Raw genomic sequence first — 54,891 nt, 5'->3', positions numbered from 1 at the left:
ACCCCAGCGCAACTCGCTTCCTGAATCTTGAGTTGTCAGCCTTGGAAGTCGATGGCAAGGGTAAGGTGGTGTCTAGTCCGCGAGTCATGACCTCAGACCAGACCGAAGCTTTGATCGAGCAAGGGGTGGAAATTCCTTATCAGCAGGCAACCAGTGCCGGGGCCACGGCCGTGGCTTTCAAGAAGGCAAACTTGTCCCTAAAGGTCAAGCCACAGATTACTCCGGATGGTCGGGTGATGATGGCTCTGGACATCAACAAGGATGTGCCTGACACAACCTTGGCGGGGGGCACCATCGCCATCAAGACCAAGCATATCAAGACCGATGTCCTGGTCGATAACGGAGGCACTGTGGTGATCGGCGGTATTTACGAAGAGACGGAAAACCGTTCCGTGAGCCGCATTCCCTTCCTGGGAGACTTGCCGTATGTCGGTTTCCTCTTCAAGAACACCAGTACTGACCGGGAAAAGGTGGAGCTTCTGGTGTTCATTACGCCGAAGATCATTGCTGAAGGATTGGCGCTGCGTTGATTCGTGAAGGAAGGGCGGGCGGGGTTGCCGCCCCGATCTTCCTTCCATAATTCTGCGGCTGTAAAAGCAAAAGGCCCGCACATTGTGCGGGCCTTTTGCATAGTGTCTTTGGTGGTGATGGGCAGAATCGAACTGCCGACCTATGGGTTATGAATCCATCGCTCTAACCGTCTGAGCTACATCACCTTTTGCTTCCCAGGGGCGGCTAGGGAAGTCAAGGTGCGCGATTCTATCGTTCCGCCCCAGAATGGTCAAGCAGCAGCAAGTCCGCCCGTCGGTGAGTGATGCGAAGTCCTGCATGCTGTTGTTGGGTCGTGCCGGGGGTAATGAGGGGTTGTGTATAATAATGCGATGAATTTTCGTCGATTTTCCCGTCTTGTTTGCCTGCTAGCGCTTCTGGGGGCGGCCGGAGTCTGCCGGGCTCAGGTCATTGTCCGGGTTATTCCCCCCCAGGCGGCCTATGGTGAGATGGGGGCGATCGACGGCAATCAGGTGGTGATCAGTAAATATACCTACCGTCTGGCCCCGGGGCTTCTGATCCGGGGGCGGGACAATCTACTGGTTTTCCCCCAGGCTTTGCGGGATTTGGCCAGTCCATTGAAGGTGCGTTACCTGGTTGATATGAACGGTGACCTGTTCCGCGTCTGGATACTCACGGCCGACGAAATCGCTGCCCTCAATCCCAAGCTCCTGCCACCTCAGCCGTTGCCCCAGCCCAGTGCTCCCGCGATGGTTGCTCCCGGGCAGCCCACTTCTTCCTATTCCAATTGATCGAACTGGCCCGCTACTACGTGGTCACACGATCCCTCTGAATTTCGACGTTATCGTGTCCAAAAAGCTTTACATCAAAACCTTCGGCTGCCAGATGAACGAGTACGACTCGGACAAGATGGCCGATGTGCTGAACCAGTCCGAACCCCTGGAAAAGACCGACAACCCCGAAGAGGCGGACATCATTCTCTTCAACACCTGTTCCGTGCGGGAAAAGGCCCAGGAGAAGGTTTTCCACGACCTGGGGCGGGTCAAGCACCTGAAGAAGCTCAATCCCAATCTGGTGATCGGCGTTGGTGGCTGTGTCGCCAGCCAGGAAGGTGCCGCCATTGTGGCCCGGGCGCCTTATGTGGACGTGGTCTTCGGTCCCCAGACCCTGCACCGCCTGCCCCAGCTGATTGCCGAGCGGAAGAGTCAGGGCAAGGCGGCGGTGGATGTGTCCTTCCCGGAAATCGAGAAGTTCGACGCCCTGCCCCCGGCCAAGGTGGAGGGGGCCACCGCCTTCGTTTCCATCATGGAAGGCTGTTCCAAGTTCTGCACCTTCTGCATCGTCCCCTATACCCGGGGCGCCGAGGTGTCCCGCCCCTTTGAGGACATCCTCACCGAAGTGGCCGGCCTGGCCCAGCAAGGGGTGAAGGAAGTGACCCTGCTGGGGCAGAACGTCAATGCCTACCGGGGCGAGTTCGGCGGCGAGAGCGCCGACCTGGCCATGCTCATCGAGTACATCGCCGAGATGCCCGGCATCGAACGCATCCGCTACACCACCTCCCACCCGCGGGAAATGACCCAGCGCCTGATCGACACCTACGCCAAGGTGCCCAAGCTGGTCTCCCATCTGCATCTGCCGGTGCAGGCCGGCGCCGACCGGGTGCTGGCGGTGATGAAGCGCGGTTATACCGCCATCGAATACAAAAGCATCATCCGTAAACTGCGGGTGGCGCGGCCCGACATTTCCCTCAGTTCCGACTTCATCGTCGGCTTCCCCGGCGAGACCGAGGAGGATTTCGAGAAGACCATGAAACTGATCGAGGACGTGGGCTTCGACACCTCCTTCAGCTTCGTCTACAGCCCCCGCCCCGGGACCCCGGCGGTGGAACTGGAGGACGACACGCCCCAGGACGTGAAGCTGGCCCGCCTCGCCCGTCTGCAAAAGCGCATCGAGGAGCAGGCCATGGCCATATCCCAGGCCATGGTCGGCACGGTGCAGCGGGTGCTGGTGGAAGGCACCTCGAAGAAGGACGCCAACGAGCTGGCCGGCCGCACGGACAACAACCGGGTGGTCAATTTCGTCGGCAATCCCCGCCTCATCAACCACTTCGTGGACGTCACCATCACTTCGGCCCTGCCCCATTCCCTGCGGGGCGAGATCGTCACCCGGGAAGGCGTGGCCGTCTGATGGGTGCGAGCAAAACCCGGCCCCTGGAGCTGTTCCTGTCCCCGGTGGATAACCAGTACCTGGCCAACCTGTGCGGCGCTCTGGACGAGAACCTGCGGCAGATCGAGACGGCCCTGGATGTGACCATCACCCGCCGCGGCGAGCGTTTCACCTTCCACGGTTCCGTCGCCCAGGCCCGCCGTGCCTCCGATGCCATCAGCCGCTTCTACGCCAAGGCCAGGGAGCCCCTGTCGGTGGACGACATCCAGCTGGGGCTTATCGAACTGCTGAACCAGCCGGCCCGGGCCGGTTCCGCCGGCATCGACCCCACCTCGCCGGCCCTGATTACGCGCAAGAGCGAACTGCACGGCCGCACGCCGCGCCAGATCGAATACCTGAAGCACATTCAGGATCACGACATCACCTTCGGCATCGGCCCAGCCGGCACCGGCAAGACCTATCTGGCCGTGGCCAGCGCCGTAGATGCCTTCGAGCGGGACCAGGTGGAGCGTATCGTCCTCACCCGGCCGGCCGTGGAAGCCGGTGAGCGCCTCGGCTTCCTGCCCGGCGACCTGGCCCAGAAGGTGGATCCCTACCTGCGTCCCCTCTACGATGCCCTCTACGACCTGATGGGCTTCGACAAGGTGACCAAGCTCTACGAAAAGGGCGCCATCGAGATCGCCCCCCTGGCCTTCATGCGCGGGCGTACCCTCAACCACGCCTTCATCATCCTCGATGAGGCCCAGAACACCACGCCGGAACAGATGAAGATGTTCCTCACCCGCATCGGCATCGGCGCCAAGGCTGTGGTCACTGGCGACCTGACCCAGGTGGATCTGCCCCGGGGCCACCAGAGCGGTCTCCGTGAAGCGGCCCAGATTCTGCGCGAAGTGCGGGGCATCGCCTTCACCGAATTCCTCAAGGAAGATGTGGTGCGCCACCCCCTGGTGGCCCGCATCGTCTCCGCCTACGAAGAACACGGACGCAAGCCATGAATCAGCCCAGCCGCCGCCTCAACCTGTCGGTGCAATACGCCTGTAACCGGGAAGGCCTACCCTGCCGCGACGATTTCCGCGCCTGGGCCCGCGCCGCCCTCAACGTGGACGGCATGAAGGGCGGCCAGGTCACCATCCGCCTGGTGGAAGCCGACGAAGGCCAGGAGTTGAACCGGGACTACCGGGGCAAGGACTACGCCACCAACGTCCTCTCCTTCCCCTACGAATACGAGCCCGTCGTCATGGGCGACCTGGTCATCTGCCATGCCGTGGTGGCCCGGGAAGCGGCCGAGCAGGGCAAGCCCCTGGCAGCTCACTACGCCCACCTGGTGGTGCATGGTATGCTGCACCTGCAAGGTTACGACCACGAAGAAGAAGCGGCGGCCGAGCACATGGAGGCCCGGGAACGCGACATCCTGGCCGGCCTCGGCTACCCCGATCCCTACGCCGCCTGAGCGGCACCGGTGGGGCGCCCAGGTTCCCCATCCCCAATTTCCGTTGCCCAACCCCGCCCATGGACCCTTCCCCTAGTTCGCCCAAACCGACTCTGCTCGAACGTCTTTCCTCCCTCCTCCTGCGCGAGCCCGAGGATCGGGAGCAACTCCTCGCCCTGCTGCATTCCGCCTTCGAGCGCGACCTGCTCGACGCCGACGCCCTGACCATCATCGAAGGGGCCATGGCCGCCTCCGAAACCTCCGTCCGCGACGTCATGGTGCCCCGGGCCCAGATGGACGTGATCGACATCGACTCCTCCCTGGACCAGCTCATCCCCACGGTGATCGAGACCGCCCACTCCCGCTTCCCGGTGGTTGGCGAGAGCAAGGATGACGTGCTGGGCATTCTCCTGGCCAAGGACCTGCTGCGCTCCATCATCGAGCGGGACTTCAGCCTGCGCAACTGGCTGCGCCCTGCCGTCTTCATCCCCGAATCCAAGCGTCTCAACGTGCTGCTGCGGGAGTTCCGCGTCAGCCGCAACCACATGGCCATCGTGGTGGACGAGTTCGGCGGCGTCGCCGGCCTGGTGACCATCGAGGACGTGCTGGAGCAGATCGTCGGCGAGATCGAGGACGAGTACGACTTCGACGAGACGGTGGACAACATCCAGCTGGACCAGTCCGGCCGCTACCGGGTCAAGGCCCAGACCGAGATCGCCAGCTTCAACCACGCCTTCGGCACCACTTTCCCCGACGACGATTTCGACACCGTCGGCGGCATGCTGCTGCACCACCTGGGCCGGGTGCCCAAGCGCAACGAAGTGGTGGAGGTGGGCCACGTCCGCTTCCAGGTCCTGCGGGCCGACAGCCGGCGCCTGTATACCCTGCTGGTGGATACGCCCCGCACCATCGGCGATACCGAATAAGGTGGGAATCGCCGCTTTTCTCTCCGTAGTACGCAGCGACGGGCGGGCCCGTCTGCTGGCGGCCGGCGCCGGCCTGCTGGGGGTGGGCGCCTTCGCTCCCTTCGCTGTCTTCTGGCTGGCCTGGCTCAGCTGGGGCGCCCTGTTCCTCCTGGTGAGCCGGGCGCCGTCGCCCCGGGCGGCGGCCTGGCGCGGCTTCGCCTTCGGCCTGGCCCAATTCCTCGGCGGCGTCTCCTGGGTTTATGTCAGCCTCCACGACGTCGGCGGCATGCCCCTGCCGGTGGCCGCCCTGGCCACCCTGGCCCTGTGCGCCTACATGGCCCTCTATCCCATGGCGGCGGCCTGGAGCGCCCGCCGGCTGGACTTCTCCGGCAAGGCATCCTGGAGAAGCGCATGCCTGTTCGCTGCCAGCTGGGTGCTGGCCGAATGGGCCCGCGGCTGGGTGCTCACCGGTCTTCCCTGGCTGGCCCTGGGCTACTCCCAGTCGCCGCCGTCGCCCCTGGCCGGCCTGGCGCCGCTGCTCGGCGTGTATGGCGTGTCCCTGGCTTCCGCCCTGCTGGGCGCCTGGGGCGCCCTGGCGGTGGTGGGGCGCCAGCGTCTGCCTGGGCTGCTGGTCTTGCTGCTGCTCGGCCTCGGCGCCGGGCTGGGGCTGGTGCAATGGACTGTGCCGGTGGGCGAGCCGCTGCGGGTGGCTCTGCTCCAGGGCAACATTCCCCAGGACCTGAAGTGGCAGCCGGAGCGTTTTCTCGATTCCCTCACCACCTACGTCGGCCTGGCCCGGGACAATCCGGCGGACCTGACGGTGCTGCCGGAAACCGCCGTGCCGGCCCTCTACGACCAGCTGCCCCCCGAGTTCATCGCCGACCTCAAGGCCCTGGCCGCCCGCCGCGGCGGCGACCTGCTGCTGGGAGTGCCGGTGGCCGACGAGAGCAGCGGCGAGCGGCGCTACTACAACAGCGCCATCGGCTTCGGCGCCAGTCCCCAGCAGTCCTACAGCAAGGCCCACCTGGTGCCCTTCGGCGAATTCGTGCCGCCAGGCTTCCGCTGGTTCCTCGATCTCATGCACATGCCCATGTCGGACTTTTCCTCCGGCGGCGGCCAACAGCCGACCCTGGCCCTGGCCGGACAGCAGATCGCTCCCAACATCTGCTACGAGGACGTCTTCGGCGGCGAGATCATCCATGCCCTGCCCCGGGCCACCCTGCTGGTCAATCTCTCCAACACCGCCTGGTTCGGCCGTTCCCTGGCCCAGCCCCAGCATCTGCAGATCGCCCAGCTGCGGGCCCTGGAGACCGGACGCCCCATGCTGCGCGCCACCAACACCGGCATGACCGCCGTGGTGGCCCCGGATGGGCGGGTCCAGGCCGTGCTGCCGCCCTTCACCCGGGGCGCCCTGGTGGCCGAGGTGCGGGGTTACCAGGGGCTGACGCCCTTTGCCCGCACCGGCAATACGGTGGCCCTGTTTCTGGCGACCCTTCTCCTGGCTGCAGGTGCTTTGGCACGGCGGCGGGAAACCCAGTAAAATCCAACGTTTCCGACAAATTTCCAACGCTTTTTGGCGAACCCCATACCCATGCCTACCTTTCAGGAAGTGATCCTGCGTCTGCAGGACTACTGGAGCAAACAGGGCTGTGCCCTCCTGCAACCCTACGACATGGAAGTCGGTGCCGGCACCAGCCACACCGCCACCTTCCTGCGGGCCATCGGCCCCGAGCCCTGGAAGGCCGCCTACGTGCAGCCCTCCCGCCGGCCCAAGGACGGCCGCTACGGCGAAAACCCCAACCGCATGCAGCACTACTACCAGTTCCAGGTGGTGCTGAAGCCTGCTCCCGACAACATCCTGGAGCTGTACCTGGGCTCCCTGGAAGCCCTCGGCTTCGACCTGAAGAAGAACGACGTGCGCTTCGTCGAGGACGACTGGGAAAACCCCACCCTGGGCGCCTGGGGCCTGGGCTGGGAAGTGTGGATGAACGGCATGGAAGTGACCCAGTTCACCTACTTCCAGCAGGTTGGCGGCATCGACTGCAAGCCCATCACCGGCGAAATCACCTACGGCCTGGAGCGCCTGGCCATGTACCTGCAGGGCGTGGAAAACGTCTATGACCTGAAGTGGACCGAAGGCCTCACCTACGGCGACGTGTACCACCAGAACGAGGTGGAACAATCCACCTACAACTTCGAGCACAGCGACGCCGACTTCCTGTTCATCGCCTTCGGTGCCCACGAGAAGCAGGCCCAGCACCTGATGCAGGCCCAGCTGGCCCTGCCGGCCTACGAGCAGGTGCTGAAGGCCGCCCACACCTTCAATCTGCTGGATGCCCGGGGCGCCATTTCCGTCACCGAGCGGGCCGCCTACATCGGCCGCATCCGCAACCTGGCCCGCAGCGTCGCCCAGTCCTACCTGGATTCCCGCGCCCGCCTGGGCTTCCCCATGGCGCCCAAGGAATGGTCCGCCGAAGTGCTGGCCAAGCTTGAAGAACAGAACGCCAAGAAAGTCGCCTGATCATGTCCGCCAAGAATCTGCTCGTTGAACTGTTCGTCGAGGAACTGCCGCCCAAGGCCCTGAAGAAGCTGGGCGAAGTCTTCGCCCAGAGCCTGGCCCAGTCCCTCAAGACCCAGGGCCTGGCGCCCGAAGCCGCCGCCGTCACCGCCTACGCCTCGCCCCGCCGTCTGGCCGCCCATGTGACCGACGTGCTGGCCGTGGCCGCCGACAAGCCCGTGGTACAAAAGCTGATGCCCGTGGCCGTGGGCCTGGACGCCGCCGGCAATGCCACCCCGGCCCTGCTGAAGAAGCTTGCCGCCCTGGGGGCTGACGCCTCCGTCGTCCCCAGCCTGCGCCGTGAGAACGACGGCAAGGCCGAGGTGCTGTTCTACGACAGCCTGGCCAAGGGGGCCGCCCTCGCCGAAGGCCTGCAGAAGGCCCTGGAAGCGGCCCTGGCCGCCCTGCCCATTCCCAAGGTGATGAGCTACCAGCTGCAGGATGGCTGGACCAGCGTCAATTTCGTGCGCCCCGCCCATCGTCTGGTGGCCCTGCACGGCAGCGAGGTGGTGCCCCTCGCCATCCTCGGCCTGACCTCCGGCAACACCACCCTGGGCCACCGTTTCGAAGCCGCCAAGGAAGTGGTGACCTTCGCCGACGCCGACAGCTATGCCGATACCCTGAAGCGGGACGGCGCCGTCATCGCCAGCTTTGCCGAGCGCCGCGCCGAGATCGTGCGCCAGCTCGAAGCCGCGGCGGCCAAGGCCGGCCCCAACCTGAAGCCCATCGAGGACGAGGCCCTGCTGGACGAGGTCACCGCCCTGGTGGAGCGCCCCAATGTGCTGATCGGCAAGTTCGAAGCCGAATTCCTGGCCGTGCCCCAGGAATGCCTGATCCTCACCATGAAGGCCAACCAGAAGTACTTCCCCCTGCTGGACGCCAGCGGCAAGCTGACCAACCAGTTCCTGGTGGTGAGCAACATCGCCCCGGCCGACCCTTCCGCCGTCATCGGCGGCAACGAGCGGGTGGTGCGCCCCCGTCTGGCCGATGCCAAGTTCTTCTTCGACCAGGACCGCAAGAAGACCCTGGAATCCCGTGTCCTCGGCCTGGCCAAGGTGGTCTATCACAACAAGCTGGGCACCCAGGGCGAGCGGGTGCAGCGGGTTTGCGCCATCGCCAAGGCCATCGGCCAGCAGCTCGGCGGCGAAGCCCTGGCACTGCAGGCCGAACAGGCCGCCCTGCTGGCCAAGGCCGACCTGCTCACCGACATGGTGGGCGAGTTCCCCGAACTGCAGGGCATCATGGGCCGCTACTACGCGCTGCATGACGGCCTTTCCGCCGACATCGCCGACGCCATCGAGGACCACTACAAGCCCCGCTTCGCCGGCGACAGCCTGCCCCGGGGCAATGTGGGCACCGTGGTGGCCCTGGCCGACAAGCTGGAAACCCTGGTGGGCCTCTTCGGTATCGGCCAGATTCCTACCGGCGACAAGGACCCCTTCGCCCTGCGCCGCCACGCCCTGGGCGTGATCCGCATGCTGGCCGAGGGCGACCTAGCCCTGCCGCTCTCCGATTTGCTGGCCGGTGCCGCCGCCACCTTCGCCCAGGTGGAAGGCTTCAAGGCCGCCAACGAGGCCCTGGCCGATTTCATCTACGACCGCCTCGCCGGCAGTCTGCGGGAGCAGGGCTACAGCGCCCAGGAAGTGGATGCCGTGGTGTCCCAGCGGCCCCAGCGCCTGGGCGACATCCCCAAGCGCCTGGCCGCCGTGCGCGCCTTTGCCGCCCTGCCGGAAGCCGAAGCCCTGGCCGCTGCCAACAAGCGGGTCGGCAACATCCTGAAAAAGGTGGAAGGCGGCGTCGCTGCCAAGATCGACAGCGCCCTGCTCCAGGAAGCCGCCGAAGTGGCCCTGGCCCAGGCCCTGGCCGAGGTGAAGCCGGCTGCCGATGCGGCCTTCGCCAAGGGCGACTACGCCGCCTCCTTGCAGTCCCTGGCGGCCCTCAAGGCGCCGGTGGATACCTTCTTCAACGACGTCATGGTCAATGCGGAAGACCCCGCCCTGCGGGCCAACCGCCTCGGCCTGCTGGCCACCCTGCACCTGGCCATGAACCAGGTGGCGGACATTTCCAAGCTGTCGGCCTGAGTTTCGCGGAGCGCACGCAACCATGAAGAAACTTGTCATCCTCGACCGGGACGGCGTCATCAACTTCGACTCGGCCCAGTTCATCAAGAGCCCGGCCGAGTGGAAGCCCATTCCCGGCAGCCCGGAAGCCATCGCCAAGCTGAACCAGGCGGGCTACCGGGTGGTGGTGGCGACCAACCAGTCCGGCGTCGGGCGCGGCCTGTTCGACATGGATACCCTCAACGCCATCCACGAAAAGATGCACAAGACCGTGGCGGCGGCGGGCGGGCGCATCGACGCCATCTTCTACTGCCCCCACGCCGCCGATGCGGGCTGCGACTGCCGCAAACCCAAGCCCGGCATGTTCCAGCGCATCGCTGCGGTGTACAACGCCGAACTGAAGGGTGTGCCGGCCATCGGCGATTCCCTGCGCGATCTGCAGGCCGCCGCCCGGGCCGGCGCTTCCCCCATCCTGGTGCTCACCGGCAAGGGCGAGAAAACCCAGGAAGAGGGCGACCTGCCCTACGCCACCGAAGTCTTCCCCGATCTCTCCGCCGCCGTCGATCATCTGCTCGGCAACGGCAAGAACTGACCCTATGGCCCTGATCCGCTCTCTGTTGTTCACCCTGTTGTCGGTCCCCCTGATTGCCTTCTTCGGGGCTCTGGTCTGTGTCGTCGCGCCGTTCCATGTGAACACCGCCTACGTCCTGATCGACATCTGGCGTTCCATCTTCCTCGGCGTTCTGGTGCGCGGGGTGCTGGGCATCCGTACCCGGGTCGTCGGCATCGAGAACATTCCCGACGAGGCCGTGGTGGTGCTTTCCAAACACCAGTCCGCCTGGGAAACCGTGGCCCTGCAGCAGTGGTTCCCGCGCATGGTCTTCGTGCTGAAGAAGGAACTGCTGCTGCTGCCCTTTCTCGGCTGGGCCTTCAAGGCCATCGGCATGATCGCCATCGACCGCAAGGCCGGCATGGATGCCCTGGCCCAGGTTTCCGAACAGGGCACGGCCCTGCTGCGGCGTGGCATCAGCGTCATCATCTTCCCCGAGGGCACCCGCGTCGCTCCGGGCCAGAAGAAGCGCTACAAGCCCGGCGGCGCCCACCTGGCGGTGCAGGCCAAGGCCAAGGTGGTGCCGGTGGCCCACAACGCCGGCGAGGTGTGGCGGCGCAATGCCTTCATCAAGCAGCCGGGCACCGTCACCATCAGCTTCGGTCCGGCCATCGACGCCAGCGGCCTGACGGTGGAAGAAGTGAACCGCCAGGTGGAAGCCTGGATCGAAGGCGAGATGCACCGCATCTCCCCGTACCGTTATTGCGATGGGTCGTCCCAGCAGGCCTGATTCCCCCCAGCTCGAACTGGCCCTCTTTCGCGATCCGGCAGAGCGGCCGCCGGCGGACGCCCGGGGCGCCGCCGTGCTGCTCGGCGAACGACTGATTCCCTACGAGTTGCGGCGCAGCCGTCGGCGCACCATCGGCCTCACCATCGACCACCGGGGCCTGCGGGTCGGCGCGCCCCTGCGCGCTTCCGTGCGGGAGGTGGAGAAGCTGATCCACCAGCATCAGGACTGGGTCCTGGGCAAGCTGGAGGAATGGCGCCAGCGCCAGATCCAGACGGCGGTCAGCGTGAGCGACGGCATGTCCCTGCCCCTGCTCGGAGAGGCAATATCGGTGCGCATCACGGCCGGCCCTGCCCGCATCTCCTGGATCGACGGGCATCTCCAGCTATGCCTGCCTGAGGCCAAGGATCCGCGACCCTTGCTGGAGAAGGCCCTGAAAGCGCGGGCCCGTACCCTGTTCGCCGAGCGCCTGGATCATTACGCCCCTCTGCTCGGTGTTGCTGTGCCGCCCCTGGCCCTCAGTTCGGCCCGCACCCGCTGGGGCAGTTGTAGCCGCGTCAGCGGCATCCGTCTCAACTGGCGCCTCATCCACTTTCCCCTGGCGGTGGTCGATTACGTGGTGGCCCACGAGCTGGCCCACCTGCGGGAAATGAACCACTCGCCCCGTTTCTGGTCCGTGGTGGAGCGACTTTATCCCGATTACCAGCAGGCCCGGGCCGAGCTCAAGCGTCTGGCCCAGACCCTGCCGCGCTGGTGATCCTTAAACAGCAGGAGTTTTTCATGCGTCTATTGCACACCATGCTCCGGGTCGGCGACCTGGACCGTTCCCTGGCTTTCTACACCGAGGTCCTCGGCATGCAGCAGCTGCGCCGCCAGGATTACCCCGATGGCCGCTTCACCCTGGCCTTTGTCGGCTACGGCCCGGAAAGCGAGGGCGCCGTGATCGAGCTGACCCACAACTGGGACACCCCCGCCTACGAGCTGGGCAACGGCTTCGGCCACATCGCCCTGGAAGTGGACGATGCCTACGCCGCCTGCGCCGCCATCAAGGCCCGGGGCGGCAAGGTGGTGCGGGAAGCCGGCCCGATGAAGCACGGCACCACCGTCATCGCCTTCGTCGAAGACCCGGACGGCTACAAGATCGAACTGATCCAGAAGCACAGCTAGCCCTGGGCGGCCGGGAGGGTGTGATTTTCCTCCTTGGCGACGGCGGGGGTTATGGGCGATCCTCAAAGCCGATTTGGATCAAGGCGGCAGGGCCAGGTGCCCCGCTAGACTGCCCCTGACAGTGGAGACAAAGGAAATGAGCAAGCGCGTTCTGGTGGTGGACGACAGCCGGGTGAGCCGGATGATGATCCGCGCCATCATGCTGGACAAGCATCCGGACTGGACGGTGGAAGAGGCCGGCACCGGCGACGAGGCCCTGGCCAAGTGCGACGGCCAGGCTTTCGACCTGATGACCATCGACTACAACATGCCCGGCATGGACGGCCTGGAGTTCGCCTCCCGGGTCCGGGCCCAGGGCAGCACGGCCCAACTGGCCCTGCTCACCGCCAATATCCAGGATGCCATCCGCGACAAGGCGGCCGCCCTTGCGGTGCAGTTCGTGCGCAAGCCGGTGACGCCGGTTTCCGTCGCCGAAGCCATGGCCCTCGTCGGCGGCTGAGCGGACATGACCTTCCCCGCCTTTTTTGCCCAGGTGCCGCCGATCCTGCTGCGGGATTCCCTGGCCGAATTCCTGGGGGCGGCGGAAGGCGGTTTCATCGAATACACCTACGCCGATGCCGTGCGCCTGGCCGGCCACTCCTGCCCCACGGTAGCCGGCGCCTACCTGCTCGCTAGCCGCGCCCTGGGCCGCTTGTACGGAAGCGAAGTGCCCCGGCGGGGCAATTTCCACGTCAGTTGCGGCGACTTCCTGGACGAGGGTGTCACCGGCGTCATCGCCAGCGTTCTCACCCTGCTCACCGGCGCCGCCGGCAGCGGCGGTTTCAAGGGCCTGGCCGGCCAGCACTCGCGCCGCAACCTGCTGGCCGTCGGCCAGGGCGGTGGCGGCACGTTCACCTTCCAGCGCCTGGACGACGGCAGCGCCGTCACCCTGAGCCTCGACCTGTCCTCCGTCCCTCCCGATCCCCGCATGGGCGGTCTGCTCCAGGCCCTGCTCAGCGGCGAAGCCAACGAAGCGGACGGCCGTGATTTCCGCCACCTCTGGCAGGACCGGGTGCGCCGCATCCTGCTGGAACACTGGGATGATCCGGCGCTGGTTGTGGCCATGCCCTAATTCCGTAGCCGAGGGCGGTGGGGCTTCACACTGGGTCAGCGCTTCGATTGCCTTTTTTGAGCGTCAGTATGGTGTATTCCGGATGTCGGGTGTTGCCCATCGTGTTCCGCAATTCCCATGCCCCCATGCGCATTATTTAGTGCGGACAAAAAGAAAACCCCAGCCGTTGCCGGCTGGGGTTTTGTTTGGTGGGCCCGCAGGGACTTGAACCCTGGACCAAAGGATTATGAGTTCGGCAGAAAAGGATAAAACATCCTTTGGTGTGCTTTATAAGCCCATGAAAAACAAACGATAAATTCCTATGTTTTCTTGGGCATCGGCCCGGATGATGGCACCAGACGCGCACCAGACTGTACTTAAAAGACCGGAGTAGGAACGGAGTAACTGATCAGCTTCGAAGTGAATCGATAAGGATTTTCTCAACGATGGGAGAACCATCGGGCATCTCCGCTATCCGGAAATCAAAAAACAATGCAGGCGCCTCTTCCAAAACCAGGGTCAAAAGCTTAGCGGAAACCTGTCGCATTTCGGCATCCCCGGGAATGGACCCGCGAACCGAGAAAAAATACCTAAGTGCCCTGGCGTTTGCCGTTACAACAACTTTTGTCTCAGTAGCATTCGGCAGTACGCTCCTTGCCATCGAGCGTATTGCTCTTAGAGCCTCTCGCTTTTTGCCTTCGAGCCCCAACTTGGATTCCTCATCAGCAGCGGCTTGCTTTATTTCAAGATAAGCTTCTCGGGCAGCCTCCATGGACCGTTGCCACGCGGCACGAGCTGCTGGAAATTCATTAAGGTGATCGGGTTCCACGAACTCTGCTTCGGATTCGTCGTGGTACTGCTGGGAAAGTTGGCTAAAGGCAAAGCCAACACGATGCCGTACTAGCTGGTGAGTGAAGGCGCGCGAAACCCCTTCAATTATGAACGTCCAATTGACATGCTCCAGAACGCTCTCGTGCCCGGAGATGATGAGATGTCGAATGTAGTCTTCGTTACTCTTCGGCGATTGCCGAGCCCCGAATGACATGTAGCAAACGCGTCCCGCAGCCTCAATAAGTTCTTCTTGCTGAGTCGCTTCTGGCGTCCTCTTCCACGAGGTCGATGCATTTTGGACAAAGCTGCAGAACTGATTGGCATCAAACTGGGTTCTTGCAATGATGTAGATCTTAAGCGCCATGGTCTATTTAGAACCACCCTTATGGGCATTGGTTTGCTTCGACTCCAGTTGGCCAAGCCGCTTTTCGACATCCTCCAGCTCTTTGAGTTTGTCCAACTTTGACTTGTATTCCTTCATCTCAAGCACAGTTTTGACTTGTTCCAACTCGGTTTTCAACTGGTTCATAGGTTGCCATGCAAGGAAGAAAGCACCCGCCAGTGTTGCTATTGCGCCAACCGCAGGAGCTCCAATCGCCCAAATTTTTGCACGGAACTCCGCATCCTTGACGACCTTTGTCGCAGCTGCCTCAGCCCGGCTACTGACGTCAAGAAAGTCCATCGACAAACAGTTTACTTTCTCTTGAGTAGGGCCCTTGATCGGCTGAGTAAGGTTATTGCGGGTTGAATAGTCTGCTGTGGCCTTATCGCTAAGAGGGAAAAATAGTAGGCTGACAATCGGGTCCCCTTCCCGAAGTGTGATGGATTCTGTAGCGATGTTCATCACTGTGAACCGGAGTTTCCCCATATAGCCAGGATCTACATGGCCAGGGTTGGTCATTAGTAGTCCGCGCGAAGATAAGCGAGACGGCGGAAAGCCAAAAGCCGCTAGGTCACCTGGCAGATTAAGTTCTTCCTTGGTAACGATGACCACGGTGTGGCCTAGTTCCAAGGCAAATTCGTTTCGCGGCTTGGCGACGCTTCCCAGTTCTCCTTTCTCTACTCCCGGAACCAGGATGGCTCCTACGTGAAGATCAATAGAGGAAGCTTGGATTGGAGATTGGGGGCCATACCAGGGATCGGGGGGTTGCGTTGCTCCAGCGGGAATCGGGAGCGAGGGGGGGTGTGGCAGATCTTTTACTACGGGAGCGGAGCCCTGGATCAGTTTTACCAACTCGTCGTCTTTGAGTAGTCCTGTGAATGCCATTTTTGTCGAAATAAGATTGGAAAAGTATAGGTGCTGGGGAGCTTAATGAGATCGTCTGTCTGAACCGACTTCGCCTTAGAGGGCTAACTGCGCACCGCTACTGACCACTTCCGCGACAGGACTTTCTCAGTGTGTAGGTTTTTCCGATTATAGCGCCGCCTCTTTGCCCCCTCATCTGTGTGGGGGCGCTACAGTGATTAGCTAATAAAGAATATCAAGCCAAGATAGAGGAATTTTTTTTTTAACGGGAGAGGGAGTTTGACCCTGAGGTAAAGGAGTAGCGGCTATCGTTTCAGCGTTGGGGGTGGATGCAGCGAAGCTGATTGCTTTGATGAGCACTCATCTCACGGAAGCTAACCTCAACGAATACGGTCGGTTTGATGATCTTAGGGGCACAGTAGATCAAGAAAAAGCAAAAGCATACTTTGACGGTCTTGAGGGGGATTCACTCCCGATTTTCAAGGTCAAAATCAAGGCTGCCAAGTTTCTGAGCGACTTCCTTCTACGGGATGGGGGCGAAGGAAGTTAGGAGGTTCAGAGTAAAACCGAACAAAGATACAGTGCCTGAAATCCCCCTCCTGCCATTAACCTATCCCCATGATTGAGCGGCAGGTAACCAATTTGTTTCAGTCAGTTTTTGCGCATTGACCAATACCAGCTTCGGCCGAATTGCGGGCGTGGATGTGGGCGAACTGCTTCAATTTATCAGGCAAAAAGACAAAAGCCCCAACCGTTTCCGGTTGGGGCTCTGACTTTGGTGGGCCCGCAGGGACTTGAACCCTGGACCAAAGGATTCGGGTTTGTGTGACTTTCGCCACTCCCTGGACTATGCCTTCACCGTAGCTTTCGCCTTAGGTGGGTGCCGTCTAGTCTCTACACCTTCAACGATGCTTTCGCACCGAAGCTTGGCTCGGCGTTGCCGTATGCGTTACCGCACTTAGGGTTCGCCGAATTTGACACCATCCCATACGCAGTTTCCAAACGTATGGCACAACTTAACGCTATGAGTCCTCTGCTCTGACCAACTGAGCTACAGGCCCGAAACTACAACACCGAAAAGCCCCGAACGGGCGACCTCGCGGTTGGCCGTTCTCTGGACCAGACATGCACCAGACAACGGTTTTACTGCCGGTTCAGGTGGGTTAAAACCACCCGAACCATTTGAAAATAAAGAAAAACTTCTTATGCGCTTTCGGGATGCAGAAGAATTATGAGTCCGCTGCTCTAACCAGGCATGAGCTAGAGGCCCTACAACTGCATTTCCCGAGTCAGCCCGGAAATGAGCCGTCTCAGGGATTTTTCCGACCCATGCACCACGGGTGGTGGTGCGTAAGTCGTTGAAACGTAACAAACTGGCCTTCGCTCGTCGGCTCAAGCACAGGGATTATGAGTCCTCTGCTCTGACCAACTGAGCTACAGGCCCGTGATGCTTGTCGTGGCTCAGCTGCCGTTGTTGTCCAGGAAGCTGCGCAGCTTGTCGGAACGCGAGGGATGGCGCAGCTTGCGCAGGGCCTTGGCTTCAATCTGGCGGATACGTTCCCGGGTGACGTCGAACTGCTTGCCGACTTCTTCCAGGGTGTGGTCCGTATTCATCTCGATGCCGAAACGCATGCGCAGCACCTTGGCTTCCCGGGGGGTCAGAGTGTCCAAAATTTCCTTGGTCACTTCCCGCAGGCCGGAGTAGAGCGCCGCATCCACCGGGGCAGTGGTGGCGGTGTCTTCGATGAAATCGCCCAGGTGGGAGTCGTCATCGTCACCGATGGGCGTTTCCATGGAGATGGGTTCCTTGGAGATCTTCAGGATCTTGCGGATCTTCTCCTCGGGCATTTCCATCTTGATCGCCAGGGTGGCGGGATCGGGCTCGGCACCGGTTTCCTGCAGAATCTGGCGGGAAATCCGGTTCATCTTGTTGATGGTCTCGATCATGTGCACCGGAATGCGGATGGTGCGGGCCTGGTCGGCGATGGAACGGGTGATGGCCTGACGGATCCACCAGGTGGCATAGGTGGAGAATTTGTAGCCACGGCGGTATTCGAACTTGTCCACCGCCTTCATCAGGCCGATGTTGCCTTCCTGGATCAGGTCGAGGAACTGCAGGCCCCGGTTGGTGTACTTCTTGGCGATGGAGATCACCAGGCGCAGGTTGGCCTCGGTCATCTCGCGCTTGGCGCGGCGGGCCTTGGCTTCACCGGTGGACATCTGCTTGTTGATGTCCTTCAGGTCCTTCAGCGGGATGCCGATGTGGTCCTGCAGAGCCAGCAGCTTGCGCTGTTCTTCCTGGATGTTAGGAGCGGTGCGGGTAAGGATGGGGCCGTAGCCCTTGGCCACGGCAATTTCCTTCTCGACCCATTCCAGGTTGATTTCATTGCCCGGGAAGGACTTGATGAAGTGGGGGCGGGGCATGCCGACCTTGCGCACGCACAGTTCCTGGATCTTGCGTTCCCGCTCGCGCACGGAGTCCACCATGCTGCGCACGCTGTCGCACAAGCGCTCGATCACCTTGGAGGTGAAGCGGATGTTCATCAGCTCGGCGGAAATCTGCTGTTGCAGCTTGAGGTAGGTCTTGTCCTGGGAGCCCTTGGACACCAGGGCCTTGTGGGCCTTGCCGTAGAGGGTCTTGATGGTGGCGAAACGCTCCAGGGCATCGGTCTTGAGCTGCAGCAGGGAGGCGGAAACAGCGGCGCCTTCACCGCCTTCTTCTTCGTCGTCTCCGTCCTCGACCTCGTCGTCGCCTTCAACCACGGCTTCCTCGGCGGCCAGTTCCTCTTCGGCCGCATTGGGATCGATCAAGCCGTCGATGACTTCATCGATGCGCATCTCTTCCTTTTCCACCTTTTCCGCCATGGCCAGAATTTCGGCAATGGTGGTGGGGCAGGCGGAAATGGCCTGGATCATGTGCTTGAGACCGTCTTCGATGCGCTTGGCGATTTCGATTTCGCCTTCCCGGGTCAGCAGTTCCACGGTACCCATTTCGCGCATGTACATGCGCACCGGGTCCGTGGTGCGGCCGAATTCGGAGTCCACGGTAGACAGGGCGGCTTCCGCCTCTTCTTCCACTTCCTCGTCGTCGGCAACAGCCGGGGCGTTGTCGGACATGAGCAGATCTTCGGCGGCCGGAGCCTCGTCGAAGACCTGGATGCCCATGTCATTGAAGGTGGTGATGATGGACTCGATCTGCTCGGCGTCGACGACGTCGTCCGGCAGGTGGTCATTGATTTCGGCATAGGTCAGGAAACCCCGTTCCTTGCCGAGTTTGATCAGTGTCTTGAGGCGCGTCTTACGCGTCTCCACGTCCACCGGAGTCGCGGCCTGGGTTGCCCCGGCGGATTCCAGCAGCGCCTTCTCCTTGGCCTTGGATGATTTAGCCTTGAGAATTTCCTTGGCGACTTCTTTTGCCTTTTCCTTTGCCATGACCGTGTCCCGATAATCCTGGAAAAACCGCTTATTCTACCACAACTTGGCTCATTTCCCCCTGGTCTCGAACCAGGGTTCTAGTCACCGCTCCCGGCCAGAATGCCGGCCTTGCGCAGGCGTTCCCGCTCCTGCAGCAAATGTACAAATTCCCGCTTTTCTTCACTGTCGAGTCCGCCGCCGGCAGCCTTGTGCTGCAAGCGGCGGAATTCCTGCTCGACCCAGTTCATTTCCAGCCGGGCCAGGGCGCCGGCGAATTCCTGTTCGCTTTCCTCTTCGCTCTGGGGGCTCTGCAACAGGCTGGCGGCGGCGCTCTGCAGGATGGCTTCGTCATCGCCGCCGCGCAAACGTTCCAACAACATGGCGCTGCTGGGCAGGTCCGCATCCCGCTTGATCTGTTCGCACAGGCGCCGTAGGGCCCGGGTTTCGGTGCTGTCGGCGGGTAGCCAGTGCAGGGGCAGGCGTGCGGCGAAGTCCGGCCGGTGCAGCACCAGGCGCAGCAAGGTGCGGGGCAGGGACAGGGCCTGCCGCGGCGCCCGTGCCGGTGCCGCCCGAGCGACGGGCTTGAGGTCGCACAGGCGCTCCACTTCCTGCTGGGAAAAGCCGCTGGCCTCGGCCAGGCGCTTCACCAGCTGCAGGCGCAGCAGGGGAGTGGCCAGGCGCTGGATCAGGGGCTTGGCTTCGTAAACCAGCTTGGACTTGCCTTCCGAGGTGGTCAGGTCGCAATGGCTGGCCAGCTCCTTCAGCAGAAAGTCGGAGAGGGGCATGGCCTGGTCGATCATGCGCTCGAAGGCTTCCTTGCCCACTTCCCGCACATAGCTGTCCGGGTCGTGCTCGGGGGGGAGGAAAACAAAGCCGATGCTCTTGTTGTCGGCTAGGGATTCCAGGCTGTTCTCCAGGCCGCGCCAGGCGGCTTTGCGCCCGGCGGCGTCGCCGTCGAAGCAATAGACGATGCGGTCCACCTGGCGCAGCAGCTTCTGCACGTGGGTGGCGGTGGTGGCGGTGCCCAGGGTGGCGACCGCGTTGCCGACACCATGCTGGGCCAGGGCCACCACGTCCATGTAGCCTTCCACCACGATCACCGTGTTCTTCTCCCGCAGGGCCTGGCGGGCCTGGGGTAGGCCGAACAGTTCCCGGCCCTTCTCGAAGAGGGGGGTCTCGGGAGAGTTCAGGTACTTGGGATCGCCCTGGTCGATGACCCGGCCGCCGAAGGCGATGACCTCGTTCTTCTGGTTGATGATGGGAAACATCACCCGGTCGCGGAAACGGTCGTAGCGGCGGCCCTGGTCGTTCTCGATGACCAGGCCGGCCGTCTTCAACTCCGGGGCGTCGTAGTTGGGAAAACTGGCCTGCAGGTTCTGCCAGCCGTCCGGGGCGTAGCCGATGCGGAACTTGAGGGCGATCTCGCCGGTGAGGCCGCGCCGCTTCAGATACTCCTTGGCCTTGTCCGAATGCTTGAGCTGCTCGAAATAGTATTGGGCGGCCTTGCCCATGACCTCGGTCAGCTCGGCGGTGCGGGGGCCTTCGTGCCGGACCCGCCCGGCCTCCTCCGGCACCACCATGCCCATGCGCCCGGCCAGTTCCTTCACCGCATCGATGAAGCCGAGGCCCGAATACTCCATGAGGAAGCGGATGGCCGTGCCGTGGGCGCCGCAGCCGAAGCAGTGATAGAACTGCTTGGTCGGGCTGACGGTGAACGAAGGCGACTTTTCGTTGTGGAAGGGGCAGCAGGCGGCGTAGTTGGCCCCCGCCTTTTTCAGCGGTACGTAGCCGTCGATGAGGTCGACGATGTCGACCCGGTGCAGCAGTTCCTGGAGGAAGGATTCGGGGATCACGGGCGCCAAACGGGGCCGGCGACAGCCGGCCCGGGAGATTTCAGGCGGAGAGCCGGGCCTTGACCAGCTTGGAGACCTCGGCCATGTCGGCCTTGCCGGCCAGCAGGGGCTTGAGGATGGCCATCACCTTGCCCATGTCGGCGGCACCGGCAGCGCCGCTGTCGGCCACGGCGGCGGCCACGGCGGCGGCCACGGCGGCTTCGGACAGGCCGGCGGGCTTGTAGGCGGAAAGCACTTCCACCTCGGCCTTCTCGGCGTCCACCAGGTCTTGGCGACCGGCGGCTTCGTACTGGGTGATGGAGTCCTTGCGCTGCTTCAGCATCTTGTCGATGACGGCGGCGATGGCGGCATCGTCCAGGGTGACCTGCTCGTCCACTTCCTTCTGCTTGATGGCGGCCAGCAGCAGGCGGATGGCGGCCAGGCGGGCCGTTTCCTTGGCCTTCATGGCGGCCTTCATGTCCTCGGAAATGCGTTCCTTGAGCGTCATGGGAGTCCTTTTGTATTTCAGCAGCCTATAAACACCAAAAGCCGCCCACCTGTTGATGGACGGCTCTTGCAGCGTCAGGAAAGCCTGGGAGGCTTAGAACATCTTGGGGGGCAGGGTCTGGCTGCGGATCCGCTTGTGGTGACGCTTGACCGCGGCGGCCAGCTTGCGCTTGCGCTCGGCGGTGGGCTTTTCGTAGAACTCACGGGCACGGAGTTCGGTCAGCAGACCGGTTTTTTCGACAGTGCGCTTGAAGCGGCGGATGGCCACTTCGAAGGGCTCGTTTTCCTTGACGCGAATAGCAGGCATTGAATTCAGTCCCAAACAACGGTGAGAGAAAGCCGGCAATTCTAACGAAACGTCAACGGTTTACCAAGGGGTTTACAAGAATTTTCTCGTCGGCATGGGTTAGAATGGCGCCCATGCTTGTTCTCGGCATCGAATCCTCCTGCGACGAAACCGGGGTTGCCCTCTATGAAATGGGCTCCGACGGCACCGGTACGCTCCTCGGCCACGCCCTCCATTCCCAGATTGCCATGCACCGGGAGTACGGCGGCGTGGTGCCGGAACTGGCCTCCCGGGACCACATCCGGCGCACCGTGCCCCTGCTGCGCCAGGCCCTGGCCGACTGCGGCCGCACTCTGGAGCAGGTGGATGCCATCGCCTACACCCAGGGGCCCGGCCTGGCTGGCGCCCTGCTGGTCGGGGCGGCCTTCGCCGAAGGTCTGGCTACGGCCCTGGGCAAGCCCACCGTGCCCCTGCACCACCTGGAAGGGCATCTGCTGTCGCCCCTGCTCTCCGCCAGTCCGCCCCGCTTCCCCTTCGTCGCACTGCTGGTTTCCGGCGGCCATACCCAGATCATGCGGGTGAGCGGCGTCGGCCAGTACGAACTGCTGGGGGAAACCCTGGACGATGCGGCCGGCGAGGCCTTCGACAAGACGGCCAAGCTGCTCGGCCTGGGCTACCCGGGTGGGCCCGCCCTGGCCCGCCTGGCCGAAGGCGGCAAGCCCGGCGCCGTGGTCTTCCCCCGGCCCATGCTGCATTCGGGCGACCTGGATTTCTCCTTTTCCGGCCTGAAGACGGCGGTGCTGACCTATGTGCGGGGCAAGGAACTGGACGAGCAGGCCCGGGCCGACGTCTGCCGCGGCATTCAGGATGCCATCGTGGATGTGCTGGTGACCAAGGCCCTGGCGGCGGTGAAGAAGACCGGCATGCAGCAGCTGGTGGTGGCCGGCGGCGTCGGCGCCAACCGGGAGCTGCGCCAGCGCCTTAATGCCAAGGCGGTGAAGGCGCGCATCCAGGTCTATTACCCGGAACTGGAGTTCTGCACCGACAACGGCGCCATGATCGCCCTGGCCGGCGCCCTGCGCCTGGCGGCCGGTGCCCAGGCCAAGGCGGCGGGGCCCATCGCCATCCGGCCCCGCTGGCCCCTCTCCGAGCTGACCCTGTAGGCCGCACCCGAAAAAAAGGCACCTTGCGGTGCCTTTTTCATTACTTCTTCTTGCTGCCGATTTTTGATTCCTGCCCGGCCAGGAGGCGCTGGATATTGACCCAGTGCTTGCCCACCAGGGCCATGGCCATGACGGCCACGGCCGCCACCAGCAGGTTGAAGCCCCACATCATGCCGGCCAGCAGGGGCGAGGCGGCGGCGGCGCAGAGGGCAGCCAGGGAGGAATAGCGGGAGAGGGCGGCGACCACAAGCCAGACGCCCAGCACCGACAGGCCCAGCAGCGGGTCCAGGGCCAGCAGGACGCCGGCGGCGGTGGCGACGCCCTTGCCGCCCTTGAACTTGAGGAAGACGGGGAAGAGGTGGCCGAAGAACACGGCCAGGGCCACGCCGCCGAGGAAGATGCGTTCCATGGCCGGTTCCAGGGCCTGGCCGGCAAGGAAGTAATGGGCCAGGAGCACCGCCACGGCGCCCTTGGCGCCGTCGCCCAGGAGGGTCAGCAGGGCGGCCAGCTTGTTGCCGCTGCGCAGGACGTTGGTGGCCCCCGGGTTGCCGGAGCCGTAGGAGCGGGGGTCCTTCAGGCCGAAGCCGCGGCTGACGATGACGGCGAAGGGCACGGAGCCCAGCAGATAGGCGGCCAGCAGGGCCAGGGGCAGGGATTGGGCGGCAGTCATGGGCGATGGGTGGTGAAGTGGCGATAGAGGTACAATGCGGGCCTGCATTTTACCTGCAAGCCCCGCTGGCGGCTGAAAAACCCCATGGACATCATTTTCATCGACGACTTCCGGGTCCAGACCCGCATCGGCATCTACCCCCGGGAGCAGGCCGTGTCCCAGACCGTCGAAATGTCCCTGCAGATGGGCGTTTCCTCCACCGCCAGCGCCGGCGCCAGCGACGACATCCGGGATACCATCGACTACGCCAAGGTGGTGGAACGGCTGCGGGAGGACCTGGGCAGCACCCAGTTCGGCCTGCTGGAAAAGCTGGCCGAACACGTTTCCACCCTGGTGCTGGAAGAATTCCGTTGCGCCTGGGTGCGCGTCTCCGTGGCCAAGCTGGGCATGATGCCCGGGGTGCGCCGGGTCGGCGTCATCATCGAACGCAGCACCTGACCCGGCTGCCGGGGCTCAGTCCTTGAGGGCGGCCTCGACCATCTTGGGCTGCAGCACCTTGACCACGTCGTGGGGATGGACCCCCACCAGGTAGCCGCGACGGCCGCCGTTGAGATAGATCAGGGGCAGGTCCAGGATGCTCTTCTCCATGTAGATGGGCATGGCCTTCTTGGTACCGAAGGGGCTGGTGCCGCCCACCAGGAAGCCGGTGTGGCGGTTGGCCACTTCCGGCTTGCACGGCTCCACCTTCTTGCAGCCCACCTGCCGCGCCAGCTCCTTGGTGGATACCTTGCAGTCGCCGTGCATCAGCACGATCAGGGGCTTGGCGTGCTCGTCTTCCATGATCAGGGTCTTGATCACGGCATGCTCGTCCACATTCAGTTCCCGGGCCGACACCTTGGTGCCGCCGTGCTCCTCGTATTCGTAGAGATGGTTGGAGTGGGCGATGCGGTGCTGGCGCAGGAAGCGGGTGGCGGGGGTTTCCGGCGCGTGGCCGGGGTCGAGATCGTGATTGCGGCTCATGGTGCACCTCGAGGGTGTCTTGTTGCGGATGGTTTCATTCTACGCCCGCCGACCGGCGCCGTGCCTAGCCCCGGGGGTGGTGCACGGCGTGCAGGTCCTTCAGCCGTTCCCGCGCCACGTGGGTGTAGATCTGGGTGGTGGAAATGTCGGCGTGACCAAGCAGCAGCTGCACCACCCGCAGGTCGGCGCCGTGGTTGAGCAGATGGGTGGCGAAGGCGTGGCGCAGCACGTGGGGCGAGAGGCGGGCCGGGTCCATGCCGGCCACCAGGGCGTACTTTTTCACCAGGGTCCAAAACATCTGCCGGGTCATGGCCGTGCCCCGGGCGGTGACGAAGAGGAAGTCGCTGAGACGGTTGTCCAGCAAGGCGTTGCGGCCATCGTTCAGGTAGCTCTTGAGCCAGTCCAGGGCCACCTCGCCGAGAGGCACCAGGCGTTCCTTGGAACCCTTGCCGAAGACCCGGGCCACGCCCATGTCGAAGCTCACTTCATGCAGCTTGAGATTGACCAGTTCCGAGACCCGCAGGCCGGTGGCGTAGAGGGTTTCCAGCATGGCCCGGTCCCGCTGGCCCAGGGGAGTTTCGATTTCCGGTGCCGCCAGCAGGGCTTCCACCTGGGCTTCGCTCATCACCTTGGGCAGGCGCGAGGCCTTGACCGGCATGGCGGTCTGCAGGGTGGGGTCGGCGCTGATGCGGTTCTGGGCCAGCAGGCGCCGGTAGAAACGGCGCAGGGAGGAAAGGTAGCGGGCCTGGGAACTGGATTTCATGCGGGCCGCCACGTCGGCCAGGAAGGCCGCCAGGTCGGCGGCGCCGGCCTGGGCCAGGGGCGGGCGGCCCTGCTGCTGCAACCACAGGGCGTAGCGTTGCAGGTCGCTGCGGTAGGCGGCGAGGGAATTGGGGGATAGGCCGTCTTCCAGCCACAGGGCGTCGCAGAAGGCGTCGATCTCGCTCTGGGTGGAAAAGGCCAGGGTCGGCGGGGCGGCATCCGTCATGGGCACGGAGTTTACGCCGGCAGGCAGCCCTCGTGTTGCAGCAGCCAGCGCTTGATGTCCAGCAGGAAGTCGCCGCCGTTGCGGCCGAAACCGCCCAGGCCGGCAGCGGCGACGACCCGGTGGCAGGGCACCGCCAGGGGGAAGGGGTTGGCGCCGCAGGCGCCGCCCACGGCCCGGGGGCCGCTGTGCAGCAGCTTGGCCACTTCGCCGTAGCTTTGCGTCTGGCCCCGGGGAATGGCGGCGATGGCGTCCCACACCCGGCGCTGGAAGCGGGTGCCGGAGGGTTGCAGGGACAGGCTGAAAACGAAGGCCGGGTCGGCCAGGTAGGCCTGGATCTGGCGCACCGCCTCGGCGGCCAGGGGCGTGCCGGCCGCCTGCTGCAGGCGGCCGGGCAGGTAGAGGATTTCGGTCAGTTCGTCCCCGTTGCAGCGGATGCCCAGGGAAAAGAACGGGCCACTGGTGATGGCCTGGAAGTCAGCAGGGACGGCATTCTTGGTCATGGCTGCCCGTACAACGAGAAAGGGGGCGGCTTGCAGCCGCCCCCCTGTGGAAATGCTTACTGCGCCTTGCCGAGCAGGGCGTCCTTGAGATCGCCCTGGGCCGGCTTGTTACCCAGCCAGATGCGCAGCAGGGCCTGGTAGAAATCCTCCCCCGGGATGACCTTGCCCTGGGGCTGGCCGGCCACGGTGAGGCGGGTGCCCTGTTCGGGAATCCAGTCCAGAGTGATGGGGGTGCCCTTGGCCGCCTTGCCCAGGGCCAGCAGGTTGCCTTCGAAAGTCTGCACCCGTTCCTTCAGGGCGGCAGCCTCGGCCTCGCTGCTGTTCTTGGCGATGCCGCCGGATAGGGCGTCCACGAACTGCTGGGCGGAGAGTTCCATGAGGGGCACGATGGCCAGGCGCTTGGCGCCCTTGGCCGCCAGCACGCCGTCCACCTCGGCGGCCTTGGCCGGCAGGTAGAGGCCCACGGCGTAGACCTTGAAAAACACCTTGGACCGCAGGCCGGCGCCGTTGAGGCTGAGGTCCTGCTGCTCCAGCTTGAGCCGTTCCTCGAACTTGACCCCAGCCACTTCCATGGCCTGGGCGCTGCCGGCCGTGAGGGTGAGGATGGCGAGGGCCGCCATGAAATGCTTGATCTTCATACTGTCTGTCTCCTTTGGTTTTTGCGGACTTTATTGAAGCCCCGGCGCCGTCCGCACGTCGCCGGGGCAATTCTTTTATGGGTGCTGCGGTGAAACTTGGACGGATCAGGGAGCGGTGCGGCCGGCCTTCAGCCGCGCACCTGGCCGTTGCCCAGGACCACCCATTTCTGGCTGGTCAGGCCTTCCAGGCCCACCGGGCCCCGGGCGTGGATCTTGTCCGTGGAAATGCCGATCTCGGCGCCGAGGCCGTACTCGAAGCCGTCGGCGAAGCGGGTGGAGGCGTTCACCATGACCGAGGCCGAATCCACTTCCCGCAGGAAGCGCATGGCGTGGGTGTGGTTCTCGGTGACGATGGCCTCGGTGTGGCTGGAGGAGTACTTGTTGATGTGCTCGATGGCCTCGTCCAGCCCGGCCACCACCTTCACGGCGATGATGGGCGCCAGGTATTCCTCGCCCCAGTCGGCCTCGGTGGCTTCCTTGGCATTGGGCACTAGGGCCCGGGTTTCGGCACAGCCGCGGATTTCCACGCCCTTGGCGGTGAGCATGGCGGCGATGGGCGGCAGCAGGGTGGCGGCGACGGAGCGTGCCACCAGCAGGGATTCGGCGGTGTTGCAGGTGCCGTAGCGCTGGGTCTTGGAATTTTCCACCACCGCCATGGCCTTGGCCGCATCGGCGCTGTCGTCCAGGTACACATGGCAGTTGCCGTCCAGGTGCTGGATCATGGGCACCCGGGATTCGGCCAGCAGGCGGGCGATGAGGCCCTTGCCGCCGCGGGGCACGATGACGTCCACGAATTCGCGCATGGTGATGAGTTCGCCCACGGCGGCCCGGTCGGTGGTTTCCACCACCTGCACCGCGTCAGCCGGCAGGCCGGCGGACTGCAACCCTTCCTTCACCAGAGTCGCCAGGGCCTGGTTGCAGCGGATGGCCTCGGAACCGCCGCGCAGGATGGAGGCGTTGCCGGACTTGATGCACAGGCCGGCCGCATCCACCGTCACGTTGGGGCGGGCTTCGTAGATGATGCCGATGACGCCGAGGGGCACCCGCATGTGGCCCACCTGGATGCCGGAGGGGCGGAAGCGCAGGTCGGTCATTTCACCGATGGGGTCCGGCAGGGAGGCGATCTGCTCCAGGCCCTCGGCCATGGTGGCGACGGTCTTGGGGGAAAGGGTCAGGCGATCCACCATGGCCGGCTCCAGGCCGGCGGCCCGGGCGGCGGCCAGGTCTTCGCCGTTGGCGGCCAGGAGCTTGGCTTCGTCGCGGCGGATGGCGGCGGCGATGGCCAGCAGGGCCCGGTTTTTGGCATTGGTGTCGGCCTTGGCCATCTGGCGCGAGGCGGCCCGGGCGCGGCGGCCCAGGTTCTGCATGTAATCCTTGATATCCATGGTGTTCTTCAGCAGGTCAGGCAGGAGATAATCGGACCATTATAGCGGCCTCAAATGCCCCGAAACGCCATTCCCTTACTGAAAATAAGGGATTGGGCTAAACTTTCTCGCCGTTGCGGTGTCACAAACCGTTACATGGCCGTTTGACGTCGCAGGAGACCCTATGAGTCGCAAGCTGATTGTTCCCACCGAAGTGCAAGTGTGTGCCACCTGCAGTTATTGGGACGGGGAACGCAAGGTAGATGCCGAGGTGGGTGTGGTGGTGGTGGAAGAGTGTTGCCAGGGCGAGTGCCTGGTGCGCGAATCGTCCCTGCCCGCATTGCGCCACAAGTCCGGAGATACGGATTGCGAGTGGGAGCATCTGGTGCCCGATGAACCGGAAGAGGTGCCGGCCATCCTGCCGGACGTGCCGCCTTCCGATGAAAAGGCCGCTTAAGGCCGTCGCATCCCCGATCGACCGGTGCCCGTTCGGGTATCCGGCCTAGCGCAGGCTGAGGCCCAGGCGCAGGAATTCATCCCACACATCGCCGCCGCCCAGGCCCTTGATGCAGCGGTCGATATGGGCCGTCTGGGCCAGGGCCGCCCGCAGACGCGGCGCGTCGAGCCGCCCCAGGGCGCGCTTGACCAGGGCCTGGCGCGGTCCCCAGATGCGCTGTTCCTTGAATAGCTGGTCCGCCGGCCGGCCGGCGTTGAGTCCTTCCTTCAGGGCCGCCAGGGCCCGCACTTCCTCCGTCACCGCCCACAACACCAGGGGCGGCGCTTCGCCCTCCTGGCGCAGGCCGTCCAGGGTCCGCGTCAGGCGGGCCAGGTCGCCCTGCAGCAGGGCTTCCCGCAGACCGTCGATATCGTAGCGGGCCACATTGAGCACCGCCTCCCGCACCTGTTCCAGGCTCAGCTTGCCTTTGGGGAACAGCAGTCCCAGTTTCTGGATTTCCTGGTGGGCGGCCAGCAGGTTGCCTTCCACCCGCTCGGCGATGAAGCGCAGGGCTTCCGTCTCGGCGCTCTGTTCCTGGCGCTGTAGGCGGCCGGCGATCCACTGGGGCAGTTCGTTGAGGTTGGGGGGCTGCAGCTTGAGCACGGTGCCGGCTTCGGCCAGGGTCTGGAACCAGGAGGCCTTTTCGTCCTGCCAGGTCAGTTCGGGCAGGGTGACCAGGGTCATGGCGTCGCTGGAAAGGCGCTGGCAATGTTCCTGCAGGGCCTGGCCGCCGTCCCGCCCGGGCTTGCCGGTGGGGATGCGCAGGTCGATCAACTTGCGGTCGCCGAAGAGGGAGAGGTTGCCGCCGGCCATGGCCAGCTGGGTCCAGTTGAAGCCCTGGCCGGCCACCAGCACTTCCCGCTCGCTGTAGCCCTGGCGCCGGGCGGCGGCGCGGATGGCATCGCCGGCCTCGATCACCAGCAGGGGCTCGTCCCCATACACCACGTAGAGCGGCCCCAGGGGGCGTTCCAGGTGGGCCGCCAACTGTTCTCCCCGGAGCTGGGCCACGGCGTCAGTCCTCGTTTTCGTCCACCGGCGGCTTGGCCTTGGCCATGCGCCGGATCAGCTGCTGCACCAGGTCCCGCTGCATGTCCTGCCACAGCAGTTCCTCTTCCTGGGCCTTGGACAGCACCTGGGCATCGTCGTAGGTGATGTCCCGGGTCAGGTAGATTTCCATGGGCGCGGAGAGGGCCTTGCCCTTGGCATCCTCCAGGCGGAAGGTGACCCGGTACTGCAGTTGCAGTTCTCGCACCCGGCCGGCGGAGTTGTAGGACAGGGCGATCCGCTCCCGGCGTTCCGGCAACTGGACCAGGGTGGCGGCCGCATCATCTCGATTGCCCACCAGTTCGGTGGACTTGTTGGCCCGGATGTAGCGCTTCAGGTTGGCGGTGATTTCGGAATTCTCCGCCATGGACACGTACAGGGTCGGGAAGGGCATGGTCTGGGCGCCCCGCAGCTGGAAGCCGCAGCCGGCCAGCGTCACGAGCAGGACAAGGGAAACGAGCAGACGGGCGCGCACAGACGACTCCTTAAACCACGATATTGACCAGACGGCCGGGCACCACCACCACCTTCTTCGGGGCCTGACCGTCCAGGTGCTTCTGCACCGTCTCGGAGGCCAGGGCGGCCGCTTCGATGGCGTCCTTGGCCGCATCGGCGGGCACCTTGATGCTGCCGCGCAGCTTGCCGTTCACCTGCAGCATCAGCTCGATTTCGCTCTGCACCAGGGCGGCGGCATCGGCCTTGGGGAAGGCGGCCTGGCCGGCATCGGCACCGGGCTTGAGCTCGGCGTAGAGGGCCTGGCAGGCATGGGGTACGATGGGGAAGAGCATCAGCACGGCCGCTTCCAGGGCTTCCTGCTTGACGCCGCGGGCGGCCGGGCTGTCCGGCAGCTTGGCGAAGGCGTTGAGCAGTTCCATGACGGCGGCGATGGCGGTGTTGAACTGCTTGCGCCGGCCGTAGTCGTCGGTGACCTTGCCGATGGTCTGGTGCAGCTGGCGGCGGAAGTCCTTGAGATTGCCCTCCAGCTCGCCGCCGCTGTAGGCGGGAACGATGCCGACGGCCACATGGTCGTGGGTCAGCTTCCACAGGCGCTTCAGGAAGCGGAAGGCGCCCTCGACACCGGCGTCGGACCACTCCAAGGACTGGTCGGGCGGGGCGGCGAACATCATGAACAGGCGGGCCGTGTCGGCACCGTATTCGTCCATCAGGGATTGGGGGTCCACGCCGTTGTTCTTGGACTTGGACATCTTCTCGGTGCCGCCGATGACCACAGGCTGGCCGTCGGCCTTGAGGGTGGCACCGGTGGGGCGGCCGCGCTCGTCGGTGGTCACATCCACGTCGGCCGGATTGATCCACTCTTTCTTGCCGCCTTCGGCGTCGCGATAGAAGGTGGGGGCCACCACCATGCCCTGGGTCAGCAGGTTGGCGAAGGGCTCATCCAGCTTCTGCTCGCCGAAAAGGCCCACGTCGCGCATCAGCTTGGTGAAGAAGCGGGAGTAGAGCAGGTGCAGGATGGCGTGCTCGATGCCGCCGATGTACTGGTCGATGCCGCCCTTGCACCAGTAGGCCACGCGCTCGTCCACCATGGCCTGGGTGTTGTCCGGGCAGGCGTAGCGCAGGAAGTACCAGGAGGACTCGACGAAGGTGTCCATGGTGTCGGTTTCGCGACGGGCCGGCTTGCCGCACTTGGGGCAGGTGCACTCGTAGAACTCGGGCATCTTGGCCAGGGGGGAACCGGCGCCGGTGATTTCCACGTTCTCCGGCAGCACCACGGGCAGCTGGTCGTCAGGCACCGGCACATCGCCGCAGGACTCACAGTGGATCACGGGAATCGGGCAGCCCCAGTAGCGCTGGCGGGAAATGCCCCAGTCGCGCAGACGGAACTGCACCTTCTTTTCGCCCAGGCCCTTGGCGGCCAGGTCGGCGGCGATGGCGTCCACAGCGGCCTCGTAGGCCAGGCCGTCGTACTTGCCGGAATTGACGCAGGTGCCGCGGCTCTTGTCACCGTACCATTCCTGCCAGCCGTCCAGGCTGAAGGCTTCGCCTTCAGCGGCGATGACCTGCTTGATGGCCAGGTTGTACTTCTTGGCAAAGGCAAAGTCCCGCTCGTCGTGGGCGGGCACGGCCATCACGGCGCCTTCGCCATAACCCATCAGCACGTAGTTGCCGACCCACACTTCCACCTGCTCGCCGGTGAGGGGGTGCTGGACGAAAATGCCCGTGGGCATGCCCTTCTTTTCCATGGTGGCGATGTCGGCCTCGGCCACGCCGCCCTTCTTGCATTCCTCGATGAAGGCGGCCAGGGCCGGGTTGTTCGTCGTGGCGCGGGTGGCCAGGGGGTGTTCGGCGGCCACGGCGACGAAGGTGACGCCCATGATGGTGTCGGCCCGGGTGGTGAACACCCACAGCTTTTCATCATTGTTGTCGGCCAGGGGGAAGGCGAAGCGCACGCCGGTGCTCTTGCCGATCCAGTTCTTCTGCATCAGGCGCACCTGCTCGGGCCAGCCCGGCAGTTGGTCCAGGTCGGCCAGCAGTTCCTCGGCGTAGGCGGTGATCTTCATGTAGTACATGGGGATCTCGCGCTTTTCCACCAGGGCGCCGGAGCGCCAGCCGCGGCCGTCGATGACCTGCTCGTTGGCCAGCACGGTGTGGTCCACCGGGTCCCAGTTCACGGTGCCCAGCTTCTTGTAGATCAGGCCCTTTTCATACAGGCGGGTGAACAGCCACTGTTCCCAGCGGTAGTACTCGGGGGTGCAGGTGGCGAATTCCCGCTCCCAGTCGATGGCGAAACCCAGGCGCTGCAGCTGGCTGCGCATGTAGTCGATGTTGGCGTAGGTCCACTTGGCGGGGGGCACCTTGTTCTGGATGGCGGCGTTTTCCGCCGGCATGCCGAAGGCGTCCCAACCCATGGGCTGCAGCACGTTGTAGCCCTGCATCTTGTGGAAACGGGTCAGCACATCGCCGATGGTATAGTTGCGCACGTGCCCCATATGCAGCTTCCCCGACGGATAGGGGAACATGGAAAGACAGTAGTACTTGGGCTTGGTGGTGTCTTCGACGGCACGGGCGGCCTGGGTCTTGACCCAGTGTTGCTGGGCGGCGAGTTCGACTTCCGCGGGTTGGTATTTTTCCTGCATTTGGGCGGCCAGAAATTCGTTGCAAAGCGTGAAATTATAACCGGTCCGCTCCTGCTCCATTGGGCAAAATCGGCTCTTTGCCGCCGTCCGGGCGGTTTCCTGATGATGAACGGGCCGCTCCAGGCCACTGCGGAGAGATGAACATGGGATTGTTGCGCCCCCTGCTGCTTTCAACCCTGACGCTGTGGGCTGCCGCCCCTGCCGTGGCCGGACCGGCCTCCCGGCAGGCGGTGGTGGAGGCCGTGCAGGCGCCGGCTTGGCTGGAGCGCGGCGGCGAGCGCCGGCCCCTGGTGCCGGGCCAGGCCCTCGCCAACCGGGACAGGATCGTCACCGGCAGCGGCTCCCGGGTGCTGATCCAGCTGCCCGAAGGCAGCGGCGTCAAGCTGGGGGAAAACGCCCAGCTCCATCTCAACGCCATCGGCCAGCGCCCGGGGGGCGTCTATACGGCGGCCCTGGACGTGCTGCGGGGTGCCTTCCGCTTCACCACCGGCCTCTTTCCCCAGCGCCTGACGGGGCGGGCCATCAACGTCCGCGCCGCCACCCTGACCGCTGGCATCCGCGGCACCGACCTGTGGGGCAAGTCCGCCGAGGACAAGGACCTGATCTGCCTGCTCGAGGGCCATATCGTGGTCACCCATCCCCTGGGCGAACCCATGGCCTTGAGCGAGCCTCTGGCCTTCGCCAGCGCCCTGCGCGACCAGGCACCCGGGGCGGTGGCCAGCGTCGAGGCGGCGCAGGTGGAGAAGTGGGCGGCGGAAACTGAAATCCAGGCCGGGGCCGGCGTCCTGCGCCGTGGCGGCGCCTGGGGCGTCAACCTGCCGCCGGTGGCGACCCAGGCCGAGGCCCTGGCGTTGTACGACCAGCTGCGGGAGGCCGGCTATCCGGCGCGGATTCGTCCGCGTCACGATGGGGCCGGGGAGGAGGGCTACGTCTATGTGCTGCGGGTGGGGGGCTTCGCCGACCGAGAAGAGGCGCGGCAGATGGCGGGTCGTCTGGCGGCGGAGCTGGGCGTGGCGCCCGGGGCCGTCTCCCGCTGAAGGCGGGAATCGGGAAGTCGAGGGGAAATCCAGGGGGTAAGGAGCCGCCGGGGCGGCTTGGCCCCGGGTGGTCCGATCAGGCGGCCTGGGCGGCCGCCTGGGCTCAACAGCCGACCTTGCGCTTGTGCAGGTCGGGGGTGAACACGTTCTTCCAGGTGTCCTGCCAGAACTTGGCGGCGTTTTCCGCAGCCATCAGGCCGAACATGGCCATGCGGCCCTGGTGGCGCCAGATCCAGCTGACCTGGGCGGTGCTGTTGCTGTAGGGCTGGCGCACGGTACCGCCGGCGCGGGCTTCCACCAGATCGAGAAAGCGCTCGATGCTGTGGCGGTGAAACTCGGAACCCTCGGTGCAGCCACAGGCGGTCTTCGCTTCCTCGACGGCGCGTTGCCACAGCTTGGTGGCCATGGTTTCGGTGATGCCGGCTTTGCGGGCGATCCAGGGCAGAATCTTCGGGTTGTTCATGCTGTTTCCTTTCAAACTTGGCGGTAACCAATGCAGTCCGTCCGCGGCCTTGTGGGCTTGGTGACTGTTTTATGTTGCATTGCAATATCGATTATATCTCAGATGTTCCGGCGATCATTTGTGGTTTACCCGTAGCATCCGGAAGATTGGATGGTGCGGCGCACCAAAAAGTTCCCCGGCCCCGGCGGGGCTATAATCCCGGCCTGACCTTAACCTGCGTCCGCGCCCCTGCCCGCGGCTTCCCGTCCCCATGTCCGACCTGCTTGCCAATCTCAATCCAGAACAACTCCAGGCCGTGACCCTGCCGCCCCAGCATGCCCTGATCCTGGCCGGCGCCGGTTCGGGCAAGACCCGGGTGCTCACCACCCGCATTGCCTGGCTCATTTCCACCGGCCAGATGGGGCCCCACGCGGTGCTGGCGGTGACCTTCACCAACAAGGCGGCCAAGGAGATGCTGGCCCGGCTCTCGGCCATGCTGCCCATCAACACCCGGGGCATGTGGATCGGCACCTTCCACGGCCTGTGCAACCGGCTGCTGCGGGCCCACCACAAGGAGGCGGGGCTGCCCTCCCTGTTCCAGATCCTCGATTCCGCCGACCAGCTCTCCGCCATCAAGCGTCTCCTGAAGAACCTCAACGTGGACGACGAGAAGTTCCCGCCCCGGGAGCTGATGCACTTCATCAACGCCCACAAGGACCAGGGCCTGCGCCCGGCCCAGGCCGAGGTGTGGGACGACTACACCCGCCGCCGGGTGGAGCTGTGGGCCGAGTACGAGGGCCAGTGCCAGCGCGAAGGGGTGGTGGATTTTGCCGAACTGCTGCTGCGCACCTACGAGCTGCTGTCGCGCAACGAGCCCCTGCGCCGCCATTACCAGGAGCGCTTCCGCCACATCCTGGTGGACGAGTTCCAGGACACCAACCGTCTGCAGTACGCCTGGTTGAAGCTCCTGGCCGGTCACGACGGCAGCGCCGGCGCGCCCCAGGGCGCGGCGGTGTTCGCCGTGGGCGACGACGACCAGTCCATCTATGCCTTCCGCGGCGCCGAGGTGGGCAATATGCGGGACTTCGAGCGGGAGTTCGGGGTGCAGAACGTCATCCGCCTGGAGCAGAACTACCGTTCCCACGGCAACATCCTGGATGCGGCCAACGCCCTCATCAAGAACAACCAGGGCCGCCTGGGCAAGAACCTGTGGACCGACCAGGGGGCCGGCGAGCCGATCCGGGTGTTCGAGGGCTTCTCCGACCTGGACGAGGCCCGCTGGATCGTGGACGAGGCCCGGGAACTGATCCGGGAGGGCGTCTCCCGGGACCAGATCGCCTTCCTCTACCGCTCCAACGCCCAGTCCCGGGTGCTGGAGCACGAGCTGTTCACCAAGGGCGTGGCCTACAAGGTGTACGGCGGCCTGCGCTTCTTCGAGCGCCAGGAAATCAAGCACGCCCTGGCCTACCTGCGCCTCCTGGCCAATCCGGACGACGACACCGCCTTCCTGCGGGTGGTGAATTTCCCCACCCGGGGCATCGGCGCCCGCAGCCTGGAAAACCTCCAGGAAGCGGCCCACCGTTCCAACTCGCCCCTCTACAACGCCGCCGCCAGCCTCACCGGCAAGGCCGGGGCCGCCGTCGGCGCCTTCATCCGCCTCATCGAGGAGCTGCGGCGGGAGACGGAAAACCTGCCCCTGCCCGAAGTGGTGGAACACATCATCGAACGCAGCGGCCTGCGCCAGCACTACCTGGGCGAGAAGGAAGGCCAGGAGCGGCTGGAGAACCTGGACGAACTGATCAACGCCGCCGCCAGCTTCATCGCCGAAGAGGGGGCCATGCCGGTGCCCGATCCGGCCACCCCCGATGCGCCCCTGCCGTCGCCCCTGGCCTCCTTCCTCGCCCACGCCAGCCTGGAGGCCGGCGACCACCAGGCCGGCGACGGCCAGGAGGCGGTGCAGCTGATGACGGTGCATGCGGCCAAGGGCCTGGAGTTCGACGTGGTCTTCATCTCCGGCCTGGAGCAGGGTCTCTTTCCCCACGAAAACTCCGTCATGGAAAAGTCCGGCGAGGAGGAAGAGCGGCGCCTCATGTACGTGGCCATCACCCGGGCCCGCCAGCGGCTCTACATGTCCCACGCCCAGACCCGCATGCTCCACGGCCAGACCCGCTACTGCGTGCCCTCCGCCTTCCTCGACGAATTGCCCCAGGAACTGCTGCTGCGGGTCAATGCCCGCAGCACCCCGGCCTACGACAACAGCTACAGCCGCAGCCCCCGGGCGGCGGCACCGGTGACGGCCTACGAAAGCGCCGCTCCCGCCGGGCTGCGGGTGGGGCAGAACGTCAGCCACGCCAAGTTCGGCCAGGGGGTCATCGTCGCCACCGAGGGCCGGGGCGCCGACGCCCGGGTCCAGGTCAATTTCGGTTCTGCCGGCATGAAGTGGCTGGCCCTGGAATTCGCCAAGCTGACACCGCTCTAGGATGGGGTTGACGCCCGGCCTGCCGGGCAGATGGGACGCAGCTGTTGCGGCAATGTGCCCTGAGGGGCAATAGGGACGGACGTTGCAGGCATGGCCATGCCGGGAGGCTGGTCCCGCCTGCCTCCCGGGCAAGGGCTGCGGCGGGACTTATTCCCGGGCGAGGAAGGCGGCGAAGAAGTAGCGGCTGATGCGTTCTTCCAGCAGGGCCTGGATGGCCCCTTCGTCGAGGCGCGACAGTTCGGCATGGAGGGGCGCCGCCACCGGGGCGAAAGCGGCCACCAGCCGGGGATCGAAGTGGCTGCCCGCATCCTTGTGCAGGATGGCCAGGGCCGCTTCGCAAGTCATGGGTTCCTTGTAGGGGCGGCGGGAGGTGAGGGCGTCGAAGACGTCCACCACCGCGAAAATGCGGGCGTTGAGGGGGATCTCCTCGCCCTTCAGCCCTTGCAGGTAGCCGCTGCCGTCGTACTTCTCGTGATGGAACTGCACCACCTCCCGGGCCGCCTGCAGCCAGGGGGAGGGGGCGATGATGTGTACGCCGAGGGAGACGTGGGTCTGCATGATGCGGAATTCCTCCGCATCCAGCTTGCCCGGCTTGAGCAGGATGTTGTCGCTGATGCCGATCTTGCCCACGTCGTGCAGGAAGGCGCCGATGATGAGGGCCCGCATGGCGTCGCCCTCCACCCCCGTGACCTCGCCCAGGCGGCAGGCGTAGAGCGCCACCCGGTAGTTGTGGATGCTGGTGTCCGAATCCCGCTGGGCGATGGCGGCGCCCAGGACCGAGGCCATTTCCAGGTTGCCCCGCAGCACCTCCCGGGAGAAGCGCAGCACGTTGCGGTTGAGGGAAATGATCACCGGGTACAGCACCACCGTGGTGATGAGGGCTGCGGCCAGCACCAGGCCCAGGATCAGGTTGAGGTCCCGGCGCAGGCGGGCCTCCTCCTCCGGCGAGACCAGGAACACGCCTTCGAAGTAGCCGGCGATGTTGCGCTCCCGGTCCAGGATCGGCACCAGCACCTGCACCACCGTGTTGTTGAGGATGGTGTATTTCTCGTAATGGTGTTTGCCGTCCATGGGGAAGGCGTGGGTGCTGCCCTTGAGCCCGGCCTCGATGTCCTGGTGGGCCGGATTGACCGCCTCCACCACCTTGCGCCGTTCCCGGTCGTACAGCTCGATCACCACGAAATGGTCGCGGACGAAGCCCAGGGCCCGTTGCCGCAGGAAATCCAGCTGCTGGGCCGACATTTCCGCCGCCTCCAGCTCGGCCGCCTGGAAGCGGGCCGATTCGGCCTGGGCCAGGGCCACCACCGCATCGTCGATGCGCTCCGTCGCCACATACCAGGCGCTGCCGCCCAGGAGCAGGGAAACCAGGGCCCAGGCGAGCAGCAGGCGGCCGAGAACGGTGTGGTGGATATTGGTCATGGCGCCAATATTAAGGCCAATCGGGGCCATTCGCACCGCCGGGGAGCGGCGGTATAGTGACGCACCCCCAGCAGAATACAAAAGGAGACAAAAAATGACCCATGCCATCCGCTTTTACCGCACCGGCGGCCCCGAAGTGCTGCAGTGGGAAGAGGCCGGCGTCGGCGAGCCCGGCCCCGGCGAAGTCCGGGTGCGCCATGCCGCCGTCGGTCTCAATTTCATCGACACCTACCATCGCAGCGGCCTCTATCCCGTGCCCCTGCCCTCCGGCATCGGCCTCGAAGGCGCCGGCACGGTGGAAGCCCTGGGCCCCGGTGTCGCCCACCTGCAGGTGGGCGACCGGGTGGCCTACGCCGGCGGCCCCCTGGGGGCCTACAGCGAGGCCCGCCTGATTCCCGCCGACCGCCTCATCCGCTTGCCGGACAGCCTCTCCTTCGAGACCGGCGCCGCCATGATGCTGCAGGGCCTCACTGCCGCCTACCTGCTGCGTCGCACCTACCGGGTGCAGAAAGGCGACACCGTGCTGATCCACGCCGCCGCCGGCGGCGTCGGCCTCATCGCCTGCCAGTGGGCCAAGGCCCTGGGGGCCACCGTCATCGGCACCGTCTCCACCGAGGCCAAGGCCGAGCTGGCCCGGGCCCATGGCTGCGACCACCCCATCCTCTACACTCGGGAGGACTTCGCCCGGCGGGTGCGGGACATCACCGGCGGTGAAGGCGTGCCGGTGGTCTACGATGGCATCGGCAAGGACACCTTCACCGGCTCCCTGGACAGCCTGCGCCCCCTGGGCACCATGGTCAGCTTCGGCAACGCCTCCGGCCCGGTGGGTCTGATCGATCCCCTGCTGCTGTCCCAGAAGGGCTCCCTCTTCTTCACCCGGCCCACCCTGATGCACTACACCGCCCGCCGCGCCGACCTGGAGGCCCTGGCGACGGAGCTGCTGGGCGTGGTCACCAGCGGCCAGGTGAAGATCGAGGTGCACCAGCGCTTCCCCCTGCAGCAGGCCGCTGCCGCCCACATCGCCCTGGAAGGCCGGCAAACCACCGGCTCCACGGTGCTGCTGCCTTAAACGGAAAGGTCGTCCATGGGCGCCAAAGTTCGCAACAGCCTGCTCTCCCTGCGGGACCTCCTGGCCACGGCCTGGCCCATCGTGCTGGTGGTGGCCCTGGGTTTCGTCGTCGCCGTCCAGTTCATCCAGCCGGCGCCGCCGCGGCACGTGGTCATGTCCGCCGGGGCCGACAGCGGCGCCTACTACGCCTTCGGCAAGAAGTATGCGGAAATCCTGGCGCGTAACGGCATCACCCTGGAGGTGCGCACCTCCAACGGTTCCGCCGAGAACCTGCAGCGCCTGCTGGACAAGGACAGCGACGTGGAGATCGCCCTGGTCCAGGGCGGCGTCGAGGCGCCCCGGCCGGACTACCTGGAGGAGGACGAGGCCCTGCCCCTGTCCTCCCTGGGCAGCATGTACTACGAGCCGGTGTGGGTCTTCTACCGCAGCGAGCGGGAACTGGAGCGCCTGCACCAGCTGGCCGGCAAGCGCATCGCCGTCGGCGCCGAGGGCAGCGGCATCCGGGGCCTGGCCCTGCAACTGCTGGCGGCCAACGAGGTGCCGGTGGACGGCAAGCATCTGCTGTCCCTGGGCGGCCTCAAGGCGGCCGAAGAACTGCAGCAGGGCCGCCTCGATGCCGCCTTCGTCATCGCCGCGCCGGAGGCGCCGGTGGTACAGGTGCTGCTGCGCTCCCCCGGCATCAAGGTGATGAACTTCGCCCAGGCCGAGGCCTACACCCGGCGCTTCCCTTACCTGTCGAAGATCGTCCTGCCGGAAGGGGCGGTGGACCTGGTGCGCAACTTCCCGCCCCACGACACCACGCTGCTGGCGGCCACCGCCAATCTGGTGGTGCATGACAGCCTGCATCCGGCCATCCAGTCCCTGCTGTTGCAGGCGGCCAGCGAAGTGCACGGCAAGGCCGGCTTCTTCCAGCGCCGCGGCGACTTCCCGGCGGTACGGGACCAGAGCCTGCCGGTGGCCGACACGGCGGAGCGCTACTACAAGTCCGGCCCGCCGCTGCTGCAGCGCTATCTGCCCTTCTGGGCGGCGATCCTGGTGGACCGGCTGGTGGTGCTGCTGTTGCCCATCTTCGCCCTGCTGCTGCCCCTGCTCAAGGTGGCGCCCTCCATCTACAGCTGGCGCATCCGTTCCAAGATTTTCCGCTGCTACGGCGACCTCAAGTTCCTCGAGAACGAGCTGAAGGAAAGCTACGACCCGGGCCGCAAGCTGGAGTACCTGGACCGCCTCGACCGTATCGAGGACGAGGCCTATCGGCGTAATATCCCCCTGGCCTATTCGGACCTGCTCTATACCCTGCGGGAACACATCGAACTGGTGCGCCACACCCTGGAGCGGCTGGCGCGACATGCAAACGTGGAGGAAACCCCCTAGATGAAGGCTTACCTGATCGCCAACCCCAAGGGCGGCGCCGGCAAGAGCACCCTGGCCACCAACCTGGCCGGCTATCTGGCCCAGTCCGGCAAGCCCGTGATGCTGGGCGACCTGGATCGGCAGCAGTCCTCCCGGGAGTGGCTGGCCCTGCGCCCCGGCTTTTTGCCCGCCATCCGCAGCTGGGAACTGAAGCACGACGAGCCGGCCCGGCCGCCCAAGGGCACTACCCATGCGGTACTGGATACGCCTGCCGGCTTCCACGGCAAGGCCCTGGACCGCACCCTGAAACAGGTCACCCACGTGCTGGTGCCGGTGCAGCCCTCCCTCTTCGACATCCTGGCGGCGCGCCACTTCCTCGACACCCTGCTGGCCGAGAAGGCCGTGCGCAAGGGGGAGCTGCAGGTGGCGGTGGTGGGCATGCGGGTGGATGCCCGGACCCGGGCGGCGGGGGAGCTGGAGCGCTTCTTCGCCGCCTACGACCTGCCCATCCTCGCCTATCTGCGGGACACCCAGCTCTACGTCCAGGCGGCGGCCCAGGGGGCCACCCTGTTCGACCTGACCCCGGCCCGGGCCGAGAAGGACCTGGAGCAGTGGCGCAGCATCATCGACTGGGTGGATGCCTGAGGCTCCCGTCCGTCTAGCTAGGACATAAAAAAAGCCGCCGGATCACCGGCGGCTTTTTTGCGGGCGATGCCCGGGCTTACTTGTGGCTCTGCAGGAAGCGGTCCATGGTGGTGTCGGCCACGCTGAACCAGGCGTTCTGGGTACGGCGGTACTTGTCGTACTCGGTCCACACCTTCTTGAAGGCCGGGTTCTTCGCCGATTCCTCGGTGTACAGGTCCATGGCGGCCTTGTAGGCGGCTTCCAGCACCGCATCCGGATACTTCTGCAGCTTCACGCCCTGGGACAGCAGGCGGGAGAGGGCGGTGGGGTTCTTGTGGTCGTACTCGGCCAGCATGGTGACGTTGGCCTCGTAGGCGGCAGCCTGGAAGGCCTCCTGGTATTCCTTGGGCAGCTTGTCCCATTCCTTCTTGTTCACGAAGAAGTGGATGGTGGGGCCCGGTTCCCACCAGCCCGGGTAGTAGTAGTTCTTGGCGACCTTGAAGAAGCCCAGCTTTTCGTCGTCGTAGGGGCCGACCCATTCGGCGGCGTCGATGGTGCCCTTTTCCAGGGCGGGATAGATGTCGCTGCCGGCGATCTGCTGGGGCACGGCGCCGAGGCGTTCGAAGACGGCGCCGCCGAGGCCGGCGATGCGCATCTTGAGGCCCTTGACGTCGTCCAGGGTCTTGATTTCCTTGCGGAACCAGCCGCCCATCTGGGTCCCGGTGTTGCCGCCGGCGAAGGACACCACGTTGTAGTTGGCGTAGAACTCGTCCAGCAGCTTCTGGCCGCCGCCGTAGTAGATCCAGGCGTTCATCTGGCGCGGGTTCATGCCGAAGGGCACGGAGGTGCCGAAGCCGAAGGTCTTGTCCTTGCCCACGTAGTAGTAGGAACAGGTGTGGCACATCTCGACGGTGCCCTGCTGCACGGCGTCCAGGGCCTGCAGGCCGGGGACGATCTCGCCGCCGGCAAAGACGCGGATGTCGAACTTGCCGCCGGTCATGGCGCGCAGGCGGTTGGCCAGCACGTCGGCGCCGCCGTAGATGGTGTCGAGACTCTTGGGGAAGCTGGAGGTCAGGCGCCACTTGATGGTGGGCTGGGATTGGGCGATGGCGGGAGCCGCGACGGTGGTGGCCACGCCGGCACCGGCAGCGACGCCGGCATTTTTCAGGAATTTGCGACGATCCATGGTTTGTCTCCTTATTTTTGTTGCCTAACTGATGTTGCGAAAGCCGGGCGGCTGAACCTCACCGCTGCCAGCGATGAAAACAGCAAAGGGGATACATGTGCAAATGCCCCAACCGTCGTGTCGATGGCTGGGGCACTCCTGTTACTGCGTCGAGCTTACCTTACTTGTGGGTCTGCAGGAACCGGTCCATGGTGGTGTCGGCCACGCTGAACCAGGCGTTCTGGGTCTTCCGGTACTTGTCGTACTCGGTGTAGATCTTCTTGAAGGCCGGGTTCTTGGCAGATTCTTCGGCGTAGATTTCCATGGCGGCCTTGTAGGCGGCGTTCATGATCTCGTCGGAGTACTTCTGCAGCTTCACGCCCTGGGACAGCAGGCGGGAGAGGGCCGGCGGGTTCTTGTGGTCGTACTCGGCCAGCATGGTGACGTTGGCCTCGTAGGCGGCGGCCTGGAAGGCCTCCTGGTATTCCTTGGGCAGCTTGTCCCATTCCTTCTTGTTCACATAGAAGGAGAAGGCGGGACCCGGCTCCCACCAGCCCGGGTAGTAGTAGTTCTTGGCGACCTTGAAGAAGCCCAGCTTCTCGTCATCGTAGGGGCCAACCCATTCGGCGGCGTCGATGGTGCCCTTTTCCAGGGCGGGATAGATGTCGCCACCGGCGATCTGCTGGGGCACGGCGCCGAGGCGCTCGAAGACGGTGCCGCCGAGGCCGGCGACGCGCATCTTGAGGCCCTTGATGTCGCCCAGATTCTTGATTTCCTTGCGGAACCAGCCGCCCATCTGGGTCCCGCTGTTGCCGCCCATGAAGGAGACGATGTTGTAGTTGGCGTAGAACTCGTCCAGCAGCTTCTGGCCGCCGCCGTAGTACACCCAGGCGTTCATCTGGCGGGCGTTCATGCCGAAGGGGATGGAGCAGCCCAGGGCGAAGGTCTTGTCCTTGCCCACGTAGTAGTAGGGGGCGGTGTGACAGCACTCGACGGTGCCCTGCTGCACGGCGTCCAGGGCCTGCAGGCCGGGGACGATTTCACCGCCGGCGAAGACGCGGATGTCGAACTTGCCGTTGGTCATGGCGCGCAGGCGGTTGGCCAGAACTTCGGCGCCACCGTAGAGGGTGTCCAGGCTCTTGGGGAAGCTGGAGGTCAGACGCCACTTGATGGTGGGCTGGGTTTGGGCGATTGCGGGTGCAGATACGGTAGTGGCAGCAGCGCCGGCAGCAATGCCGACACCAGCTTTTTTGAGAAAGGAACGACGTTCCATTTTGTCTCCTCCAGGGATTGTTCGGTGTGTTGCAGCCGACGCATTATAGCGACGGCCCGAAGCGGTCCGGCAATAGGGATTACCCTAATCCGGACCGGCTGGAAGAGCTTGCTGGAAGCGGCTTTCGCCCGGGGTCAGGCGCCCGCGACGGTCATCCGCTGGATGAGAATGGAACCCGTCTGCTTGGAGCCGCGCACCACCACGTCGTTGCCGACCCCGGCGATGTTCATGAACATCTCCTTGAGGTTGCCGGCGATGGTGATTTCCTCCACCGGATAGGCAATTTCGCCGTTCTCGATCCAGTAGCCGGCGGCCCCCCGGGAGTAGTCCCCATTGACGTAGTTCACCCCCTGGCCCAGCAGCTCGGTGACCAGCAGGCCGCGCTTTACCTGGCGGATGAGGCCGGCCAGGTCTTCCCGGCCCGGCTCCAGCACCAGGTTGTGGCAGCCGCCGGCGTTGCCGGTGGTGGTCATGCCCAGCTTGCGGGCGGTATAGACGCTGAGGAAGTAGCCGTTGAGCACACCGTCGCTCACCACCTGGCGCGAGCGGGTGGCGACGCCGTCGTTGTCGAAGGGGCCGGAGGCCAGGCCCTTGGGCAGGTCGGGGCGCTCGCTGATGTTGATGCCGGGGGCGAAGATGCGCTTGCCCAGGCTGTCCACCAGGAAGCTGGCCTTGCGGTAGAGGCTGCCGCCGCTGGCGGCATAGACGAAGTTGCCGAGCAGGCCGCTGGCGATGGGGGCCTCGAAGATCACCGGCACCTCGCAGGTCTTCACCTTGCGCCCGCCCAGGCGGGACAGGGCGCGGCGGGCGGCGTAGTCGCCGATGCTCTCGGGGGCGGGGAAGTCCGCCGGGTCCCGGTGGGTGGAATACCAGTCGTCCCGCTGCATTTCCGCATTGCGCCCCTTCTTGCCGGCGATGACGGAGCAGGCGATGTAATGGCGGGAGCTGGGGTAGCCGCCGGCAAAGCCCAGGCTGTTGGCGGTGGCGAACTGGCCTTCCTGCAGGGAGACGGTGGCGCCCTCGGAGTTTTTCACCAGGGGACTGACGGCGAAGGCCGCATCCTCGCAGCGGCGGGCCAGGTCGATGGCGCCCTCCACGCTCAGCTGCCAGGGATAGTAAAGCTGGGGATCCTGCCACTGTTTGGCCAGCAGGGCCTTTTCCGGCAGGCCGGCGCAGGGGTCCTCGGCGGTGTAGCGGGCGATGGCCAGGGCCGCATCCACGGTCTGGGCCAGGGCCTGGCGGGAAAAGTCGCTGGTGGAGGCGTAGCCCTTGCGCTGGCCCAGGTACACCGTGACGCCGATGCCCTTGTCCCGGTTGTATTCGATGGTTTCCACCTCGCCCTGGCGGACGCTGACCGACTGGCCGAAGCCCTCGGAGACATCCACTTCGGCTGCGGAGGCGCCGCCCCGGGTGGCCAGGGCCACGGTGTCCCGGGCCAGTTGCAGCAGGTCGGCCTGGGGCAGGGAGAAGCGGCCGGAAGTGGCTGCAGCGGTGGTGCGGGAGGGCTTGGGGAGAGCTTTCTTGGCCATGAACAGCGAGACAGAGGGGTAAAATCGCTATCATAGCAGCCCCCACCGCCCACCCCTGCCGAGAAGTACAAGGAATCATGGAAGAACTGGACCCCCTGGACGGCGAGCCCGTCAGCAAGACAAAACGCAAACAAGCCATGCAGGACAAGCAGGACCTGGGACGCTCCCTGGTGGAACTGCCGCCGGACCGTCTCAAGCGCCTGCTGGGCAAGGTTGAACTGTCCGAGACCCTCAGCGGCGCCCTGCTCGAATACCAGCGCCTGCCCAAGCGGGAGGCCCAGCGCCGGCAGCTGCAGTACATCGGCAAGCTGATGCGGGACGTGGACCCGGAGCCGATCCAGGCCGCCCTGGACGTGGTCAATGGCGCCTCCGCCGCGGAGAACGCCAAGCTGCATCGGCGCGAGCGTCTGCGCACCCTGCTCCTGGAAAACGAGGCCGTGGCCCTGGCCGACATCGCCGCCCACTGGCCCCAGGCCGATCTCACCCACCTGCGCCAGCTGCGCCGCAGCGCCCTCAAGGAACAGGAACAGAACAAGCCGCCGAAGAGCTACCGCGCCATCTTCCAGGTGCTGAAGGAACTGGAGGAGGGCGGCGCTGCCGCAGCCACCGGGGATGATGCCGGGGAGGAAGCATGAGCGAAGGGCCCCTGCGCGTCGGCCTGGTCTCCATCAGCGACCGGGCATCCAGCGGCGTCTATGAGGACAAGGGTCTGCCGGCCCTGCGCCAGTGGCTGGACGGGGTGCTGCTGACCCCCTGGGAGGAGGAGTCGCGCCTCATCGCCGACGACCAGCCGGGCATCGAAGCTACCCTCATGGAACTGGTGGACGATGAAGGCTGCCATCTGGTGCTGACCACCGGCGGCACCGGTCCGGCGCCCCGGGATGTGACGCCGGAAGCCACCCTGGCGGTGGCGGACAAGGTCATGCCCGGTTTCGGCGAGCAGATGCGGCAGATCGGCCTGCAGTTCGTGCCGACCGCCATTCTCTCGCGCCAGGTGGGGGTGATCCGCAAGCAGGCCCTGATCCTCAATCTGCCGGGCCAGCCCAAGTCCATTCAGGAAACCCTGGAAGGGGTGAAGGACGGGGAGGGCAAGGTGCTGGTGCCCGGCATCTTCGCTGCCGTGCCCTACTGCCTGGACCTCATCGGCGGGCCCTATGTGGAAACCCGGGAATCCGTGGTGGCGGCCTTTCGTCCCAAGTCGGCACGGCGTCCGCCGGCCGCCTGAGTCGGCCTTCAGTTGTCGCTGCGCAGTTCCCGGTAGCGGGCGATTTCGTAATCGCTGCCGCTTTCCTGGATGTCCATGGGGGTCAGTAGCAGGTGCCGGCCTTCGGCTTCGCACTCCAGGTTTTCCCGCACGTCGAAGCTGGCCGGCGGCATTACCACCCGCACTTCCCCTTCTTCCATGCCGTCCCGCAGCAGCATGCCCGGAATGCCCGCCGCCAGGGCGTAGGCCGAGGTGCTGCGGGGCCGCAGCTCCACCGCCAGGGCCTGGCGCGCCAGGGTCTGGATGCCGACCGCGGCCTGGGTATCTGATTCCCGGCCGTAGCGCCGCACCACGCCGAGCAGCCAGTTGCTGCCGCCTTCCGGCTGCATGGCCAGGAGGGCGCCGATGCGCAGCCAGTCGCCGCGCAGGTTCGGCACCAGGGCGCCGAAGCCGCCCAGGCTGACGTTGTCGGCGATCCAGCTTTCCGCCGCTCCGTCCCCGTCCGGCTTGCCGGAAAAGACCTGGAAGGCCGCCTCGAAACCGTTGACCACGGTGAGCAGGGATTTCACCTGGTGCCGCCGGTGTTCCCGCAGGGGCGGGGTCGGCGCCCAGTGCATGGCCAGATGGTGCAGCACCGGCAGGATCATGCGGGCCGGATACTGCCCCCCCAGATTCACCTCTTCCGGCACGGTGCCCAACTCGACGCTGCGGATCAGTTCGGCCAGGGTCTGGGGTGCGTTGCCCGGGGCGAAGAAGCGCAGGGTCGGCGCCGCCTGGGGCTCCCGGGTGAGGCGCACGGGCGGCAGGGGCTGGGCCGGGTCGATCCAGTACACGCTTTCGGGACCGGAGCGGCTGCCGAACACGAACTGGGGCAGGCAATGGCCGATCAGCCTTTCCGCCAGTTCGATCTCCGCGGGCAGCAGGCTGTCCATGGAGGAGGCGTGGAACATGAGCACCTTCAGGTATTCCAGGGTGGCGGAGGAGGAACTGCTCTGCCCCGGATAGAGCAGCAGCAGGCGCCCGGCGACGCCTTCGCTTTCTGCCGCCAGATAGGCCTGGCCCAGGCGCAGCCAGATGCCGCCTTCCACCGGGCCGTAGTGGTACTGGCGCCACTTCAGCTGGTTGCCGTAGGCCAGGATGAGGCGGGCGTGGATCAGGGACAGGTGGGGCTTGAGGGCGTCGGCCCCCTTCTCCTTGCCGCGGTAGCGCGCCAGGGATTGTTCGTAGAGCCGTGCCAGCAGGTCCCAGAAGGCGGTGCTGGCGGTCCACAGGCGCCGCTCCTCGGTCTTGGATAGGCGGGGGGAGTGCAGGTAGTCCCGGGTCAGGCGGCGCAGGTGGGGCTGGGCCGCTTCGTCCAGCTGGCGCACGGTGTCGAACAGTTGCTCGGGCTTGAAGCCTTCGGCGCTGAGCAGGGACTCGAACCAGGCCAGCACCTCGTCCACCGCCTTGAAGGCATTGTCCAGGGGCAGTTCGGCGATGGCGCGGCGCAGTTCCTTGGCGTCGGCCAGGGGGTGCTCCGGCTTGGCGGAAAAGAGGCTCAGAATCACGATGTTCCCCGTTGAAGTCGTTCCAGCGATATTGGCGGTCCTGTCGCCGCCTCCATGGACGGGTCCGCCTGTGCCGGCAGCTCCGGAGCCAAGCTTACGTCATTTTCCCCATGCTGCGAACTGTCCCCCAGGCGTTGGCGGCGGCGGGGTCTCCGTCAACGGCCCCGCCCGTCGCCGCCATGGGCGGGACGGGGGCAAACGGCTACAATGCCAGCGATAAAAAAGTAGCGGAGCCCCTCTCCATGCAGCAGTACCACGACCTCATGCGCCACGTGCTCGAGCACGGCCACGTCAAGACCGACCGCACCGGCACTGGCACCCGTTCCGTCTTCGGCTGGCAGATGCGTTTCAACCTGGCGGACGGCTTCCCCGTCATGACCACCAAGAAGCTGCACCTGCGTTCCATCATCCACGAACTGCTGTGGTTCCTGCAGGGCGACACCAACATCCGCTACCTCAAGGACAACGGTGTCTCCATTTGGGACGAGTGGGCCGACGCCAACGGCGACCTGGGGCCGGTGTACGGCAAGCAGTGGCGCCGCTGGGAGACGCCGGACGGGCGTCTCATCGACCAGGTGGGCCAGCTGGTGGAAAACCTGAAGAAGAACCCGGATTCCCGCCGCCACGTGGTTTCCGCCTGGAACCCGGGGGACGTGGATTCCATGGCTCTGCCGCCCTGCCACTGCCTGTTCCAGTTCTACGTGGCCGACGGCAAGCTGTCCTGCCAGCTGTACCAGCGCAGTGCCGACATCTTCCTCGGCGTGCCCTTCAACATTGCCTCCTACGCCCTGCTCACCCACATGATCGCCCAGGTCTGCGGCTACCAGGTCGGCGACTTCGTGCACACCCTGGGCGATGCCCACCTCTATAGCAATCACCTGGACCAGGCGCGCCTGCAGCTGTCCCGGGATTTCCGTCCCCTGCCCAAGCTGGTGCTCAATCCCGAGGTGAAGGACCTGTTCGCCTTCCGCTTCGAGGACATCGCCCTGGAAGGCTACGATCCCCATCCTTCCATCGCCGCGCCCATCGCCGTCTGACCGGAAATACCGCCCATGCCCATGGACATCACCCGCACCGCGCCCTGGCAGGCCCTCCTGGCCCACCGGGAGCAGCTTCGTTCGCACCACCTGCGGGAGTTGTTCGCCCGGGAACCGGCCCGCTTCGAGAAGCTTTCCTTCCGCCTCGGCGATTTTCTCGCCGATTTTTCCAAGCAGCGCATCACTCCCGAAACCCTGGGTCTGCTCACCGACCTGGCCCGGGCGGCGGATGTGGAAGGCTGGCGCGATCGCATGTTCGCCGGCGAGCGCATCAACGTCAGCGAACAGCGGGCGGTGCTGCATCCGGCCCTGCGCTTCCTTGGCACCGGCCCCTTCCCCAGCGCGGCCAAGGACGTCATGCCCGAGGTGCGGGCGGTGCGGGCCCAGATGCGGCAGTTTTCCGAGCGGGTGCGCAGCGGCCTGTGGCGCGGTTACTCCGGCGAGGCCATCCGCCATGTGGTGAACCTGGGCATCGGCGGTTCCGACCTGGGGCCCAAGATGGCGGCCCGGGCCCTGTCGGCCTACGACCATCCGGCCCTGCACGTGCATTTCGTCTCCAACCTGGACGGGGCCCAACTGGCGCCCCTGCTGGAGACCCTGGACCCCCGCACCACCCTTTTCATCGTCGCCAGCAAGACCTTCACCACCCAGGAAACCCTGCGCAACGCCGAGACGGCCCGGGACTGGCTGCTGGCGGCGGCCGGTCCGGAGAACGAGGCGGCGGCCCTGGCCCGGCACTTCGTGGCGGTGACGGCGGCACCGGCCGAGGCGGGTCTGTTCGGCATCGGCCACGACAACATCTTCACCATGTGGGACTGGGTCGGCGGCCGCTATTCCCTGTGGTCCGCGGTGGGCCTGGCCCTGGCTCTGGCCATCGGCATGACCCAGTTCGAGCGGCTCCTGGCCGGGGCCCAGGCCCTGGACCAGCATTTCCTCAAGGCGCCCCTGGAGCAGAACCTGCCGGTGCTGATGGGCCTGCTGGGCATCTGGAACACCAACTTCCTCGGCGCCGAAACCCTGGCCATCCTGCCCTACAACGAGTCCCTGCGCACCCTGCCCGGCTACCTGCAGCAGCTGGAGATGGAGAGCAACGGCAAGATGGTGACCCGCAGCGGCAAGCCTCTGTCCTGCCATCCCAATCCCATCGTCTGGGGCGAGATCGGCATCAACGGCCAGCATGCCTTCTTCCAGCTGCTGCACCAGGGCGGCTGGCTTATTCCCAGCGACTTCATCGTCGCCGCCACCAGCGACTATCCCCTGCCGGGCCACAACGGTCCCCTGCTGGCCAACTGCCTGGCCCAGAGCTCGGCCCTGGCTTTCGGTCGCAGCGAGCAGGAGGCCCGGGCCGAGCTGGAGCTGGAGGGCTGGGCCGAGGCGGAGATCGCCGCGGTCCTGCCCTACAAGGTGTTTGCCGGCAACCAGCCGTCCACCACCCTGATGCTGCCCCGCCTGGACCCCTACCACCTGGGGCTGCTGATCGCCCTCTACGAGCACAAGGTGTTCGTCCAGGGGGTGGTGTGGGGCATCAATTCCTTCGACCAATGGGGGGTGGAGCTGGGCAAGAAGCTCGCCGGCCGCCTCCTGCCCGCCCTGGAAGGCACGCCCGACGAGGGGCTGGACGCCTCCACCCGGGGCCTCATTGCCTACTGCCGTCGCCATGGCCAACTCTGAACCGACCACTTCCTCCGAGGCTCCCCAGCTCGTCGCCCTGATCGTGGCGGTGGGGGCCAACCGGGCCATCGGCCTGGACAACCAGCTGCTCTGGCGCCTGCCGGAGGACATGGCCTATTTCAAGGCCACCACCCAGGGGCGCCCGGTGATCATGGGGCGCAAGACTTGGGAATCCCTGCCGGAGAAGTTCCGTCCCCTGCCGGGGCGGCGCAATGTGGTGGTCAGCCGCAACCGGGACTACCTGGCGCCCGGCGCCATCCTCGCCCATTCCCTGGAAGAGGCCCTGGCCGCCGCCGGCGGCGGCGAGGTCTTCGTCATGGGCGGCGCCGATCTCTACGCCCAGGCCCTGCCCCTGGCCCGGCGCCTCTATCTCACCGAGGTCCGGGATGAACCCCGGGCCGACGCCTTCTTCCCCGCCCTGGAGGCGGATGCCTGGGAGGAGCGTTCGCGCCGTCCCGGCAGCCCCCCTGCCGGCGCCCCGGCCTACGATTTCGTGGTCTGGGAACGCCGTCCCCGCTGATCCAGCCTGTACCTCAGTAGCGGCCGCCCGTTGGGGCAGTGGACGGCCCGCCGTTGACCGGCGGCTGCTGGCCGCCGGGAATGCCGCTGCCTCGTCGTTCGCCGCTGGCGGCAAAACCGCTGTCACCACTGCCTCCGGCCGGCCCGCTGCCGGGCAAGGGCGGCGGCGTGCCGTTGCGGACGGGCCGGCTGTGGCCGTCGTTGACCCGGGCGCTTTCCCCCGCGTCCAGCAGCAGGCAGCCGCCCTCGTTGCACACTTCAATCTGGCCGCTGTAGGTGGTGGCCCCCAGGCCCCCATCCGTCGCGTATTCCAGGCCGTAGTCGGTGCCCCGGATGCCGATGGTGGCCACCGTGGTCTGCATGCGGTAATCCTCCCGCCGAGCCTTGCCGATGAGGCCGGTGATGGTGCGCAGGCCGCCCTGCAGCAGACTGAAGAAGCCCCGGGCCGGCTGGGGGGTGGTGGCGGCAAACTGGTAGTCGTCGATGCGGAACAGGCTGCCGGGATTGAGGGAGAGCTGGCTGCCATCGGAAAAGCGCAACTGCAGCCGGCCGCCGGGGCCGGTGCGGATGCTGTCGCCAGGCCCCACTTCACTGCCGCGGACGAGTTGGCGCGGCGGCTGGTCCGGCAGGCTGGCCGTGGCCTCGCCGACGACAAAGGCGACCCGGGCGGCGGCTTCTGCCCCCAGCACCGCCGCCGGACTGCCCGCCAGCAGCAGGCCCAGCAGCCAGACGGCAAACAGGTTTCTGCTCATGCTGTCTTTTCCTCATCTTCAGTTACGGTCCCTCCTTCCACTGCGCAGGAGGCCGGGGCCAGACCGGCCCGGTGATGTTGCCAGATTCTGGCGTAGGCCTGTTCCAGCTGGCGCACCCGGCGCCGGGTACCGAGGGGCCCATCCATCGCGCAGCCCCGATGGATGTCGGCGGCCAGGGCCTGTCGCCAGGCCTCGTCCCGGCCCAGGCGGATGGCGGTGGCCACATAGGCCTCGGCACTTTCCGCCGCCAGCTGGGGCAGGCCCAGGGCCCGTACCAGGCTGCCGCCCACCCGGGCCTGGAAGCCTTCCCCCTGCAGGGACAGCACGGGCGTGCCCATCCCCAGGGCGTCGGCGCCGGTGCCGTGGCCGTGGTAGAGGGGCGTGTCGAGCACGGCATGGACGTGGCGGTAGCGGGCCAGATAACGGGGCCGGGTGGTGCCCGGGGAAAAGTGCAGCCGGGTCGCCCCGATGCCGGCCTCGGCGGCCCTCCGGGTGAGCGCCGCGGCCACGGCCGGTGTCTCGGCGTGGAGCCACAGCACGGCTTCGGGCACCGCCGCCAGGACGGCCTGCCACAGGGCCATGGCCTGGGCATCCACCTTCCAGGTCTGGTTGAAACAGGCGAATACCACCGGGGCGGCGGGAGCGCCCAGCTCGGCCGCCTCCAGCAAGGGAACGGCGGGTGCCTCGCTGTCCAGCAGGAAGAAACTGTCCGGCAGCCGGATCAGGGCCTCGGCCCAGTGGGCCTCGCTGCCCGGCGGGCAGACGTGCCGGTCCACCAGGGCGTAGTCGGCCAGGCCCCTGCCGAGGGTGCCCGGGTAGCCCTGGTACAGCACCTTGAGTGGGCTGCCGGGGCGCCGCGCCAGGCGGGGGCGGCCGCCCCGGGTGTAGCCGGCCAGGTCCACCAGGATCTGGATGCCGTCCCGGGCCATCCGCTGCTCCAGGTCTCCGTCGCTGAGTCCATAAACTTCGGTGAAGGCATCCGCCTCCCGGCGCAATTGGCGGCGCACTTCGCTGCCGTCGTCCCGGGAGTCGGCATAGAGGGTGATGTGGCAGCGACGGCGGTCATGGTGCCGGCAGAAGGAGCGCAGGCAATGGCCCATGGCGTGGTCGCCGAAGTCCGGCGACAGGTAGGCGATGCGCAGGGTGCCGTCATGGCGGGCCCGGGGCTGGGGCAGGGTGGTGGCCGGAGGCATTGCCGCCAGCAGGGCGTCGGCCCAGCGGTCGGCCAGACGGCGCCGGACAGCCGGTGCCAGGGGGGCGGAGAAGAGGGCGAAGGCGCTGTGCCAGTCCGTCGCTGTGGGCGCCAGGGGATAGGCGGCGCTTTCCCGGGCGAAGGCTTGCCGCTGTGCCCACTCTCCCTGGCCCGCCTGCTGGCGGTGGTAACCGGTAAAACACTGCAGCGGGCTGGGCAGGGGGCCGGGGCCGAAGACCTGGCCGGTGAGCGGGTTGGTCCAGTGGCGGCGCTCCCCGGGAGCCCGCTCCCAGGCTTCGCCCAGGGCCGTCCGGGCCGGCTCCCAGCGGGCCTGGGCGGCCAGGGCCATGCCCCACAGCAATTGCAGGCGGGCATCCGTGGCGCCGGCCAGCAGGGCCTCGGCCTCCGGGGCTCGGCCGGCTGCCAGCAGTATTTCCCCTTGCAGTTGCCGCAGGGTCCGGTGCTCATCCGCCGGCTCGGGTGTCAGGGTTCGCAGGAGCGCCAGGGCGTCTTCCGTCTGCCCCATGCGGGAGAGCAGGGTGGCGTGGCGCAGGCCGGCGGGGAAGGATAGGGCTGGCGTTGCCGCCGGAACCCGCCCATAGGCGGCGATGGCGCCGGCGTGGTCGCCGTCCATTTCCAGCAGGCGCCCCAGGTTGAGCAGGCATTCGCCGGCTGCCGGCCGGTACTCGAGGCACAGGCGCAGGACCTGGCAGGCCCGGGCATTGTTCCCCTGGAGGTGAAGGGTCGTGGCCAGGGCATTGGCGGCGTTGATATGGGCGGGATCCAGGGCCAGGCAGTGTTCCAGCGGCGCCACGGCCAGGCGGGGCTGGCCGGCTTGCAGCTGGCACACTCCCAGCAGGAAGGCGTGTTCGGCGGCATCCCCGGGCCGGGGCGGATTGGCCTGCAGCCACTCCCGGGCCGCCTGGGGCGCCCCCCGGGCCAGCAGGTCCCGGGCGGGAGTCAGGGCGCTGTCGTTCATGGGCCGGGGCCTGACGGCGTCCGCCCGACTACTTCTTGAAGACAGCGGCGCCGCTGATCTTGCCCAGGTCCGTACCGGGCAGGTTGTCCAGGAACTGGTAGGTCAGGCCGGCGTGGGAGGCGCCGCTGCCGGCAAAGAAGCCGCTGAGCTGGCCGTTGGTGCAGGCGCCGCCACAGATGAAGCCAGAGGAATTGAAAGCGCCGTAGGACCAGGAGGCGGTATCGGTGATGACGTAGGTCTTGCCGCCGATGGGCACCGTCATGTTGACCCCCACCTGGTAGGTGCTGAAATTCACCGAGAGCTGGCCGGTGACGGCCTGGGTGCCGACCACGCCGGTGGTGGAGGTGGGCATGGTGAAGCCCAGCATGTTGTAGGTGCTGGTGCCGGAGGAGGAAAACACCGGATCGTTGGTGGGGGTGGGTTTGCCCACCACGTAGTGGATGTCCTTCAGAGCCTGGTCACTCGGGCCGTCGCCGGTCAGGACGCCGCTGCTCCAGCGGCCCCAGCCGATGGTGCCGTCGGTGAAATAGAAGCCATTGCCCTGGGCGCTGTAGTTGAGGACGCCGACCGCAACGGTGCTGAGACTGCCGTCGCTGCCGAAACCGGCATTGGTGCCGCCGAAATAGGTGGTGTAGGGGCTGCCGGATTTGACGCCGGCCCAATGGAAGTCGTAGCCCTCGCCGCTGGGCAGCAGGGGGGAGTTGAGGGCGGGGGTGCCGTTGCCGGAACGCTGCTCACCGCTGGCGAAAAACACCTGGGGCGAGACGCTGGGCGGTGCCGGCGGCAGATTGGTACGGGCCTCGGTGCGGCTGGGCTGGGAGGTGGGGGTGGTGACCAGGGCCGATTCGCCGCTGGACAGCAGCAGGCAGCCGCCGCCGTTGCACACCATGACCTGGCCTTCGCCGGTGGAGACGGTGATGCCGTCGCCGTAGGTGATGGAGTACTCGGTGCCCCGGATGCCGATGGTGGCCACGTTGGTGGTGACCCGGTAGTTGTCCTTGTTGGTGCGCCCGATGAGGCCGGTGATGGTGCGCATGCCGCCCTTGAGCAGGCTGAAGAAGCCCTGCTCGCTGCCGTCCGCCTGGCCGGCGTAGCGGTAGCTGTCCACCCGGAAGTCGCTCTGGGGCTGCAGGGAAACCAGGGAGCCGTCGGAGAAGCGCAGCTGGGCGCGGCCATCCCGGGTGCTGACCGTTTCCCCGGGCTGGACTTCGGCGCCCTTGCTCAGGGGGCGGGTACTGCCGGCGGCGCCGAGGGCCACCACGTTGCCGACGGCGAAATCGACTCGGGCGGCGGCTGCGGCCGTGGCCAGGCCCGGGTAGGTGGCGGCCAGGGCCAGCAGCAGGGGGGG

General features: G+C 65.8%; 53 protein-coding genes and 1 tRNA gene (1 of these 54 only partly in view). 29 read left to right on the top strand and 25 right to left on the bottom strand.

Annotated elements, in window-relative coordinates; genetic code table 11:
• On the top strand, positions 1–530 hold the 3' end of the coding sequence (locus AC1RTA_RS06975) for a type IV pilus secretin PilQ (protein ID WP_492784339.1). 1,600 nt of this gene lie to the left of the window's left edge; the window shows 530 of its 2,130 coding nt (coding positions 1,601–2,130); its start codon lies off the left edge, out of view; it ends in the stop codon at positions 528–530.
• 109 nt (positions 531–639) lie between these two features.
• Here AC1RTA_RS06975 and AC1RTA_RS06970 read toward each other — a convergent pair.
• Positions 640–716 (bottom strand) — tRNA-Met (locus tag AC1RTA_RS06970).
• Between the two features lie 165 nt (positions 717–881).
• Here AC1RTA_RS06970 and AC1RTA_RS06965 point away from each other — a divergent pair.
• The 14 genes from AC1RTA_RS06965 (at position 882) to AC1RTA_RS06900 (ending at position 13,242) form a co-directional block, all read left to right on the top strand.
• Complete coding sequence (locus tag AC1RTA_RS06965; protein ID WP_492784338.1) at positions 882–1,301, top strand: hypothetical protein; 420 nt, start codon at positions 882–884, stop codon at positions 1,299–1,301.
• A gap of 55 nt (positions 1,302–1,356) precedes the next feature.
• Positions 1,357–2,697, top strand: a complete 1,341-nt coding sequence (miaB, locus tag AC1RTA_RS06960) for a tRNA (N6-isopentenyl adenosine(37)-C2)-methylthiotransferase MiaB (RefSeq protein ID WP_492784337.1) — start codon at positions 1,357–1,359, stop codon at positions 2,695–2,697.
• Positions 2,697–3,671 (top strand): PhoH family protein, encoded by a 975-nt coding sequence (locus AC1RTA_RS06955; RefSeq protein WP_014236297.1) that lies wholly within the window; start codon positions 2,697–2,699, stop codon positions 3,669–3,671. The genes miaB and AC1RTA_RS06955 overlap by 1 nt, the downstream gene beginning before the upstream one ends.
• Positions 3,668–4,126, top strand: a complete 459-nt coding sequence (gene ybeY / locus AC1RTA_RS06950) for an rRNA maturation RNase YbeY (RefSeq protein WP_130459404.1) — start codon at positions 3,668–3,670, stop codon at positions 4,124–4,126. Before AC1RTA_RS06955 ends, ybeY begins: the two co-directional genes overlap by 4 nt.
• A gap of 59 nt (positions 4,127–4,185) precedes the next feature.
• Positions 4,186–5,031 carry a CorC family transporter gene (locus tag AC1RTA_RS06945; protein WP_014236299.1) on the top strand — a complete coding sequence of 282 codons (846 nt, stop codon included), beginning with the start codon at positions 4,186–4,188 and terminating at the stop codon, positions 5,029–5,031.
• 1 nt (position 5,032) lies between these two features.
• A complete protein-coding gene (lnt, locus tag AC1RTA_RS06940) occupies positions 5,033–6,550 on the top strand; it encodes an apolipoprotein N-acyltransferase (protein ID WP_492784336.1) in 1,518 nt (505 codons plus the stop codon).
• A gap of 51 nt (positions 6,551–6,601) precedes the next feature.
• Positions 6,602–7,531, top strand: coding sequence for a glycine--tRNA ligase subunit alpha (gene glyQ, locus AC1RTA_RS06935; RefSeq protein WP_492784335.1), 930 nt, complete (start codon positions 6,602–6,604; stop codon positions 7,529–7,531).
• A gap of 2 nt (positions 7,532–7,533) precedes the next feature.
• The gene (gene glyS, locus AC1RTA_RS06930) at positions 7,534–9,648 is read left to right on the top strand and encodes a glycine--tRNA ligase subunit beta (RefSeq protein ID WP_287874392.1); all 2,115 of its coding nucleotides are present in this window, start codon (positions 7,534–7,536) and stop codon (positions 9,646–9,648) included.
• 22 nt (positions 9,649–9,670) lie between these two features.
• Complete coding sequence (gmhB, locus tag AC1RTA_RS06925; RefSeq protein ID WP_014236303.1) at positions 9,671–10,219, top strand: D-glycero-beta-D-manno-heptose 1,7-bisphosphate 7-phosphatase; 549 nt, start codon at positions 9,671–9,673, stop codon at positions 10,217–10,219.
• A gap of 4 nt (positions 10,220–10,223) precedes the next feature.
• The gene (locus AC1RTA_RS06920) at positions 10,224–10,967 is read left to right on the top strand and encodes a lysophospholipid acyltransferase family protein (protein WP_492784334.1); all 744 of its coding nucleotides are present in this window, start codon (positions 10,224–10,226) and stop codon (positions 10,965–10,967) included.
• Positions 10,945–11,721 carry a M48 family metallopeptidase gene (locus AC1RTA_RS06915; protein WP_492784333.1) on the top strand — a complete coding sequence of 259 codons (777 nt, stop codon included), beginning with the start codon at positions 10,945–10,947 and terminating at the stop codon, positions 11,719–11,721. Before AC1RTA_RS06920 ends, AC1RTA_RS06915 begins: the two co-directional genes overlap by 23 nt.
• Positions 11,722–11,744: 23 nt before the next feature.
• Positions 11,745–12,131 carry a lactoylglutathione lyase gene (gene gloA / locus AC1RTA_RS06910; RefSeq protein ID WP_130459398.1) on the top strand — a complete coding sequence of 129 codons (387 nt, stop codon included), beginning with the start codon at positions 11,745–11,747 and terminating at the stop codon, positions 12,129–12,131.
• Between the two features lie 136 nt (positions 12,132–12,267).
• Entirely contained in the window at positions 12,268–12,630 is a 363-nt protein-coding gene (locus tag AC1RTA_RS06905) for a response regulator (protein WP_130459397.1), read from the top strand.
• A gap of 6 nt (positions 12,631–12,636) precedes the next feature.
• On the top strand, positions 12,637–13,242 hold the full coding sequence (locus AC1RTA_RS06900; RefSeq protein WP_492784332.1) for a hypothetical protein: 606 nt from the start codon (positions 12,637–12,639) through the stop codon (positions 13,240–13,242).
• Positions 13,243–13,630: 388 nt separating this feature from the next.
• Here AC1RTA_RS06900 and thyX read toward each other — a convergent pair whose 3' ends face one another.
• Both thyX and AC1RTA_RS06890 read right to left on the bottom strand, forming a co-directional pair.
• Positions 13,631–14,416: an FAD-dependent thymidylate synthase gene (gene thyX, locus AC1RTA_RS06895; RefSeq protein WP_492784331.1), complete on the bottom strand. Its 786-nt coding sequence runs from the start codon at positions 14,414–14,416 to the stop codon at positions 13,631–13,633.
• 3 nt (positions 14,417–14,419) lie between these two features.
• On the bottom strand, positions 14,420–15,319 hold the full coding sequence (locus AC1RTA_RS06890) for a dCTP deaminase domain-containing protein (protein ID WP_492784330.1): 900 nt from the start codon (positions 15,317–15,319) through the stop codon (positions 14,420–14,422).
• 331 nt (positions 15,320–15,650) lie between these two features.
• On the opposite strand from AC1RTA_RS06890, the gene AC1RTA_RS06885 reads away from it, so the two are divergent.
• Positions 15,651–15,848, top strand: coding sequence for a hypothetical protein (locus AC1RTA_RS06885; RefSeq protein WP_492784329.1), 198 nt, complete (start codon positions 15,651–15,653; stop codon positions 15,846–15,848).
• 911 nt (positions 15,849–16,759) lie between these two features.
• Here AC1RTA_RS06885 and rpoD read toward each other — a convergent pair.
• From rpoD to rpsU, 4 genes are all read right to left on the bottom strand, one after another.
• Positions 16,760–18,730: an RNA polymerase sigma factor RpoD gene (gene rpoD / locus AC1RTA_RS06880; protein WP_014236310.1), complete on the bottom strand. Its 1,971-nt coding sequence runs from the start codon at positions 18,728–18,730 to the stop codon at positions 16,760–16,762.
• Positions 18,731–18,810: 80 nt separating this feature from the next.
• On the bottom strand, positions 18,811–20,565 hold the full coding sequence (dnaG, locus tag AC1RTA_RS06875) for a DNA primase (RefSeq protein ID WP_492784328.1): 1,755 nt from the start codon (positions 20,563–20,565) through the stop codon (positions 18,811–18,813).
• A 40-nt stretch (positions 20,566–20,605) separates the two neighbouring features.
• Positions 20,606–21,052, bottom strand: coding sequence for a GatB/YqeY domain-containing protein (locus tag AC1RTA_RS06870; protein ID WP_492784327.1), 447 nt, complete (start codon positions 21,050–21,052; stop codon positions 20,606–20,608).
• Between the two features lie 93 nt (positions 21,053–21,145).
• A complete protein-coding gene (gene rpsU, locus AC1RTA_RS06865) occupies positions 21,146–21,358 on the bottom strand; it encodes a 30S ribosomal protein S21 (RefSeq protein ID WP_014236313.1) in 213 nt (70 codons plus the stop codon).
• Positions 21,359–21,471: 113 nt separating this feature from the next.
• Between rpsU and tsaD the strand changes: the two genes are divergently transcribed.
• The gene (tsaD, locus tag AC1RTA_RS06860; RefSeq protein ID WP_492784326.1) at positions 21,472–22,500 is read left to right on the top strand and encodes a tRNA (adenosine(37)-N6)-threonylcarbamoyltransferase complex transferase subunit TsaD; all 1,029 of its coding nucleotides are present in this window, start codon (positions 21,472–21,474) and stop codon (positions 22,498–22,500) included.
• Between the two features lie 40 nt (positions 22,501–22,540).
• On the opposite strand, the gene plsY is transcribed toward tsaD, so the two are convergent.
• Positions 22,541–23,170 carry a glycerol-3-phosphate 1-O-acyltransferase PlsY gene (plsY, locus tag AC1RTA_RS06855; RefSeq protein ID WP_492784325.1) on the bottom strand — a complete coding sequence of 210 codons (630 nt, stop codon included), beginning with the start codon at positions 23,168–23,170 and terminating at the stop codon, positions 22,541–22,543.
• 84 nt (positions 23,171–23,254) lie between these two features.
• Here plsY and AC1RTA_RS06850 point away from each other — a divergent pair, with 84 nt between their 5' ends.
• Positions 23,255–23,608: a dihydroneopterin aldolase gene (locus AC1RTA_RS06850; protein ID WP_014236316.1), complete on the top strand. Its 354-nt coding sequence runs from the start codon at positions 23,255–23,257 to the stop codon at positions 23,606–23,608.
• A 15-nt stretch (positions 23,609–23,623) separates the two neighbouring features.
• Here AC1RTA_RS06850 and ybaK read toward each other — a convergent pair whose 3' ends face one another.
• The 5 genes from ybaK to AC1RTA_RS06825 form a co-directional block, all read right to left on the bottom strand.
• Positions 23,624–24,130 (bottom strand): Cys-tRNA(Pro) deacylase, encoded by a 507-nt coding sequence (ybaK, locus tag AC1RTA_RS06845; protein ID WP_014236317.1) that lies wholly within the window; start codon positions 24,128–24,130, stop codon positions 23,624–23,626.
• 64 nt (positions 24,131–24,194) lie between these two features.
• Positions 24,195–25,118, bottom strand: coding sequence for a site-specific tyrosine recombinase XerD (xerD, locus tag AC1RTA_RS06840; RefSeq protein ID WP_014236318.1), 924 nt, complete (start codon positions 25,116–25,118; stop codon positions 24,195–24,197).
• A gap of 11 nt (positions 25,119–25,129) precedes the next feature.
• On the bottom strand, positions 25,130–25,618 hold the full coding sequence (locus AC1RTA_RS06835) for a methylated-DNA--[protein]-cysteine S-methyltransferase (protein ID WP_492784324.1): 489 nt from the start codon (positions 25,616–25,618) through the stop codon (positions 25,130–25,132).
• 56 nt (positions 25,619–25,674) lie between these two features.
• Positions 25,675–26,256, bottom strand: a complete 582-nt coding sequence (locus tag AC1RTA_RS06830) for a chalcone isomerase family protein (RefSeq protein ID WP_205230155.1) — start codon at positions 26,254–26,256, stop codon at positions 25,675–25,677.
• 128 nt (positions 26,257–26,384) lie between these two features.
• Positions 26,385–27,641, bottom strand: a complete 1,257-nt coding sequence (locus AC1RTA_RS06825) for a glutamate-5-semialdehyde dehydrogenase (protein WP_014236321.1) — start codon at positions 27,639–27,641, stop codon at positions 26,385–26,387.
• A 163-nt stretch (positions 27,642–27,804) separates the two neighbouring features.
• On the opposite strand from AC1RTA_RS06825, the gene AC1RTA_RS06820 reads away from it, so the two are divergent.
• The gene (locus AC1RTA_RS06820; RefSeq protein WP_014236322.1) at positions 27,805–28,077 is read left to right on the top strand and encodes a hypothetical protein; all 273 of its coding nucleotides are present in this window, start codon (positions 27,805–27,807) and stop codon (positions 28,075–28,077) included.
• Between the two features lie 45 nt (positions 28,078–28,122).
• Here AC1RTA_RS06820 and holA read toward each other — a convergent pair whose 3' ends face one another.
• Genes holA through leuS form a run of 3 tightly spaced genes read right to left on the bottom strand, consistent with a single transcriptional unit; the run spans position 28,123 to position 32,255 of the window.
• A complete protein-coding gene (gene holA / locus AC1RTA_RS06815) occupies positions 28,123–29,124 on the bottom strand; it encodes a DNA polymerase III subunit delta (protein WP_492784323.1) in 1,002 nt (333 codons plus the stop codon).
• A gap of 4 nt (positions 29,125–29,128) precedes the next feature.
• Positions 29,129–29,635, bottom strand: coding sequence for an LPS-assembly lipoprotein LptE (locus tag AC1RTA_RS06810; RefSeq protein ID WP_492784322.1), 507 nt, complete (start codon positions 29,633–29,635; stop codon positions 29,129–29,131).
• Positions 29,636–29,645: 10 nt separating this feature from the next.
• Positions 29,646–32,255, bottom strand: a complete 2,610-nt coding sequence (leuS, locus tag AC1RTA_RS06805; RefSeq protein WP_492784321.1) for a leucine--tRNA ligase — start codon at positions 32,253–32,255, stop codon at positions 29,646–29,648.
• A gap of 143 nt (positions 32,256–32,398) precedes the next feature.
• Here leuS and AC1RTA_RS06800 point away from each other — a divergent pair, with 143 nt between their 5' ends.
• Positions 32,399–33,292 (top strand): SPOR domain-containing protein, encoded by an 894-nt coding sequence (locus AC1RTA_RS06800; protein WP_492784320.1) that lies wholly within the window; start codon positions 32,399–32,401, stop codon positions 33,290–33,292.
• Positions 33,293–33,395: 103 nt separating this feature from the next.
• On the opposite strand, the gene AC1RTA_RS06795 is transcribed toward AC1RTA_RS06800, so the two are convergent.
• A complete protein-coding gene (locus AC1RTA_RS06795; RefSeq protein WP_014236327.1) occupies positions 33,396–33,755 on the bottom strand; it encodes a hypothetical protein in 360 nt (119 codons plus the stop codon).
• A 250-nt stretch (positions 33,756–34,005) separates the two neighbouring features.
• Between AC1RTA_RS06795 and AC1RTA_RS06790 the strand changes: the two genes are divergently transcribed.
• On the top strand, positions 34,006–36,213 hold the full coding sequence (locus tag AC1RTA_RS06790) for a UvrD-helicase domain-containing protein (RefSeq protein ID WP_492784319.1): 2,208 nt from the start codon (positions 34,006–34,008) through the stop codon (positions 36,211–36,213).
• A gap of 147 nt (positions 36,214–36,360) precedes the next feature.
• Here AC1RTA_RS06790 and AC1RTA_RS06785 read toward each other — a convergent pair whose 3' ends face one another.
• Positions 36,361–37,662, bottom strand: a complete 1,302-nt coding sequence (locus AC1RTA_RS06785) for an HD-GYP domain-containing protein (RefSeq protein WP_492784318.1) — start codon at positions 37,660–37,662, stop codon at positions 36,361–36,363.
• Positions 37,663–37,726: 64 nt separating this feature from the next.
• Between AC1RTA_RS06785 and AC1RTA_RS06780 the strand changes: the two genes are divergently transcribed.
• Genes AC1RTA_RS06780 through AC1RTA_RS06770 form a run of 3 tightly spaced genes read left to right on the top strand, consistent with a single transcriptional unit; the run spans position 37,727 to position 40,696 of the window.
• Complete coding sequence (locus AC1RTA_RS06780) at positions 37,727–38,701, top strand: quinone oxidoreductase family protein (protein ID WP_492784317.1); 975 nt, start codon at positions 37,727–37,729, stop codon at positions 38,699–38,701.
• Positions 38,702–38,716: 15 nt separating this feature from the next.
• A complete protein-coding gene (locus AC1RTA_RS06775; protein WP_014236331.1) occupies positions 38,717–40,072 on the top strand; it encodes a TAXI family TRAP transporter solute-binding subunit in 1,356 nt (451 codons plus the stop codon).
• Complete coding sequence (locus tag AC1RTA_RS06770; protein ID WP_014236332.1) at positions 40,073–40,696, top strand: nucleotide-binding protein; 624 nt, start codon at positions 40,073–40,075, stop codon at positions 40,694–40,696.
• Positions 40,697–40,772: 76 nt separating this feature from the next.
• On the opposite strand, the gene AC1RTA_RS06765 is transcribed toward AC1RTA_RS06770, so the two are convergent.
• The 3 genes from AC1RTA_RS06765 to pmbA all read right to left on the bottom strand — a co-directional run bounded on the left by AC1RTA_RS06765 (position 40,773) and on the right by pmbA (position 44,642).
• Positions 40,773–41,861: a TRAP transporter substrate-binding protein gene (locus AC1RTA_RS06765; protein ID WP_014236333.1), complete on the bottom strand. Its 1,089-nt coding sequence runs from the start codon at positions 41,859–41,861 to the stop codon at positions 40,773–40,775.
• Between the two features lie 160 nt (positions 41,862–42,021).
• Complete coding sequence (locus tag AC1RTA_RS06760) at positions 42,022–43,113, bottom strand: TRAP transporter substrate-binding protein (protein WP_014236334.1); 1,092 nt, start codon at positions 43,111–43,113, stop codon at positions 42,022–42,024.
• Between the two features lie 134 nt (positions 43,114–43,247).
• Positions 43,248–44,642 (bottom strand): metalloprotease PmbA, encoded by a 1,395-nt coding sequence (pmbA, locus tag AC1RTA_RS06755; protein WP_014236335.1) that lies wholly within the window; start codon positions 44,640–44,642, stop codon positions 43,248–43,250.
• 77 nt (positions 44,643–44,719) lie between these two features.
• Here pmbA and yjgA point away from each other — a divergent pair, with 77 nt between their 5' ends.
• On the top strand, positions 44,720–45,277 hold the full coding sequence (yjgA, locus tag AC1RTA_RS06750; protein ID WP_492784316.1) for a ribosome biogenesis factor YjgA: 558 nt from the start codon (positions 44,720–44,722) through the stop codon (positions 45,275–45,277).
• Positions 45,274–45,867, top strand: coding sequence for a molybdopterin adenylyltransferase (gene mog / locus AC1RTA_RS06745; RefSeq protein WP_130459379.1), 594 nt, complete (start codon positions 45,274–45,276; stop codon positions 45,865–45,867). Before yjgA ends, mog begins: the two co-directional genes overlap by 4 nt.
• A gap of 8 nt (positions 45,868–45,875) precedes the next feature.
• Here the strand turns inward: mog and AC1RTA_RS06740 are convergent, their stop codons facing one another.
• Positions 45,876–47,393 (bottom strand): cyclic-di-GMP receptor FimW-related protein, encoded by a 1,518-nt coding sequence (locus AC1RTA_RS06740; protein ID WP_492784315.1) that lies wholly within the window; start codon positions 47,391–47,393, stop codon positions 45,876–45,878.
• 242 nt (positions 47,394–47,635) lie between these two features.
• Here AC1RTA_RS06740 and AC1RTA_RS06735 point away from each other — a divergent pair, with 242 nt between their 5' ends.
• The 3 genes from AC1RTA_RS06735 to AC1RTA_RS06725 are packed head-to-tail and all read left to right on the top strand — an operon-like array spanning position 47,636 to position 50,621.
• On the top strand, positions 47,636–48,430 hold the full coding sequence (locus AC1RTA_RS06735) for a thymidylate synthase (protein ID WP_014236339.1): 795 nt from the start codon (positions 47,636–47,638) through the stop codon (positions 48,428–48,430).
• A 15-nt stretch (positions 48,431–48,445) separates the two neighbouring features.
• Positions 48,446–50,101: a glucose-6-phosphate isomerase gene (gene pgi / locus AC1RTA_RS06730; RefSeq protein ID WP_014236340.1), complete on the top strand. Its 1,656-nt coding sequence runs from the start codon at positions 48,446–48,448 to the stop codon at positions 50,099–50,101.
• Entirely contained in the window at positions 50,088–50,621 is a 534-nt protein-coding gene (locus AC1RTA_RS06725) for a dihydrofolate reductase (protein ID WP_014236341.1), read from the top strand. The genes pgi and AC1RTA_RS06725 overlap by 14 nt, the downstream gene beginning before the upstream one ends.
• Positions 50,622–50,634: 13 nt before the next feature.
• On the opposite strand, the gene AC1RTA_RS06720 is transcribed toward AC1RTA_RS06725, so the two are convergent.
• The 3 genes from AC1RTA_RS06720 to AC1RTA_RS06710 form a co-directional block, all read right to left on the bottom strand.
• The gene (locus AC1RTA_RS06720; RefSeq protein ID WP_492784314.1) at positions 50,635–51,372 is read right to left on the bottom strand and encodes a FecR family protein; all 738 of its coding nucleotides are present in this window, start codon (positions 51,370–51,372) and stop codon (positions 50,635–50,637) included.
• Complete coding sequence (locus AC1RTA_RS06715) at positions 51,369–53,543, bottom strand: O-linked N-acetylglucosamine transferase, SPINDLY family protein (protein WP_492784313.1); 2,175 nt, start codon at positions 53,541–53,543, stop codon at positions 51,369–51,371. Before AC1RTA_RS06715 ends, AC1RTA_RS06720 begins: the two co-directional genes overlap by 4 nt.
• Positions 53,544–53,571: 28 nt before the next feature.
• Positions 53,572–54,891: FecR family protein (locus AC1RTA_RS06710; RefSeq protein WP_492784312.1), on the bottom strand; the 1,320-nt coding region annotated here is incomplete at its 5' end.

It is taken from the genome of Azospira sp. MPR-E4, from assembly GCF_058809645.1.
Note: the sequence above shows the minus strand (reverse complement) of the source record. Positions and strands in the feature narration are given on the sequence as shown.

What these genes read in the sequence shown, in the direction of transcription:
- AC1RTA_RS06965 (WP_492784338.1), top strand. Translation starts at nt 882, where the DNA reads ATGAATTTTCGTCGATTTTCCCGTCTTGTTTGCCTGCTAGCGCTTCTG.
- AC1RTA_RS06955 (WP_014236297.1), top strand. Translation starts at nt 2,697, where the DNA reads ATGGGTGCGAGCAAAACCCGGCCCCTGGAGCTGTTCCTGTCCCCGGTG.
- ybeY (WP_130459404.1), top strand. Translation starts at nt 3,668, where the DNA reads ATGAATCAGCCCAGCCGCCGCCTCAACCTGTCGGTGCAATACGCCTGT.
- AC1RTA_RS06945 (WP_014236299.1), top strand. Translation starts at nt 4,186, where the DNA reads ATGGACCCTTCCCCTAGTTCGCCCAAACCGACTCTGCTCGAACGTCTT.
- glyQ (WP_492784335.1), top strand. Translation starts at nt 6,602, where the DNA reads ATGCCTACCTTTCAGGAAGTGATCCTGCGTCTGCAGGACTACTGGAGC.
- glyS (WP_287874392.1), top strand. Translation starts at nt 7,534, where the DNA reads ATGTCCGCCAAGAATCTGCTCGTTGAACTGTTCGTCGAGGAACTGCCG.
- gmhB (WP_014236303.1), top strand. Translation starts at nt 9,671, where the DNA reads ATGAAGAAACTTGTCATCCTCGACCGGGACGGCGTCATCAACTTCGAC.
- AC1RTA_RS06920 (WP_492784334.1), top strand. Translation starts at nt 10,224, where the DNA reads ATGGCCCTGATCCGCTCTCTGTTGTTCACCCTGTTGTCGGTCCCCCTG.
- AC1RTA_RS06915 (WP_492784333.1), top strand. Translation starts at nt 10,945, where the DNA reads ATGGGTCGTCCCAGCAGGCCTGATTCCCCCCAGCTCGAACTGGCCCTC.
- gloA (WP_130459398.1), top strand. Translation starts at nt 11,745, where the DNA reads ATGCGTCTATTGCACACCATGCTCCGGGTCGGCGACCTGGACCGTTCC.
- AC1RTA_RS06905 (WP_130459397.1), top strand. Translation starts at nt 12,268, where the DNA reads ATGAGCAAGCGCGTTCTGGTGGTGGACGACAGCCGGGTGAGCCGGATG.
- AC1RTA_RS06900 (WP_492784332.1), top strand. Translation starts at nt 12,637, where the DNA reads ATGACCTTCCCCGCCTTTTTTGCCCAGGTGCCGCCGATCCTGCTGCGG.
- thyX (WP_492784331.1), bottom strand. Translation starts at nt 14,416, where the DNA reads ATGGCGCTTAAGATCTACATCATTGCAAGAACCCAGTTTGATGCCAAT.
- AC1RTA_RS06890 (WP_492784330.1), bottom strand. Translation starts at nt 15,319, where the DNA reads ATGGCATTCACAGGACTACTCAAAGACGACGAGTTGGTAAAACTGATC.
- AC1RTA_RS06885 (WP_492784329.1), top strand. Translation starts at nt 15,651, where the DNA reads ATGAGCACTCATCTCACGGAAGCTAACCTCAACGAATACGGTCGGTTT.
- rpoD (WP_014236310.1), bottom strand. Translation starts at nt 18,730, where the DNA reads ATGGCAAAGGAAAAGGCAAAAGAAGTCGCCAAGGAAATTCTCAAGGCT.
- AC1RTA_RS06870 (WP_492784327.1), bottom strand. Translation starts at nt 21,052, where the DNA reads ATGACGCTCAAGGAACGCATTTCCGAGGACATGAAGGCCGCCATGAAG.
- rpsU (WP_014236313.1), bottom strand. Translation starts at nt 21,358, where the DNA reads ATGCCTGCTATTCGCGTCAAGGAAAACGAGCCCTTCGAAGTGGCCATC.
- tsaD (WP_492784326.1), top strand. Translation starts at nt 21,472, where the DNA reads ATGCTTGTTCTCGGCATCGAATCCTCCTGCGACGAAACCGGGGTTGCC.
- plsY (WP_492784325.1), bottom strand. Translation starts at nt 23,170, where the DNA reads ATGACTGCCGCCCAATCCCTGCCCCTGGCCCTGCTGGCCGCCTATCTG.
- AC1RTA_RS06850 (WP_014236316.1), top strand. Translation starts at nt 23,255, where the DNA reads ATGGACATCATTTTCATCGACGACTTCCGGGTCCAGACCCGCATCGGC.
- ybaK (WP_014236317.1), bottom strand. Translation starts at nt 24,130, where the DNA reads ATGAGCCGCAATCACGATCTCGACCCCGGCCACGCGCCGGAAACCCCC.
- xerD (WP_014236318.1), bottom strand. Translation starts at nt 25,118, where the DNA reads ATGACGGATGCCGCCCCGCCGACCCTGGCCTTTTCCACCCAGAGCGAG.
- AC1RTA_RS06835 (WP_492784324.1), bottom strand. Translation starts at nt 25,618, where the DNA reads ATGACCAAGAATGCCGTCCCTGCTGACTTCCAGGCCATCACCAGTGGC.
- AC1RTA_RS06830 (WP_205230155.1), bottom strand. Translation starts at nt 26,256, where the DNA reads ATGAAGATCAAGCATTTCATGGCGGCCCTCGCCATCCTCACCCTCACG.
- AC1RTA_RS06825 (WP_014236321.1), bottom strand. Translation starts at nt 27,641, where the DNA reads ATGGATATCAAGGATTACATGCAGAACCTGGGCCGCCGCGCCCGGGCC.
- AC1RTA_RS06820 (WP_014236322.1), top strand. Translation starts at nt 27,805, where the DNA reads ATGAGTCGCAAGCTGATTGTTCCCACCGAAGTGCAAGTGTGTGCCACC.
- leuS (WP_492784321.1), bottom strand. Translation starts at nt 32,255, where the DNA reads ATGCAGGAAAAATACCAACCCGCGGAAGTCGAACTCGCCGCCCAGCAA.
- AC1RTA_RS06800 (WP_492784320.1), top strand. Translation starts at nt 32,399, where the DNA reads ATGGGATTGTTGCGCCCCCTGCTGCTTTCAACCCTGACGCTGTGGGCT.
- AC1RTA_RS06795 (WP_014236327.1), bottom strand. Translation starts at nt 33,755, where the DNA reads ATGAACAACCCGAAGATTCTGCCCTGGATCGCCCGCAAAGCCGGCATC.
- AC1RTA_RS06790 (WP_492784319.1), top strand. Translation starts at nt 34,006, where the DNA reads ATGTCCGACCTGCTTGCCAATCTCAATCCAGAACAACTCCAGGCCGTG.
- AC1RTA_RS06785 (WP_492784318.1), bottom strand. Translation starts at nt 37,662, where the DNA reads ATGGCCCCGATTGGCCTTAATATTGGCGCCATGACCAATATCCACCAC.
- AC1RTA_RS06780 (WP_492784317.1), top strand. Translation starts at nt 37,727, where the DNA reads ATGACCCATGCCATCCGCTTTTACCGCACCGGCGGCCCCGAAGTGCTG.
- AC1RTA_RS06775 (WP_014236331.1), top strand. Translation starts at nt 38,717, where the DNA reads ATGGGCGCCAAAGTTCGCAACAGCCTGCTCTCCCTGCGGGACCTCCTG.
- AC1RTA_RS06770 (WP_014236332.1), top strand. Translation starts at nt 40,073, where the DNA reads ATGAAGGCTTACCTGATCGCCAACCCCAAGGGCGGCGCCGGCAAGAGC.
- AC1RTA_RS06765 (WP_014236333.1), bottom strand. Translation starts at nt 41,861, where the DNA reads ATGGATCGTCGCAAATTCCTGAAAAATGCCGGCGTCGCTGCCGGTGCC.
- AC1RTA_RS06760 (WP_014236334.1), bottom strand. Translation starts at nt 43,113, where the DNA reads ATGGAACGTCGTTCCTTTCTCAAAAAAGCTGGTGTCGGCATTGCTGCC.
- pmbA (WP_014236335.1), bottom strand. Translation starts at nt 44,642, where the DNA reads ATGGCCAAGAAAGCTCTCCCCAAGCCCTCCCGCACCACCGCTGCAGCC.
- yjgA (WP_492784316.1), top strand. Translation starts at nt 44,720, where the DNA reads ATGGAAGAACTGGACCCCCTGGACGGCGAGCCCGTCAGCAAGACAAAA.
- mog (WP_130459379.1), top strand. Translation starts at nt 45,274, where the DNA reads ATGAGCGAAGGGCCCCTGCGCGTCGGCCTGGTCTCCATCAGCGACCGG.
- AC1RTA_RS06735 (WP_014236339.1), top strand. Translation starts at nt 47,636, where the DNA reads ATGCAGCAGTACCACGACCTCATGCGCCACGTGCTCGAGCACGGCCAC.
- pgi (WP_014236340.1), top strand. Translation starts at nt 48,446, where the DNA reads ATGCCCATGGACATCACCCGCACCGCGCCCTGGCAGGCCCTCCTGGCC.
- AC1RTA_RS06725 (WP_014236341.1), top strand. Translation starts at nt 50,088, where the DNA reads ATGGCCAACTCTGAACCGACCACTTCCTCCGAGGCTCCCCAGCTCGTC.
- AC1RTA_RS06720 (WP_492784314.1), bottom strand. Translation starts at nt 51,372, where the DNA reads ATGAGCAGAAACCTGTTTGCCGTCTGGCTGCTGGGCCTGCTGCTGGCG.
- AC1RTA_RS06715 (WP_492784313.1), bottom strand. Translation starts at nt 53,543, where the DNA reads ATGAACGACAGCGCCCTGACTCCCGCCCGGGACCTGCTGGCCCGGGGG.